The organism is Roseobacter sp. FCG-D35, assembly GCF_033436665.1.
Classification (GTDB): Bacteria; Pseudomonadota; Alphaproteobacteria; order Rhodobacterales; family Rhodobacteraceae; genus JAWQFO01.
Genome location: NZ_JAWQFO010000006.1, coordinates 225,106 through 281,734, shown reverse-complemented (window position 1 = coordinate 281,734; position 56,629 = coordinate 225,106). Strand labels below are relative to the sequence as shown.

General features: G+C 67.3%; 50 protein-coding genes (2 of these 50 running past the window's edge). 21 read left to right on the top strand and 29 right to left on the bottom strand.

Features of this window, described 5'->3' with window-relative positions; all coding sequences use genetic code 11:
* The 9 genes from bchY to dxs all read left to right on the top strand — a co-directional run.
* A protein-coding gene (gene bchY / locus R5H30_RS15595) for a chlorophyllide a reductase subunit Y (protein WP_318329434.1) crosses the window boundary here: on the top strand, window positions 1–1,165 show its 3' portion. It extends 404 nt beyond the left edge of the window; only the last 1,165 of its 1,569 coding nucleotides appear in the window; the start codon falls outside the window, past its left edge; its stop codon occupies window positions 1,163–1,165.
* Window positions 1,165–2,637: a chlorophyllide a reductase subunit Z gene (gene bchZ / locus R5H30_RS15590; protein ID WP_318329433.1), complete on the top strand. Its 1,473-nt coding sequence runs from the start codon at window positions 1,165–1,167 to the stop codon at window positions 2,635–2,637. The genes bchY and bchZ overlap by 1 nt, the downstream gene beginning before the upstream one ends.
* Window positions 2,638–2,642: 5 nt before the next feature.
* On the top strand, window positions 2,643–2,867 hold the full coding sequence (pufQ, locus tag R5H30_RS15585) for a cytochrome PufQ (RefSeq protein ID WP_318329432.1): 225 nt from the start codon (window positions 2,643–2,645) through the stop codon (window positions 2,865–2,867).
* Window positions 2,868–2,997: 130 nt separating this feature from the next.
* Window positions 2,998–3,147, top strand: a complete 150-nt coding sequence (pufB, locus tag R5H30_RS15580; protein WP_318329431.1) for a light-harvesting antenna LH1, beta subunit — start codon at window positions 2,998–3,000, stop codon at window positions 3,145–3,147.
* Window positions 3,148–3,161: 14 nt separating this feature from the next.
* On the top strand, window positions 3,162–3,326 hold the full coding sequence (gene pufA, locus R5H30_RS15575) for a light-harvesting antenna LH1, alpha subunit (protein WP_318329430.1): 165 nt from the start codon (window positions 3,162–3,164) through the stop codon (window positions 3,324–3,326).
* A 111-nt stretch (window positions 3,327–3,437) separates the two neighbouring features.
* Window positions 3,438–4,277, top strand: coding sequence for a photosynthetic reaction center subunit L (gene pufL, locus R5H30_RS15570; protein ID WP_318329429.1), 840 nt, complete (start codon window positions 3,438–3,440; stop codon window positions 4,275–4,277).
* 2 nt (window positions 4,278–4,279) lie between these two features.
* Window positions 4,280–5,266 carry a photosynthetic reaction center subunit M gene (gene pufM / locus R5H30_RS15565; RefSeq protein WP_318329428.1) on the top strand — a complete coding sequence of 329 codons (987 nt, stop codon included), beginning with the start codon at window positions 4,280–4,282 and terminating at the stop codon, window positions 5,264–5,266.
* A 3-nt stretch (window positions 5,267–5,269) separates the two neighbouring features.
* Window positions 5,270–6,388 carry a photosynthetic reaction center cytochrome PufC gene (gene pufC / locus R5H30_RS15560; RefSeq protein WP_318329427.1) on the top strand — a complete coding sequence of 373 codons (1,119 nt, stop codon included), beginning with the start codon at window positions 5,270–5,272 and terminating at the stop codon, window positions 6,386–6,388.
* A gap of 111 nt (window positions 6,389–6,499) precedes the next feature.
* Complete coding sequence (gene dxs / locus R5H30_RS15555; RefSeq protein ID WP_318329426.1) at window positions 6,500–8,428, top strand: 1-deoxy-D-xylulose-5-phosphate synthase; 1,929 nt, start codon at window positions 6,500–6,502, stop codon at window positions 8,426–8,428.
* 55 nt (window positions 8,429–8,483) lie between these two features.
* On the opposite strand, the gene R5H30_RS15550 is transcribed toward dxs, so the two are convergent.
* From R5H30_RS15550 to bchF, 15 genes are read right to left on the bottom strand one after another with little or no spacing between them, the layout of a single operon-like run.
* Window positions 8,484–8,909 (bottom strand): c-type cytochrome, encoded by a 426-nt coding sequence (locus R5H30_RS15550; protein ID WP_318329425.1) that lies wholly within the window; start codon window positions 8,907–8,909, stop codon window positions 8,484–8,486.
* A gap of 59 nt (window positions 8,910–8,968) precedes the next feature.
* The gene (gene hemA / locus R5H30_RS15545) at window positions 8,969–10,183 is read right to left on the bottom strand and encodes a 5-aminolevulinate synthase (RefSeq protein WP_318329424.1); all 1,215 of its coding nucleotides are present in this window, start codon (window positions 10,181–10,183) and stop codon (window positions 8,969–8,971) included.
* Window positions 10,173–10,985, bottom strand: coding sequence for a putative photosynthetic complex assembly protein PuhE (puhE, locus tag R5H30_RS15540; protein ID WP_318329423.1), 813 nt, complete (start codon window positions 10,983–10,985; stop codon window positions 10,173–10,175). Before puhE ends, hemA begins: the two co-directional genes overlap by 11 nt.
* Window positions 10,985–12,109, bottom strand: a complete 1,125-nt coding sequence (gene acsF / locus R5H30_RS15535; RefSeq protein WP_318329422.1) for a magnesium-protoporphyrin IX monomethyl ester (oxidative) cyclase — start codon at window positions 12,107–12,109, stop codon at window positions 10,985–10,987. Before acsF ends, puhE begins: the two co-directional genes overlap by 1 nt.
* Window positions 12,106–12,402: an O2-dependent cyclase accessory protein gene (locus R5H30_RS15530; RefSeq protein WP_318329421.1), complete on the bottom strand. Its 297-nt coding sequence runs from the start codon at window positions 12,400–12,402 to the stop codon at window positions 12,106–12,108. Before R5H30_RS15530 ends, acsF begins: the two co-directional genes overlap by 4 nt.
* Before the next feature lie 13 nt (window positions 12,403–12,415).
* Window positions 12,416–12,880 carry a photosynthetic complex assembly protein PuhC gene (gene puhC / locus R5H30_RS15525; RefSeq protein WP_318329420.1) on the bottom strand — a complete coding sequence of 155 codons (465 nt, stop codon included), beginning with the start codon at window positions 12,878–12,880 and terminating at the stop codon, window positions 12,416–12,418.
* Window positions 12,881–12,890: 10 nt separating this feature from the next.
* Window positions 12,891–13,523, bottom strand: coding sequence for a photosynthetic complex putative assembly protein PuhB (gene puhB / locus R5H30_RS15520; protein ID WP_318329419.1), 633 nt, complete (start codon window positions 13,521–13,523; stop codon window positions 12,891–12,893).
* An 11-nt stretch (window positions 13,524–13,534) separates the two neighbouring features.
* A complete protein-coding gene (gene puhA, locus R5H30_RS15515; protein WP_318329418.1) occupies window positions 13,535–14,308 on the bottom strand; it encodes a photosynthetic reaction center subunit H in 774 nt (257 codons plus the stop codon).
* Between the two features lie 24 nt (window positions 14,309–14,332).
* The gene (locus R5H30_RS15510; protein ID WP_318329417.1) at window positions 14,333–15,769 is read right to left on the bottom strand and encodes a PucC family protein; all 1,437 of its coding nucleotides are present in this window, start codon (window positions 15,767–15,769) and stop codon (window positions 14,333–14,335) included.
* Window positions 15,766–16,437 (bottom strand): magnesium protoporphyrin IX methyltransferase, encoded by a 672-nt coding sequence (gene bchM / locus R5H30_RS15505; protein ID WP_318329416.1) that lies wholly within the window; start codon window positions 16,435–16,437, stop codon window positions 15,766–15,768. The genes R5H30_RS15510 and bchM overlap by 4 nt, the downstream gene beginning before the upstream one ends.
* Window positions 16,437–17,333 (bottom strand): ferredoxin:protochlorophyllide reductase (ATP-dependent) iron-sulfur ATP-binding protein, encoded by an 897-nt coding sequence (bchL, locus tag R5H30_RS15500; RefSeq protein WP_318329415.1) that lies wholly within the window; start codon window positions 17,331–17,333, stop codon window positions 16,437–16,439. Before bchL ends, bchM begins: the two co-directional genes overlap by 1 nt.
* 28 nt (window positions 17,334–17,361) lie before the next feature.
* Entirely contained in the window at window positions 17,362–20,934 is a 3,573-nt protein-coding gene (locus R5H30_RS15495) for a magnesium chelatase subunit H (RefSeq protein WP_318329414.1), read from the bottom strand.
* On the bottom strand, window positions 20,924–22,447 hold the full coding sequence (gene bchB, locus R5H30_RS15490) for a ferredoxin:protochlorophyllide reductase (ATP-dependent) subunit B (RefSeq protein WP_318329413.1): 1,524 nt from the start codon (window positions 22,445–22,447) through the stop codon (window positions 20,924–20,926). The genes R5H30_RS15495 and bchB overlap by 11 nt, the downstream gene beginning before the upstream one ends.
* Window positions 22,444–23,730, bottom strand: coding sequence for a ferredoxin:protochlorophyllide reductase (ATP-dependent) subunit N (locus R5H30_RS15485; RefSeq protein ID WP_318329412.1), 1,287 nt, complete (start codon window positions 23,728–23,730; stop codon window positions 22,444–22,446). Before R5H30_RS15485 ends, bchB begins: the two co-directional genes overlap by 4 nt.
* Window positions 23,727–24,215, bottom strand: coding sequence for a 2-vinyl bacteriochlorophyllide hydratase (gene bchF, locus R5H30_RS15480; protein WP_318329411.1), 489 nt, complete (start codon window positions 24,213–24,215; stop codon window positions 23,727–23,729). The genes R5H30_RS15485 and bchF overlap by 4 nt, the downstream gene beginning before the upstream one ends.
* A 334-nt stretch (window positions 24,216–24,549) precedes the next feature.
* Here bchF and R5H30_RS15475 point away from each other — a divergent pair, with 334 nt between their 5' ends.
* From R5H30_RS15475 to R5H30_RS15455, 5 genes are all read left to right on the top strand, one after another.
* Window positions 24,550–25,353, top strand: coding sequence for a hypothetical protein (locus R5H30_RS15475; RefSeq protein ID WP_318329410.1), 804 nt, complete (start codon window positions 24,550–24,552; stop codon window positions 25,351–25,353).
* Window positions 25,354–25,425: 72 nt separating this feature from the next.
* Window positions 25,426–26,811: a transcriptional regulator PpsR gene (ppsR, locus tag R5H30_RS15470; protein ID WP_318329458.1), complete on the top strand. Its 1,386-nt coding sequence runs from the start codon at window positions 25,426–25,428 to the stop codon at window positions 26,809–26,811.
* A gap of 68 nt (window positions 26,812–26,879) precedes the next feature.
* Entirely contained in the window at window positions 26,880–27,791 is a 912-nt protein-coding gene (chlG, locus tag R5H30_RS15465; RefSeq protein ID WP_318329409.1) for a chlorophyll synthase ChlG, read from the top strand.
* Window positions 27,788–29,083 (top strand): BCD family MFS transporter, encoded by a 1,296-nt coding sequence (locus R5H30_RS15460; protein ID WP_318329408.1) that lies wholly within the window; start codon window positions 27,788–27,790, stop codon window positions 29,081–29,083. Before chlG ends, R5H30_RS15460 begins: the two co-directional genes overlap by 4 nt.
* A 2-nt stretch (window positions 29,084–29,085) precedes the next feature.
* Window positions 29,086–30,264, top strand: coding sequence for a geranylgeranyl diphosphate reductase (locus R5H30_RS15455; RefSeq protein WP_318329407.1), 1,179 nt, complete (start codon window positions 29,086–29,088; stop codon window positions 30,262–30,264).
* Between the two features lie 58 nt (window positions 30,265–30,322).
* Here R5H30_RS15455 and R5H30_RS15450 read toward each other — a convergent pair whose 3' ends face one another.
* On the bottom strand, window positions 30,323–30,958 hold the full coding sequence (locus tag R5H30_RS15450; RefSeq protein WP_318329405.1) for a GNAT family N-acetyltransferase: 636 nt from the start codon (window positions 30,956–30,958) through the stop codon (window positions 30,323–30,325).
* Window positions 30,959–31,202: 244 nt separating this feature from the next.
* Here R5H30_RS15450 and R5H30_RS15445 point away from each other — a divergent pair, with 244 nt between their 5' ends.
* Together R5H30_RS15445 and R5H30_RS15440 are read left to right on the top strand one after the other, a co-directional pair.
* Window positions 31,203–32,042, top strand: coding sequence for a DUF6635 family protein (locus tag R5H30_RS15445; RefSeq protein WP_318329403.1), 840 nt, complete (start codon window positions 31,203–31,205; stop codon window positions 32,040–32,042).
* Window positions 32,043–32,096: 54 nt separating this feature from the next.
* A complete protein-coding gene (locus R5H30_RS15440; RefSeq protein ID WP_318329402.1) occupies window positions 32,097–32,414 on the top strand; it encodes a hypothetical protein in 318 nt (105 codons plus the stop codon).
* Window positions 32,415–32,450: 36 nt separating this feature from the next.
* Here the strand turns inward: R5H30_RS15440 and R5H30_RS15435 are convergent, their stop codons facing one another.
* The 6 genes from R5H30_RS15435 to R5H30_RS15410 all read right to left on the bottom strand — a co-directional run bounded on the left by R5H30_RS15435 (window position 32,451) and on the right by R5H30_RS15410 (window position 40,161).
* The gene (locus R5H30_RS15435) at window positions 32,451–33,485 is read right to left on the bottom strand and encodes a TRAP transporter substrate-binding protein (protein WP_318329401.1); all 1,035 of its coding nucleotides are present in this window, start codon (window positions 33,483–33,485) and stop codon (window positions 32,451–32,453) included.
* A 28-nt stretch (window positions 33,486–33,513) separates the two neighbouring features.
* Window positions 33,514–34,821, bottom strand: a complete 1,308-nt coding sequence (locus tag R5H30_RS15430) for a TRAP transporter large permease (protein ID WP_318329399.1) — start codon at window positions 34,819–34,821, stop codon at window positions 33,514–33,516.
* A complete protein-coding gene (locus R5H30_RS15425; RefSeq protein WP_318329398.1) occupies window positions 34,818–35,393 on the bottom strand; it encodes a TRAP transporter small permease subunit in 576 nt (191 codons plus the stop codon). Before R5H30_RS15425 ends, R5H30_RS15430 begins: the two co-directional genes overlap by 4 nt.
* A 79-nt stretch (window positions 35,394–35,472) precedes the next feature.
* Entirely contained in the window at window positions 35,473–37,119 is a 1,647-nt protein-coding gene (locus R5H30_RS15420) for a hydantoinase B/oxoprolinase family protein (RefSeq protein WP_318329397.1), read from the bottom strand.
* Window positions 37,116–39,170, bottom strand: coding sequence for a hydantoinase/oxoprolinase family protein (locus R5H30_RS15415; protein WP_318329396.1), 2,055 nt, complete (start codon window positions 39,168–39,170; stop codon window positions 37,116–37,118). Before R5H30_RS15415 ends, R5H30_RS15420 begins: the two co-directional genes overlap by 4 nt.
* 55 nt (window positions 39,171–39,225) lie before the next feature.
* A complete protein-coding gene (locus R5H30_RS15410; RefSeq protein ID WP_318329395.1) occupies window positions 39,226–40,161 on the bottom strand; it encodes a LysR family transcriptional regulator in 936 nt (311 codons plus the stop codon).
* A 169-nt stretch (window positions 40,162–40,330) separates the two neighbouring features.
* Here R5H30_RS15410 and R5H30_RS15405 point away from each other — a divergent pair, with 169 nt between their 5' ends.
* Window positions 40,331–41,725 (top strand): amidase family protein, encoded by a 1,395-nt coding sequence (locus R5H30_RS15405; RefSeq protein ID WP_318329394.1) that lies wholly within the window; start codon window positions 40,331–40,333, stop codon window positions 41,723–41,725.
* Window positions 41,726–41,741: 16 nt separating this feature from the next.
* Here R5H30_RS15405 and R5H30_RS15400 read toward each other — a convergent pair whose 3' ends face one another.
* From R5H30_RS15400 to R5H30_RS15375, 6 genes are all read right to left on the bottom strand, one after another.
* A complete protein-coding gene (locus R5H30_RS15400; protein ID WP_318329393.1) occupies window positions 41,742–43,994 on the bottom strand; it encodes a molybdopterin-dependent oxidoreductase in 2,253 nt (750 codons plus the stop codon).
* A gap of 33 nt (window positions 43,995–44,027) precedes the next feature.
* Window positions 44,028–45,461, bottom strand: coding sequence for an amidase (locus tag R5H30_RS15395; RefSeq protein WP_318329392.1), 1,434 nt, complete (start codon window positions 45,459–45,461; stop codon window positions 44,028–44,030).
* Entirely contained in the window at window positions 45,458–47,098 is a 1,641-nt protein-coding gene (locus R5H30_RS15390; protein WP_318329391.1) for an ABC transporter ATP-binding protein, read from the bottom strand. Before R5H30_RS15390 ends, R5H30_RS15395 begins: the two co-directional genes overlap by 4 nt.
* Window positions 47,095–47,925, bottom strand: coding sequence for an ABC transporter permease (locus R5H30_RS15385; protein WP_318329390.1), 831 nt, complete (start codon window positions 47,923–47,925; stop codon window positions 47,095–47,097). The genes R5H30_RS15390 and R5H30_RS15385 overlap by 4 nt, the downstream gene beginning before the upstream one ends.
* Window positions 47,926–47,929: 4 nt before the next feature.
* Window positions 47,930–48,916 (bottom strand): ABC transporter permease, encoded by a 987-nt coding sequence (locus R5H30_RS15380; RefSeq protein ID WP_318329389.1) that lies wholly within the window; start codon window positions 48,914–48,916, stop codon window positions 47,930–47,932.
* A gap of 92 nt (window positions 48,917–49,008) precedes the next feature.
* Window positions 49,009–50,604: an ABC transporter substrate-binding protein gene (locus R5H30_RS15375; RefSeq protein WP_318329388.1), complete on the bottom strand. Its 1,596-nt coding sequence runs from the start codon at window positions 50,602–50,604 to the stop codon at window positions 49,009–49,011.
* Between the two features lie 289 nt (window positions 50,605–50,893).
* On the opposite strand from R5H30_RS15375, the gene cuyA reads away from it, so the two are divergent.
* The 4 genes from cuyA (at window position 50,894) to R5H30_RS15355 (ending at window position 55,922) form a co-directional block, all read left to right on the top strand.
* On the top strand, window positions 50,894–51,886 hold the full coding sequence (gene cuyA, locus R5H30_RS15370) for a D-cysteate sulfo-lyase (protein ID WP_318329387.1): 993 nt from the start codon (window positions 50,894–50,896) through the stop codon (window positions 51,884–51,886).
* A 166-nt stretch (window positions 51,887–52,052) separates the two neighbouring features.
* Window positions 52,053–53,669 carry an ABC transporter substrate-binding protein gene (locus R5H30_RS15365; RefSeq protein WP_318329386.1) on the top strand — a complete coding sequence of 539 codons (1,617 nt, stop codon included), beginning with the start codon at window positions 52,053–52,055 and terminating at the stop codon, window positions 53,667–53,669.
* Between the two features lie 70 nt (window positions 53,670–53,739).
* On the top strand, window positions 53,740–54,912 hold the full coding sequence (locus tag R5H30_RS15360; RefSeq protein ID WP_318329385.1) for a mandelate racemase/muconate lactonizing enzyme family protein: 1,173 nt from the start codon (window positions 53,740–53,742) through the stop codon (window positions 54,910–54,912).
* A gap of 11 nt (window positions 54,913–54,923) precedes the next feature.
* Entirely contained in the window at window positions 54,924–55,922 is a 999-nt protein-coding gene (locus R5H30_RS15355) for an Ldh family oxidoreductase (RefSeq protein ID WP_318329384.1), read from the top strand.
* Here the strand turns inward: R5H30_RS15355 and R5H30_RS15350 are convergent, their stop codons facing one another.
* Window positions 55,923–56,629 carry the 3' portion of an aldose 1-epimerase gene (locus R5H30_RS15350; protein WP_318329383.1) on the bottom strand. 160 nt of this gene lie beyond the right edge of the window, so the window shows 707 of its 867 coding nt (coding positions 161–867); its start codon lies beyond the right edge, outside the window; its stop codon occupies window positions 55,923–55,925.

Below are 56,629 nucleotides of genomic sequence, written 5' to 3'. Positions count from 1 at the left end.
CATCCGAGAGGCGGTCCACGAGTTGACCGATCCGGACCGCTTCGACGCCGTGGTCGTCACCAACCTTTGCGTGCCGACCGCCAGCGGCGTGCCTCTGCGGCTTTTGCCGGACGAAATCAACGGTGTGCGCATCGTCGGCATCGACGTGCCGGGCTTTGGTATCCCGACCCATGCCGAGGCCAAGGACGTGCTGGCCGGCGCGATGTTGAACTATGCCCGGCGCGAGGCCGAGGCGGGTCCGGTCGCACGGCCCGAGGCGGGCACATCGGACCGCCCGACCATCGCGCTTCTGGGCGAAATGTTCCCCGCCGATCCCCTGGTGATCGGACAACTGGTGGATGGGCTGGGACTGGCTGCTGGACCGGTCGTCCCTTGCCGCGAGTGGCGCGAGCTTTACGCCGCGCTCGACTGCGGGGCGGTGGCCGCCATCCACCCCTTCTACACCTCCGCGATCCGCGAGTTCGAGGCCGCGGGCCGCACGGTCGTGGGCAGCGCCCCCGTCGGGCATGACGGGACGGCCAACTGGCTTGCCGAGATCGGCGCGGCCTTCGACGTTTCCGCCGAGCGGGTTGCGCAGGCGCAGAACGCGATTCTGCCGGCGATCAAGGGCGCGCTTTCAGGGGCGCCGGTCAAGGGCCGGATCACGCTCAGCGGCTACGAGGGCAGCGAGTTGCATGTCGCGCGCCTGCTGATCGAAAGCGGGGCAGAGGTGCCTTATGTCGGCACCGCCTGCCCGAAAACGCCCTGGTCGGAATGGGACGCGGACTGGCTGCGGTCCCGCGGGGCAGTCGTGAAGTTCCGTGCGTCGCTCGAAGACGATTGTGCGGCGATGGAAGGAATGGAACCCGACCTCGCCATCGGCACGACCCCGGTCGTGCAAAAGGCCAAGGAGCTGGGTATCCCGGCGCTTTATTTCACCAACCTGATCTCGGCCCGTCCGCTGATGGGCCCCGCCGGGGCGGGCAGCCTCGCGCAGGTGGTCAATGCCGCGATCGCCAACCGCGGGCGTATGGACCGGATGCGCGACTTTTTCGAAAGCGTCGGCGCCGACGACACCGCCGGTATCTGGGAAGGCGCGCCGAACCTGCGGCCCGAGTTCCGGGCGACGAACCTCAAGAAGCTCGAAAAGCAGCGCCGCGCCGCGCGCGCGCAGGAGATGATCTGATGCTGATCCAGGATCATGACCGGGCCGGCGGCTACTGGGGGGCGGTCTATGCCTTCTGTGCCGTCAAGGGCCTGCAGGTCGTGATCGACGGGCCGGTGGGCTGCGAGAACCTGCCGGTGACCAGCGTGCTGCACTACACCGACGGGCTGCCGCCGCACGAACTGCCGATCGTCGTGACGGGTCTCGGCGAAGAGGAGCTGGGCCGCGACGGCACCGAAGGCGCGATGAAGCGCGCCTGGGGCACGCTCGACCCGGCGCTGCCCGCCGTGGTCGTGACCGGATCGATCGCCGAGATGATCGGCGGCGGGGTGACCCCGCAAGGTACTTCGATCCAGCGTTTTCTGCCGCGCACCATCGATGAGGACCAGTGGGAAGCCGCCGACCGGGCGATGACCTGGATCTTCACCGAGTTCGGCATGACCAAGGGCCGGATGCCGAAGGAGAAGGCGCGGCCCGAAGGTGCGAAACCGCGCGTGAACATCCTCGGGCCGATGTACGGCACGTTCAACATGCCCTCCGACCTGCACGAGATCCGGCGGCTAATCGAAGGCATCGGGGCCGAGGTCAACATGGTCATGCCGCTGGGCGCCCATCTGGCCGAGATGCGCGACCTCGTGAACGCCGACGTCAACGTCTGCCTCTACCGCGAATTCGGGCGCGGCCTCGCCGAGGTTCTGGGCAAGCCCTATCTTCAGGCGCCCGTGGGCATCGACTCGACCACGCTGTTCCTGCGCAAGCTGGGCGAATTGCTGGGTCTCGACCCGGAGCCTTTCATCGAGCGCGAGAAGCATTCCACGATCAAGCCGGTCTGGGATCTGTGGCGCAGCGTGACGCAGGATTTCTTCGCCACGGCGAGCTTCGGGATCGTGGCGAACGAGACCTACGCGCGGGGCATCCGCAAGTTCCTCGAGGACGACCTCGGCCTGCCCTGCGCCTTCGCGGTGGCCCGCACCGCCGGCAAGAAGACCAACAACGTCGAGGTGCAGGCGCTGATCGCGCGCGAGCGCCCGCTGATCCTGCTGGGGTCGGTGAACGAGAAGATGTACCTCGCCGAGCTCAAGTCGGGGCATGGGCCTATGCCCGCGTTCATCCCCGCGAGCTTCCCCGGCGCCGCGATCCGGCGCGCCACGGGAACGCCGATGATGGGCTATGCCGGCGCGACCTACCTTTTGCAGGAGGTGTGCAACGGGCTGTTCGACGCGCTGTTCCACATCCTGCCGCTCGGCGCCGAGATGGATGCCGCGGCAGCGAGCCCGACGCCGCTGCGCCGCGACTTTCCCTGGGATGCCGACGCGCAGCGCGAACTCGACCGCATCGTCGAAACCCATCCCGTACTGACCCGTATTTCCGCCGCCAAGTCGCTGCGGGACGCCGCCGAGGAAGCCGCCCTGAGAAACGGCTCGGAGCGCGTGGTCCTGGAAACCGTTCTGGCCCTGTCGTCCGGCGGGCCTCAAGTCGAAAAGGAGGACTGACCGACATGTCCGACGCCACACTGAACGCACCCGCCCGGCGCAGTCCGGGCCGACGGCGCACCGCGGAATTCCATCTCTACTTCCTTCTGATCTTCGTGCTGGCGCTGCCCTTCGCGACGATCAGCTGGGCACGACACGTGATCCGCCGCCGAAGCCTGAACCTGCACGGGCCGCTGGCCCGCGCCTGGTCCGAGGCGGACCGGATCACGCCACTGATTTTCTCGGCCTGAGCCCTTGGGTTCGGATCGAGACACCGGCTGCCCGCCCGCAAGGGCGGACAGATGCCTGAGGGACCATGAAGGCCCAAGGGACCCGGCCGCGGGGTACGCGGCGTCAGCATAACCTTCCGGAGGAAAGTTCATGGCTGATAAAACCGACCTGTCTTTCACAGGTCTTACCGACGAGCAGGCCCAGGAACTGCACTCGGTCTACATGAGCGGCCTTTGGCTGTTCGTGTTGATCGCGGTGGTCGCGCATCTTGCGACCTACATCTGGGCTCCTTGGTTCTGAGGGGGTGATCGCAAATGTCTAAGTTCTACAAGATCTGGCTCATTTTCGATCCGCGCCGCGTCTTCGTTGCGCAAGGCGTCTTCCTTTTTCTCCTCGCCGTCATGATCCACCTGGTGGTTCTTTCGAACGGCGTGAACTGGTTCGAGAACGCAGCCGCGTCTCGGGCCGCCGTGGAGTAAGATCGGAACCTTCGTCCCTGTCGCGGGCGGTTCCGGCCGCCCGCGACGACCAGACACAAAAGACGGGCCGGATCGTGATCGGAACCGGCCGCCAATTCGCGGAGACGGCACATGGCGTTGCTCAGTTTTGAACGAAAATACCGGGTCCGGGGCGGGACGCTCATCGGCGGCGACCTTTTCGATTTCTGGGTCGGGCCCTTCTACGTCGGCTTTTTCGGCGTCACGACACTCTTCTTCTCGGTGCTGGGCACGATCCTGATCCTCTGGGGTGCGGCGCATCAGGGCACCTGGAATCCCTGGCTCATCAACATCGCGCCGCCCGACCTTTCCTACGGGCTCGGGGCCGCGCCGCTCATGGAGGGCGGGCTCTGGCAGATCATCACCTTCTGCGCGACCGGCGCCTTCATCAGCTGGGCCCTGCGCGAGGTCGAGATCTGCCGCAAGCTCGGCATCGGCTACCACGTACCCTTCGCCTTCGCCTTCGCGATCCTCGCCTATGTCACCCTCGTCATCTTCCGTCCGCTGCTGATGGGTGCCTGGGGTCACGGGTTTCCCTATGGCATCTTCAGCCACCTCGACTGGGTGTCGAACACCGGCTACGCCTACCTGCATTTCCATTACAACCCCGCGCACATGCTGGCCGTGAGCCTCTTTTTCGCCACCTGCTTCGCGCTGGCGCTGCACGGCGGGCTGATCCTGAGCGCGGCCAACCCCGAAAAGGGCGAGGAGATGAAGACGCCCGATCACGAGGACACGTTCTTCCGTGATTTCATCGGCTATTCGATCGGCACGCTCGGCATTCACCGGCTTGGCTTCCTGCTGGCGATCAACGCCGTCTTCTTCTCGGCGGTCTGCATCATCATCAGCGGCCCGGTCTGGACCAAGGGCTGGCCCGAATGGTGGAACTGGTGGCTCGAACTGCCGTTCTGGCCGTCGCAGGGAGGACTCTGACCATGCCCGAGTACCAGAACATCTTTACCCAGGTTCAGGTCGAGGGGCCGCCCGAATGGGGGCTCGACAACGAGAACAACCTCTCGGCCGAGCGCATGATCAAACCCTTCTTCAGCCGCCTGGTCGGCTGGGTGGGCAACGCGCAGATCGGGCCGATCTACCTTGGCTGGACGGGGATGGTGAGCGTCGCCACCTTCATCCTCTGCCTCAACATCATCGGCTTCAACATGCTCGCGCAGGTCAACTGGTCGATCCCGGAGTTCCTGCGCCAGGGCTTCTGGCTGGCGCTTGAGCCGCCGAGCCCGGAATACGGGCTGAAGATCCCGCCGCTTCAGGATGGGGGCTGGTACATCATCGCCTCCTTCTTCCTGCTGGTCAGCGTCTGCTCTTGGTGGCTCAGGACGTACCTGCTTGCCGAGCAGCACAAGATGGGCAAGCACGTCGCCTGGGCCTTCGCCAGCGCGATCTGGCTGTTCCTCGTGCTCGGGCTCTTCCGGCCGATCCTGATGGGCTCCTGGAGCGAGGCGGTGCCCTACGGCATCTTCCCGCACCTCGACTGGACGACCGCCTTCTCGATCCGCTACGGCAACCTCTATTACAACCCGTTCCACTGCCTCTCGATCGTCTTCCTTTATGGTTCGGTCCTGCTGTTCGCGATGCACGGGGCCACGATCCTCGCCGTCACGCGCTACGGCGGCGACCGCGAACTCGAGCAGATCGTCGACCGTGGGACGGCGGCGGAACGCGCCGCGCTGTTCTGGCGCTGGACGATGGGCTTCAACGCCACGATGGAGGGCATTCACCGCTGGGCGTGGTGGTTCGCGGTGCTGACGCCGATCACCGGCGGGATCGGCATCCTGCTGACCGGCACGGTGGTCGACAACTGGTTTATCTGGGCGCAGGAGCACCATTTTGCGCCGATGTACGATGGCTCCTACGGCTACGACGGCTACGGCTCGTACGAAGCCTTCACCGGACAGGAGGGCTGACCGATGCTTCCCAACTGGTTCAACAAGTGGCACAGGGAGAACCCGACCGACATCGAGCGCCCGGCGATCATCTTCGGCACCGTCGGTGTTGCGGTGATCGCGGTGACGGCCATCGTCGTGCTCGGCTGGCCGACCGAAAGCCGGAGCCTGCAGACCGGGCCGCGCGGCACCGGCATGTCCGTCACCAAGTTCGAGGCCGTGGCGATCGCGCCCGATCGGGACATCGCGGAGTTGATCGACGACGAACCCTTCATCCCCGAGGGCGACGAGGAGCTCGCCGGTGACATCTACGAGAACGTGCAGGTGCTCGGCGATCTGACGGACGACAACTTCAACCGCCTGATGGCCGCGATCACCCGATGGGTTTCGCCGGAGGAAGGCTGCGCCTACTGCCACGGCGACGGCGGGCTGGAAACCTACGGCGAGGACAACCTCTATACCAAGGTCGTCTCGCGCCGGATGATCCAGATGACCCAGAACATCAACGAGAACTGGGACGGGCACGTCAATGCCAACAAGACGGTGGGGGTGACCTGCTTTACCTGCCACCGCGGCCAGAACGTGCCCAGCGACGTGTGGTTCAAGGTCACGCCGGTTTCCAAGGCGACCGAGGGCTGGGCATCCGTGCAGAACCGGGTGACCTCGCTGAGTTCCTACACCTCGCTACCCTCGGACGCGCTCGAGGCCTACCTGCTCGACAGCCAGTCGATCAAGGTCCACGACCTCGAATCGCGCGTCGCTGGAACGCCGGGCGACGAGGACTTCCCGACCTGGCAGCACGCGGAACGCACGTTTTCGTTGATGAATTACATCTCGAATTCGCTCGGGGTGAACTGCGTCTTCTGTCACAATTCACGCGCCTTCTACGACGGGTCCGAAGTGACGCCGCAATGGGGCACCGAGATGCTTGGCATCAGCATGGTGCAAGAGCTCAACAACGAGTACGTCGTGCCGCTGACCGAACTTCTGCCGGAAGAACGGCTGGGTCCGGTGCATGCCGATGCGCCCAAGGTTGCCTGCCGGACCTGCCACAAGGGCTACCAGCAGCCGTTGCAGGGCAGGAACGTGCTCGACAACTGGCCGGAACTCGCCACCAGCGGGTCGCCGGACTACGGAAACTGACGACGGCGGCGGCGCGGGTTTGATCCGCGCCGCGCCCCTCGCATGGCGCCTCGCGCGCCGATCCGCACCGATTGACGCGCCAGACGCCTCGCCACCGGGAAGGATGGACCGATGCAACAAGCCAGACCAGCGACACCCCTGCTCGACAAGATCGCCGGACCCGCCGATCTCAGGGCGATGAGCGACGCCGAGCTTGCGCGGCTTTCGGACGAACTGCGCGCCGAGGTGATCTCGGCGGTGTCCGAGACCGGCGGGCATCTCGGCTCGGGCCTTGGCGTCGTCGAGCTGTCGGTGGCGATCCACGCGGTCTTCAACACGCCCACCGACAAGCTGATCTGGGATGTGGGCCACCAGTGCTACCCGCACAAGATCCTCACCGGGCGCCGCGACCGCATCCGCACGCTGCGCCAGAAGGACGGGTTGAGCGGGTTCACCAAGCGCGCCGAGTCATCTTATGACCCCTTCGGGGCGGCGCACAGCTCGACCTCGATCAGCGCGGCCTTGGGTTTCACCGTCGGCCGCGACATGGGCCGGCCGACGGGCGATGCCATCGCCGTCATCGGCGACGGTGCGATCAGTGCCGGCATGGCCTACGAGGCCCTGAACAACGCAGGCTCCGAGGGCCGGCGGCTTTTCGTCATCCTCAATGACAACGAGATGAGCATCGCGCCGCCCGTCGGGGCGATGTCGCATTACCTCAGCCGCCTCAGCGCCGAGGAGCCGTTCGCCAGCATGCGCGCGCTCGCCGGCGGGCTGGAGGCGGCGATGCCACGCCCGATGCGCGACGGCGCGCGGCGCGCGCGACAGCTGGTGACCGGGATTGCCGGGTCCGGCACCTTCTTCGAGGAACTGGGTTTCGACTACATCGGTCCCATCGACGGGCATGACATGCGCCAGCTGCTGCCGGTGCTGCGGGCGGCCCGGACCCGGGCGACGCGCCCAGTGCTGATCCATTGCTGCACGGTCAAGGGCAAGGGCTATGCGCCGGCCGAAACCAGCGCCGACAAGTATCACGGCGTCGGCAAGTTCGATGTCGCCACCGGGTCGCAGGCGAAGAAATCGGGCGCCGCTCCGAGTTACACCAGCGTCTTCGGGCAGACCCTCACCGAGGCGGCGGCGCGCGACCCCGAGATCGTCGCGATCACGGCGGCAATGCCCTCGGGCACCGGCGTGAACCTGATGGCCAAACGCTTTCCGGCGCGGGTTTTCGACGTCGGCATCGCCGAGCAGCACGCGGTGACCTTCGCTGCCGGGATGGCGGCAAGCGGGCTCAAGCCCTTCTGCGCGATCTACTCGACTTTCCTGCAACGCGGGTTCGACCAGGTGGTGCATGACGTGGCCCTGCAGGGTCTGCCGGTGCGCTTCGCCATCGACCGAGCGGGGCTTGTCGGGGCCGACGGCGCGACCCATGCCGGTGCCTTCGACATCAACTACCTCTCGGCCCTGCCCGGGTTCACGGTCATGGCCGCAGCCGACGAGGCCGAGCTTCAGCGCATGGTGGTGACTGCTGCCGCCCACGATGACGGGCCGATCGCCTTCCGTTACCCGCGCGGAGCGGGTGAGGGTGTGGCGCTTTCGGACATGCTCGAGGTGCTCGAAATCGGGCGCGGGCGCGTGTTGCAGGAGGGCGAGGACCTCGCGATCCTGTCCTTCGGCGCGCATCTCGGGGTGTGCCGCGCGGCCATTGCCGAGCTGGAAGCCGAAGGTGTGACGGTGACATTGGCCGATGCGCGTTTTGCCAAGCCACTCGACAGCGACCTCGTGATGCGCCTCGCGCGCAGGCACCGCGCACTGATCACCGTCGAGCAGGGCGCGGAAGGCGGCTTCGGCTCTGCCGTGATGCACCTGCTTGCCCGCGAAGGGATGTTCGACAGTGGTCTCGCGATCCGCAACCTGTGCCTGCCGGACCGCTTCATCGACCAGGCAAGCCCGGACGAGATGTACGCGGATGCGGGCATGACCGCGCGCGATCTCATGGCGTTGGCGCGCGAGTCGCTTGGGCACCAGAGCAACGTCGTGCCCCTCAAAGCGGCAACCTGAGCGACAGAAAAGCCGCGCCGCAATCACGCGGCGCGGTTCTTCGGGTCTTAAAGGGTCAGCTTCCGCTTTCCGGACCGACCGAGGCCAGATAGGCCCAGATATTCGCGGCCTGTTCTTCCTTGCGCAGCTTGTAGGTCATCTTGCCGCGTCCCGAGCTTTCGCCGGTGTATTCCCGCAGGAAGGCGGTCGGATCCTGGGTGTAGGCCGTGAAGCTTTCCTCGTCCCAGACGAGTCCGTTTTCGCCCGCGGCCAGCATCAGGTCGGAATAGGCGAAGTCCTCGGACCCCGCTGCACGACCGATGACACCGTAGAGATTGGGGCCGACTTTGCCGCCCTTGGCGATGACCTCGTCCGGCGATTCGATCATGTGGCAGGCGGCGCATTGACGAAAGTCCTTCTCGCCCGCCTCCGCGTCGCCTTGTGCATGTGCCGGAACGGCCAGTGCGACAAGCGCAATCGCCGACAGTAACCTTGGTCCCATGTTTACCTCCTGTTCAACATTCGGACTTGCGCGGAAAGATGGTGCAAACCCTGCGCCGATCAAGCGACGGCATGTGAAAGCGCGCATTGCTTCCAAAGTACGGTCAGCGCCGAGACGAGATGATCGATGTCCGCGTCGCTGTGCAGCGGGCCCGGGGTGAAGCGCAGCCGCTCGGTTCCTTTCGGAACCGTGGGATAGTTGATCGGCTGCACGTAGATCCCGTAGTCGCGCATCAGGATGTCCGAAAGCATCCGGCATTTGACCGGGTCCTTGATCATCACCGGAACGATATGGCTTGGATTGTCGAGATGCGGGATGCCCTGCCGGTCGAGCAGCGCGCGCAGGCGCGCAACCTGCCGGCGCTGGCGCTGGCGTTCGACGTCGGATTCCTTGAGGTGTTCGATCGCCGTCCGGGCGCCCTCGGCGATCGCAGGCGGCAGGGCGGTGGTGAAGATGAAGCCGCTCGCGAAAGAGCGGATGAAGTCGCAAAGCGCCGTCGACCCGGAAATGTAGCCGCCGAGACAGCCGTAGGCCTTGCCCAGCGTGCCCTCGATCAGGGTGATCCGGTCCGCGAGGCCTTCGCGTTCGCTGATGCCGCCGCCGCGCGGCCCGTAAAGGCCCACCGCATGCACCTCGTCGAGATAGGTCATGGCGCCGTGCTTTTCGGCGACCTCGACGATCTCGGCCATCGGGCAGATGTCGCCATCCATCGAGTAGACGGATTCAAAGGCGACGATCTTGGCGGCATTGGCCGGCATCTCGGCAAGCTTGCGGTCGAGATCCTCGGGGTCGTTGTGCTTCCAGATCACCTTGCGCGCCTTCGAGTGGCGGATGCCCTCGATCATGCTGGCGTGGTTGAAGGCGTCCGACAGGATCACCGCGTCCGGCAGGCGGCTGCCCAGCGTCGAGAGGGCCGCCCAGTTCGACATGTAGCCGGAGTTGAACAGCAGCGCCGCTTCCTTGCCGTGCAGATCGGCGAGTTCGGCTTCGAGCCGGACATGGTGGACGTTGGTGCCCGAGATGTTGCGCGTACCGCCCGCACCGGTGCCGCAACTGTCGATGGTGTCTTTCATCGCAGCGCAGACCTTGGGGTGTTGCCCCATCCCGAGGTAGTCGTTCGAGCACCAGACCGTGACCTCGTCCGGCGTGTCGTCGCCGTGGCTTCTGGCCTTGGGAAAGGCACCGCGTTTTCGTTCCAGTTCCGCGAACACGCGGTAGTTGCCGTCGGATCTCAGCGCCCCGAGCTGCTTTGCGAAAAGTGTATCAAAGTCCATGAGATCCCTCCGGTCTTGTCAGTTTGATGTCCGGTTTCGGCGCAGGCAGCATCCAGCGCCAGAGTTTCGCGTCGGGCACCGGCAGGACCATCAGCCAGTGTTCGAGAAGAGCCAGCGCGCTGATCGCGGCAAGCAGCGAAAAGCCGATCGCGGCGCCCGGTGTCGGTGCGGCGTAGAGCCGTTCCAGCCAGCAGGCGACGGCAAAGGTGAGCAGCGTGACCGAGACGGGGAAGACCCAGTTCAGCCGCGCGATGCGGAAGTGGCTGGCAAGGTGGTTCAGGGCGCGGGGCAGGAATTCCACGTTGATGCGCGGCACGCCGAAATAGAGGTTCAGCTTGGCCGAGAGCCGGGCGGCATAGAGCACCGTGAAGGTCCACAGACCGACGGTGTTGAGCGCGTCGTGGCCAAAGAGCCACATCGCCGCGAGCACGCCGACCAGCAGCATCTCGTGATAGGCGATCGTGCCCCAGGCGCGGATGAAACGTTCCCATTCCGGTGCCTGCGGCGGGCAGGTGTTGAGATTCGGGCCGGTCACCGCGCCGGTCAGGAAGGCAAGCTCGATCCAGCCCCAGATGGCGAGCGCCGAAAAGAAGGCGCCGTAGGCCGCCGGAACGCTGCCCGACCAGAGAGTTGCCATGTAGCCCCAGATCCCCAGCGCCAGCAGCGGCAGGCATGCGAGCGTGCAGACCATGCGCGCCCGCGCGCCGCCACGTTCGGCCAGGCGCACCACCATCAGGATCGCCCCGGTGGAGAACCACCAGGTGAAAAGCGCGAGAAGCGCCGCGATCCAGGGTGCGGACATCAATAGGCCGGCTCCATCCGGGTTTCCGCCGGTACGTCATGACGGTTGGCGGGGATCAGGAACAGCCCGGCAAAGGCGCTCGCCGCACGCGCCTGGGCCGACATGCGCCGCAGGAAAGCGCCGACGCCGGTCTGCCGGCGTGCCTGGTCGAGATCGGCATTGGCCTTCTGCAGGCGCTTCAGGCCGCGTTCCCAGCGCGGGCTCTCGATGTCGAGCGTGATCGGGAAGACCTGCTTGCTGATCTCGGATGTCTTGGTGAATACCTCGTGGCCGTACCAGTCCGGATCGACGCCGAGCGCCTTGTGGAAGGCCGGGCGCTGGTGGTCGCGCACATGCATCGTGGCGTAGACCGCCGTCAGGAAGAACTTGATCCAGAGCACGTTGACGCCCCGTGTCAGCTTCGGGTCGGTCTTCATCAGCAGCGCGAAGGCCTCGCCGTGGCGGAACTCGTCGTTGCACCATTCCTGGAACCACTTGAAGATCGGGTGGAAGCGATGCTCGGGGTGCGCCTCGAGGTGCCGGAAGATCGTGATGTAGCGCGCGTAGCCGATCTTTTCGCTGAGATAGGTGGCGTAGTAGATGAACTTGGGCCGGAAGTAGGTGTACTTCTTCTTCTGCGTCAGAAAGCCGAGGTTCACCGCGACGTTCGCTTCGCGCAGGGCGTCGTTGATGAAGCCCGCGTGCCGCGCCTCGTCGCGCGCCATGAGCTGGAAGAGCTGGGTGATGTCCTTGTTGGCCCCGCGCCGCTTCATCTCCTTGTAGAGCACGCAGCCCGAGAACTCGGCCGTGCAGGAGGAAATCAGGAAGTCGATCAGCTCCTTGCGCAGCGTCGGGTCCATGCCGTCCCAGTCGACGTGATCCCAGTCCTCGTTCTTCTTGAAATGCCCGCGGTTCGGGTCGCTTTCCATCTCGTCGATCAGCGCGTCCCAGTCGGCGCGCACCGGCGTCACGTCGATGGCGTCGAGCTCGTCGAAATCCGTCGTGTAGAAGCGCGGGGTCAGCAGGGTGTTCTGCATCGCGACGTCGGTGGCGAACCGGGAATCGAGCTTCGCCTGGGCTTCCTGGATCGCGAGCCCTTCTTCGACGGTAGTCGCGTCGGCGGTATGCTTGATCTGCATGTTCATAGCGTCACCTCTTCGGAAAACGAGAATTCGCACAGTTCCATGACCTCGAAATCGCCGGTCCAGCGCGTCCAGAGCCGTTCGAGTGCCGAGGCGCGGATGATCGTCGCCTCGCGGCTCTCGCGGACGATCTCGCCGAAGGGCGCCATGATCTCGGGGCCATGCACCTTGACCTCGTCGCCCGGGTAGACGGTGGTCCCGTTGTCGAAGCGCACGTGCGCGTGCAGGCTTTCGAAGCGGTGGCTGATCTCCACCGTGCAGGGCGCGTGTTCGATGTCCTTGGTCAGCAGGCCCATGTCCGGTCTCCTCTCACTGTGCCAGCAGCCTGGCGAAAGCCCTGGCGTTGTCCTCGCCGAACCCCATCAGGTCGGCGCTCCACCCCGTCGCGGGGTCCTTGATCGAAATGCGCCCGCTTTCGTGCTGGCGCAGGGTCACCGGCCCCTCTGCCGGGACGCGATGCTTTGTGCGTTCGCGCTGGATCACGCGCGACACGCCGGCGATGAACCCGCCGGCTTCGGGCGACAGTTCTGCGATCACCGTGCCATCCGGGCTTTGCACCGTCGCGGCCCCGGAAAGGTCGCCGCCGAGCAGCACGCTGCGTTCCGACACGATGTCCCCGGTCGGCGCGAGCGCCGAGACCGGCTGCCCGGTCAGGCGCGCGATCGTCACGAGGGCGAGCACGCAGAAGACCAGCGCCATGACGGCCCGCGTCATCGCGCGCGGAATGAGTTCGGCGTCGCGGGGGCGGGGGGCGGCGTGGATGCTGTCGGTCATCGGGGTCTCCCTATTCCGCCGCGACCTGGGCGGGGTAGGCGGTGCGGGTCACGGTCGGCATGTCGACGCGGGTCCGGGCGGCCTCGGCCAGCAGGTCGGCCACGTGCTGCGCGTCGGGAATGCAGCGCAGCGCCGGCTGGGTGCGGCGCAGAACGAACGGCCGGACATGCGGCCAGCAGACGAGATAGGACAGCCGCGTCTTGCCCAGCAGGTCGAGCGCCACGGTCCCGCTGCCGTTGCCGCGCAGTTTCAGATCGGCCGAGCGGATCTGGGTGAAGGGCAGGTTGAGTGTCACCGTCAGCGCGGCCCCGATGCGCATCGCGACGCGCCGGTTGGTGATCGTGTAGACGGTGGCGCGGGCCTGCACGTAACCCACGATCATCAGCAGTCCGCAGACGGCGGCCCCGAGGATCGCGAAGGGAAAGGCAGCGGCGAAGGCAATGTCGAGCGGTGCCTGGTCGATCATCGTGACGAAGCGCCACAGCCCGAGGGCCAGGAAGTAACCCGCCACCCAGGTCAGGTTCAGCGCCTCGCGGGTCAGCATGAACCAGTCCGGGCGGCCCTGCCACAGGATGCGCTCGCCCTCGGGCGGGCGCTCGGGCAGGCCGTTCACGGGTTCGACTGCGAAATCGTCGTGGCTCATGCTTTCCTCCCTTAGCCGAGCTGCGGTTCCAGCCGTGCCTCGCTGGCATAAAGCGTGCCGCCGCCGTAGTAGCCGCAGATCCGGTCCTCCTCGCGGAGGGTCACCTGGCGCGGCGAGGCGTTCGTGGGCACGCCGGCGAAGTGTTTGCCGAAGATCGAGCGCACGACGACGCGGTCGGACTTGATCTTGGCCATCGTCAGCGGCACCAGCCGTTTGCCGTCGCCCCACTCGGCGTCGAGCGCGATCTCGAGGTAGCGCACCAGCTGTTCGGGCTCGTCGAGCCACATGTCGCTGATGGTGCCGACGACCTCGCCGTCACCGGCCTGAACCGGCAACCCGCGCGGGTCGCGGCCCGTCGCCACTTGGAAGCCTTCGAGCGCGGCCATCGGGACGATCTTGGGATGCCCCTTGCCGTCGAGTTCCGGCAGGTCGCGGCGCGGCGCCCAGGAGGCCGGCCCGACCCCGTCGACCATCGGATCGCCCGTGGGGACGAAGGGGAACCCGTTGCCGGCGGCCGTCTTGGCCAGCGCCAGATCGGTGCGGTCGGGGTTCTGTCCGGACGGAACGGTCACCGTTCCGCGCCCGTGCGGAAGGGTGAAGGTCTTGTCGTCCGGCACCGGGAAAAGGCCCTGGTTGCTGGCGACGGCGCCGTCGTCATCCTCCATCGGGTAGCCTTCGCGCATGTTCTCGCGCTGGATGTAGAAGATCAGCAGGGCGAAGAAGACGACGAAGAGCCATAGCGATATGCTCGCCAGGTCGAGGTTGCCGAAAATGGGTTCTACCATGGGTCTGCCCTTTCGATGCGGTGGTCAGGTCGGAAAGTCGGCAAGGCCGAGACGGGCCTGACCGGAAGTGACGGGGGGTGGTGCTGCGCTGCGCACCAGTGGACCGAGGACGGCGAGCGTCAGGAACAGCAGGCCGATCTCGAGGTGATAGACGAAGGAGTATCCGGTGCTCGGCGTATCGAGCGCGCTGCCCCAGGCGCCGCTGGCGGCGATGGCGTTCACGCCGTCGCGCAGCGCGCCGCCGAGGGCGATGGAAAGCCCCGCCGCCGTCGCCTGCGCCGCGCCCCAGGCGCCGAGTGCGAGACCGTGCCCGGCGGCCCCGCGGGCGGGAAGCGACATGGCGACCGAGAGGGTGGACACGGCGAAAAGTCCGCTGCCGAAGCCGATCAGCCCGGCACCAGCGAAAAAGGCCGCAGTCGATGCGAGCGGTGCGGCGAAGATGACGAGCGAGAAAGCGATGACCCCGGCGAGAAGCCCGCTGGCCGCGAGCCGCAGCGGGTTGCGCCCGCGCAAGAGCAGGCCGCCGGCCAGCACGAAGCCGGCCAGAGCGCCCGTCGCCCAGACAGCGGTCAGAAGCGTGGTCGCGGCGACGCTGAGGCCGAGGATCTCGCCGCCGTAGGGCTCCAGCAGCACGTCCTGCATGTTGAAGGCCATCGTGCCGAGGAAGGCGACCGCCAGCAGGCGCGTCACCTGGCTGCCCGCCGTCATGTCTGTCCATGCGTGGAAAAACTTCGGGCGTGGCGCGGCGCGTTCCGCGGCGCTCATCGGGCGGACCTTTTCCTGCTTCCAGAGAGCGACGAGGTTGAGCACGATGCCGACGACGGCGGCGCCCTGCACGACCCGTACCAGCCGCAGGTTCGAGAAATCCGTGAGCAGCCAGCCGATGATGACGGACGAGACCCCCATGCCGAGCAGGAACATCACGTAAAGCAGCGCCACGACGCGCGGGCGCGTCGCCTCGTCCGCGCGGTCTGTGGCCAGCGCCAGCCCGGCCGTCTGGGTCATGTGCAGGCCAAGGCCGGTCATCAGGAAGGCCAGGGCCGCCAGCACCTCTCCGGCCCAGCCCGGGCCGATGGCCTGTTGCCCGGAGAGCACGATCAGCGCGAAAGGCATGATCGCCAGCCCGCCCATCTGCCAAAGCGAGCCGAACCAGAGATAGGGAATGCGTTTCCAGCCGATGGCGCTGCGGTGGGTGTCCGAGCGGTACCCGAGCAGCGCCCGGAACGGGGCCACGAGCACCGGCAGGGCGATCATCGTGGCGACGATCATTGCCGGCACGGAAAGCTCGACGATCATCACCCGGTTCAGCGTACCCAGCAGCATGACCGTGGCCATGCCGACAGAGACCTGGAACAGCGACAGGCGCAGCAATTGCCCCGCCGGCAGACCTTCGCTCGCCGCGTCCGAGAACGGCAGGTAGCGCACCGACAGGCGGGCGACGGTCTGGCGCGTGACGATCATCCCGACATCTCCAGCGCCTGTGAGATGTAGAACCCGACATGGGTGCGCCCGAGGTCGCGCAGCCGGCCAATCCCGGCGAGTTGCTCGGCAAGGCGCTCGGGCGCATGTGGCACCATGACCGGCGAGCGGTCCGAACGCGGGAAGAGCTTGCCGGCGTACCACATCGCCATCAGGACCGGAGTGCGCGGCGCGACCGTGAAGACGATCTTGCCCCGGGCGCGCTTCGTCAGACCGGTCAGCGCCGCGCCGATATCGGTGGCGTCGTAGTAGATCAGGCTGTCCATCGCCACGACATGATCGAAGGAACCGAGATCGGGGTCGAGCATGTCGCCCGCGACGAATTGCACGCGGGCGCGATGGTCCTCCGGCAGCCGGCGGCGCGCGATGCCGATCAGGGCGGGCGAGATGTCGACGGCGGCCACGTCCGCGCCACGCGCGGCAAGCGCCGCGGTCATCTGTCCCGCGCCGCAGCCGGCATCCAGCACCCGGGCGCCGCGCAGGTCCTGCGGCAAACGCGACAGGATGCGGGCGCGCATTTCGTCCCGCCCGCGCCGCACCGTTTCGCGGATGCGCGAAACGGGCGCGTCACTGGTCAGCCGCTCCCATGTCCGGGTCGCGGTGCGGTCGAAGTAGGTCTCGACCCGGGCGCGTGTGGCCTCGTAGGTCATCAGTCGAATCCCAGCAGTTCGAAGATGTCGCGGTCTTCCATCGGAGCCGGGGCCGTGCCCTCAGTGCCGTTCCAGAGCGTCTCGGCCAGCCGCACGTACTCGGCCCGGCAGCGCACGATGTCCTCCTCGTCGTCCATCTCGAAGAGCGTCTTCTTCTTGAGGCGCGAGCGGCGGATGGCATCGACGTCGGGCATGTGGGCGATGCGGCGGAAACCGACCTTCTCGCAGTAACGGTCGACCTCGTCGGTGTCGCGCGACCGGTTGGCCACGCAACCCGCCAGCCGGACCTTGTAATTGGCCGACTTGGCCTGCACCGCGGCGATGATCCGGTTCATCGCGTAGATCGAATCGAAGTCGTTGGCGGTCACGATCAGCGCCCGGTCGGCATGCTGGAGCGGAGCCGCGAAGCCGCCGCAGACCACGTCGCCCAGCACGTCAAAGATCACCACGTCGGTGTTTTCCAGCATGTGATGCTGTTTCAGCAGCTTCACGGTCTGCCCGACCACGTAGCCGCCACAGCCGGTGCCGGCCGGCGGCCCGCCGGCTTCGACGCATTTCACGCCGCCCCAGCCTTCGCTGACGAAATCCTCGGGGCGCAGCTCTTCGGGGTGGAAGTCGACCTCCTTGAGGATGTCGATGACCGTCGGCTGCAAGCGCCCCGTCAACGTGAAGGTGCTGTCGTGCTTGGGATCGCAGCCAATCTGCAGGACACGCCGCCCCAGCTTTGAAAAGGCCGCCGAGAGGTTGGAACTGGTCGTGGACTTGCCGATCCCGCCCTTGCCGTAGACCGAGAACACCTTGGCCCCCTCGATCTTCATCGCCGGGTCCTGGTGTACCTGGACGGACCCTTCTCCGTCGCGGCCTCTCAGGGCGGGAACTTCGTCGCGCGGGCTCATGCTCTACCTGTCCTTCCGTCAATCGGTTTCATTCCGCCGCAATCCCTTCCAGCCGGTCCTCGAGCGCGTCGGCGGCATTGCGCAGCGCGTCGAGCGTCTCGGCATCGGGTTGCCAGTAGGCGCGTTCGTGGGCTTCGATCAGCCGGTTCGCCATGCGCGAGGACGCGACCGGGTTCAGCGCGGAAAGCCGCGCGCGCATCTCGGCGTCCAGCACGAAGGTTTCCGACAAGCGCTGGTAGACCCAGGGTTCGACCTGCCCGGTCGTGGCCGACCAGCCCAGCGTGTTGGTGACATGGCTTTCGATCTGCCGGACCCCTTCGGCGCCGTGTCGCAGCAGCGCCTCGTGAAACTTCGGGTTGAGTGAGCGCGACCGGGTCTCCAGCGCCACCTGGTCTGACAACGTGCGCACCTTTCCCGCCCCGCGCGTCGTGTCCGAGATGTAGACGGCGGCGTCCTTGCCGCCGCGCGCGCGCTTCACGGCCCGGGCGATGCCGCCGAGCGTATCGAAGTAGTGATCGACCGTGGTGACGCCCAGCTCCACGGATTCAAGGTTCTGGTAGGCGAGGTCCACCGTCGCCAGCGCCTCCTGCAGCAGGGCGGCGTTCTGCGCGGGCTTGCCGTTCACGCCGTAGGCAAAGCTCTTGCGCGCCTGGTAGACGTCAGCAAGCTCATCCTCGTCGCCGAAGGCCGAGCCATCGACTAGGTGATTGACGTTCGAGCCGTAGGTGCCTTCGGCGTTCGAGAAAACGCGCAGCGCCGCGACATCGAGCGCGCAACCGGTTTTCTCGGCATACGCCAGCGCATGGGCGCGGACGAAGTTCATCTCGACCGGTTCGTCGGCTTCGGCGGCCCTCAGCGCGGCCTCGGCCAGCAGGCGCGTCTGCAGCGGCAGCAGGTCACGGAAGATGCCCGAAAGCGTCATCACGACGTCGACGCGGGGGCGGCCCAGCTCTTCCAGCGGCACGAGATCCGCGCCGCAGAGCCGTCCGAAACTGTCGAAACGCGGGCGCGCGCCGATCAGGGCAAGCGCCTGCGCGATGGCGCAACCATCCGATTTGATGTTGTCCGAACCCCAGAGCACCAGCGCCACGCTGCGCGGCAGGCTGTCATGCGTGGCCAGAAGCAGTTCGGCCTGTTTCGCGCCTTCGCGGCAGGCATAGGCGGTGGGCATCCGGAACGGGTCGAAGGCGTGGATGTTCCGCCCCGTCGGCAGGATGTCCGGCGAGCGGATCAGGTCGCCGCCCGCCACCGGGGGCGTGAACCGTCCGTCCAGGGCCCGCAGCAGGGCCGGGATCTCGTTGTCCTCGCGCAGCAGGGCGTCGACCGTCGCGCGGGTCTCGTTGTCGGCATCCGCGATCAGCGTGATGTATTCCGCCCGCGCTGCATCCGACATCGCGCGGCCCAGGACGTGCAGACCGTCGGGGATCAGCGCGTCTTCGGTCTCGAGCAGCTTGAGCCAGAGTCTTTGCGGATCGCTGCCGTCCATGTCGACGGCACCGGCCTGCTCGGCGATGAGGGTTTCGAGGTCCTCGGCGCCGGCATCGCCGGGCGTGCGTTCGCGCCAGCGCGTCAGGCTGTCCTTCAGCTCCTGCAGACCACGATACAGCCCGGACGCGGCGAGGGGCGGGGTCAGGTGAGACACCGTCACCGCGCCCGAGCGGCGCTTGGCCAGCGTCGCCTCGGAGGGGTTGTTGGACGCGTAGAGGTAGACGTTCGGCATGTCGCCGATCAGCCGGTCGGGCCAGTCCTTCGCTCCGAGCCCCGCCTGCTTGCCCGGCATGAATTCGAGCGCCCCGTGCATGCCGAAATGCAGCAGGACGTCGGCCCGGAACGTGCCCTTGAGCCAGAGGTAAAACTGTGCGAAGGCATGGGTCGGGGAAAAGCCGCGCTCGAACAGCAGGCGCATCGGGTCGCCTTCGTAGCCGAAGGCCGGTTGCAGCCCGACGAAGACCTTGCCGAACTGCGCGCCCAGAACGAACACGCCGCGCCCGTCGCTTTGTACCTTGCCGGGGGCGGGGCCCCATTGCGCCTCGATCTCGTCGAGCCAGGGCGTGCCGGTCACGATGTCGTCGGCCTCGACCCGCGCCGCGACGTTGGCCTCTTGCCCGTAGCGCGCGGCGCTGCCTTCCAGCACGGCGGCGCGCAACGCCTCGACCGTTTCCGGCGGCTCGACGTCATAGCCTCGGTCGGCCATCGCCCAAAGCGTGTTGTGCAGCGACTGGAAGACGTCGAGATAGGCCGCCGTTCCGGCCGCACCGGCGTTGGGCGGGAAGCCGAAGAGCACGATGCCGACGCGCCGCTGCGCGACCTCGGAGCGCCGCAGCGCGACAAGCCGGTCGACGCGGGCCACGAGTTTCTCGATGCGCTCGTGGCAGGGGGCCATGGCCTTGGCGCCCGGGCCGGCCATGCAGCGCCGTGCGCAGCCCTCGCAGGTGTCCTCGCCGTGGCGTCCGGCGAAGACCGTCGGATTGGTGGCCCCGTCGAGTTCCGGCAGCGCGATCAGCATGGTGGTTTCGATCGGGCCGAGCCCCTGGGCAGAGGCTGCCCATTGCGCAAGTGTCTGGAATTCCAGCGGGTTCGCCGCCACGTAAGGAACGTCGAGTCCTTCGAGGACTGCGATGGCGGCGGCGTTGTCGTTGTAGGCGGGGCCGCCGACCAGCGAAAAACCGGTGAGCGAGAGCAGCGCGTCGATCTTCACGCCCGCCTCGTCGCGGAAGAAACTGTCGATCGCCGGACGCGCGTCGAGCCCGCCCGCGAAGGCGGGCAGGACCCGAAGCCCGCGCGCCTGCAGGCTGCGGATCACCTCGTCGTAATGCGCCGTGTCCGAGGACAGCACGTAGCTGCGCATCATCACCAGCCCGACGGTTCCGGTGGCATTGGCAGGCTGCGGCAGCCGCGCAGGATCCGTCGTGATCCGCCCCGGCAGGTCGGGATGGTAGAGGCCGGTCTCGGGGTATTCGAGCGGTGCCGCGGCCGCTGTCCCGCGCCAGGCCTCGTGGCGGCAATAGCGCGAGATCAGAAAGCGCACCATCGCTTCGATGTTGTCGTCCGACGCGCCGAGCCAGTACTGCATGGTCAGGAACCATGCCCGCAGGTCCTGCGCCTTGCCCGGGATCAGCTTGAGGATCTGCGGCAGCCGGCGCAGCATCCGCATCTTCTTCGCGCCGCTCTCGGTCGACGGCTTGGACGAGCCGCGCAGCTTCTTGAGCAGCTTCATCGCCCCGCTTTCCGGCGACCTCATGTCGAGCGACCCCATCCGCGTCAGCCGCACGATCTGGGCGTCGCAGATGATCCCGGCCAGTGCGTCGCAGTCGTCGCGCCGCGCCTCGAGGTCGGGAAGGATGGCCTTGATATGCTCTTCGAGGAACAGAAGGCTCGCGATGACGATGTCGCCGTTGGCGATGGCCCGCTTTGCCTCGGCCAGCGCCTCGGGGCATTCGCCCCATTCCGCCGCCGCGAGTACCTGAAGTTCCAGGCCCGGGAAATCTGCGGAAAGCTTTTCGGCCACGCGGGCGCAGGGGCCGGCGGCATGGCTGTCGAGCGTCAGGATGACGATCCTGTAGGCGGGCGCGGACGCCGTGATGTGGACCTCATCGCGCATAGTGGGCCTTGGCGTCGTAGAGTGTTTCGATTCCGATCTCGCGCAGCCCGTTTTCGGCGGCGAAGACCTCGGTGTTGCGGCGCGCCTTCCCGCGCACGAAGAACGGTACCTTGCGCAGTTCCTTTTCCGCGGCTGGCAGCCAGATGACCTCGGCCGAGGTTGCGGGCACCGGGTCCGCCGCGGCGACCGGTTCGGGAAGAGCCGCGCCGTGTCCATGATGGCTCGACCCGGCGGCATCGTTGAACTCGAAATCCTCCCGGAACATGTGCAGAAGGTGCTCTTCAAGACCCATCACCAGCGGATGCACCCAGGTGTCAAAGATCACGTTGGCGCCCTCGATCCCCATCTGGGGCGAGTAGCGGGCGGGGAAGTCCTGGACATGGACCGGGGCCGATATGACGGCGCAGCCGATGCCGAGACGCTTGCCGATGTGGCGTTCCATCTGCGTGCCGAGGATCAGTTCCGGGGCAAGCTCGACGATCCGCGCCTCGACTTCGAGGTAATCGTCGGTGATCAGCGCCTCGATCCCGAAGTCGCGCGCGAGCGCGCGGATCGGGCGGGCCATCTCGCGGTTAAAGCAGCCGAGGCCCGCGACCTCGAACCCCATCTCGTCGCGTGCGATGCGGGCCGCTGCCGCGACATGTGTGCCGTCACCGAAGATGAAGACGCGCTTGCCGGTCAGGTATGTGCTGTCAACGCTGGCCGAATACCACGGCAGCCGCAGGCGGCTTTCGTCGAGCACGCAGGGCCGACCGGAAAGTGCGGCCACCTCCGCGGCGAAATCGCGGGTCGCGCCGACGCCGATGGGCACCGTGCGCGTATAGGGCAGGTCGAGTTCGCGCTCCATCCAGCGACAGGCGCTCTCGCCGGTTTCGGGGTACATCAGCACGTTGAAATGCGCGGCCCCGAGCCGCTCGATATCCGCCACCGCGGCGCCGAAGGGGGCGGTCACGTTGACGGCGATTCCCATGTCCTCGAGCAGTCCGGTGATCTCGGTGATGTCGTCGCGATGCCGGAATCCCAGCGCCGTCGGGCCGATCAGGTTGCAGCTGACCCGGTCCGCTTTCGTTGTCGGTTTCGCGAGCCTGCGGACGATCTGATAGAAGGTTTCGTCAGCGCCGAAGTTCTCCTTGCGCTGGTAGCTCGGCAGGTCGAGCGGGATCACCGGCACCGGCAGGCCCATGGTCTCGGCCATGCCGCCGGGGTCGTCCTGGATCAGTTCCGCCGTGCAGGAGGCGCCGACGATCAGGGCAGCCGGCTGAAACCTGTCATAGGCCGCCTGGCAGGCGGTCGAGAAGAGGTTCGCGGTGTCGCTGCCGAGGTCACGCGCCTGGAAGGTCGTGTAGGTGACTGGCGGGCGATGATCGCGCCGTTCGATCATGGTGAAGAGCAGGTCGGCATAGGTGTCGCCCTGCGGCGCGTGCAGCACGTAATGCAGGTCGGTCATCGCGGTCGCGACGCGCATGGCACCGACATGCGGCGGGCCTTCGTATGTCCAGATGCTCAGCTTCATTCCGCGGCCTCAGGGCGCAGAATGGCCTTGCGGCGGAGCGGGCGGGAGAAGAGCCCGGCAAGGTCGCCGGCCTGCTCGTAGAAATGCACCGGCGTGAAGACAAGCTCGATCGACCACTTGGTCGCCAGGCCCTCGGCCTCCAGCGGGTTGGCGAGGCCGAGGCCACAGACGGTCAGGTCGGGCCGCGCCGCGCGGCAGCGGTCGAGTTGCCGCTCGACGTCCTGGCCCTCGGCGAGGGCGGTACCGGCGGCTAGCAGGTCGAGGTCGGGCCCGACGACATGGCGGTGGATGTAGGGCGCGCCGACTTCGACGGCCGTCATGCCGCATTCGCGGGTCAGAAAGCGCGCAAGAGGGATCTCGAGCTGGCTGTCAGGGAAGAAAAAGATCGATTTGCCGGCCAGCGCCTCTGCCGTCCGGGCCACGGCCCGGCGCGCACGTTCGCGCGGGGCGCGGGTGACGGTCTCGAACCGTTTCTGATCGACGTCGAACTCCTGCGCAACCGCTTCGAGCCAGAACGTCGTGCCTTCCTCGCCCAGCGGGAAAGGCGCCGGGATGTGCCGTGCGCCGCGTCGTTCGAGTGCGGCGTGCGTGGCGCCGAGGAAAGGCTGGGTCAGCGCAAAGACGGTGTTGGGACCAACGGCGAGATCGTCGGTGCTGCGCGACGGCGGCAACACGCGCACGGTTTCGATCCCCAAGCCTTCCAGCAACGCGCGCGCCTGGTCCTCGACGACATCGGGCAGAGCGCCCACGACGATCAGCTGGCGCCGTTCGGTCTCGGGCAGGCCCGGGACCATCGACGCGAGGCAGGCGTCCTCGCCTTCGGTGAACGTCGTTTCGATGCCCGAGCCGGAATAGTTGAGCACCCGCACGCGCGGCGCGTGCTTGGCCGTCAGCCGCTCGGCGGCGCGGGCGAGATCGAGCTTGATGACCTCGGACGGGCAGCTTCCGACAAGAAAGAGTTGACGGATGTCGCCGCGCCGCGCCAGCAGCCGGTCGACCTCGCGTTCCAGCTCCTCCTGCGCGTCTGCCAGTCCGGCAAGATCGCTCTCTTCGAGGATCGCGGTGCCGAATCGCGGTTCGGCGAAGATCATCACGCCGGCTGCACTTTGCAGAAGATGCGCGCAGGTACGGCTGCCGACGACCAGAAAGAAGGCATCCTGCATCTTCCGGTGCAGCCAGATGATCCCGGTGAGGCCGCAGAAGACCTCGTGCTGTCCGCGCTCGCGCAGAGCGGGCGTGTCCCGGCAACCGGCGGATGGGGATGCGACGCCTGGCGCGGTCATGTTTGGCCCATGCCGTCGCGCCGGGCGAGGCGCAGCTTGCGCAGGAATTGCCCGGCGTTGATCACGTAGGCCGCGTAGGCGGCCAGGGCGAGGAACATGAGCGACTCGGGCCCCAGCGCATCGCGGAACAGCGCCCAGACATAGGCGGTGTGCAGCGCGATGACGGCGAAGCTGACGACGTCCTCCCAGAAGAAGGCCGGTGCGAAGAGGTACTGACCGAACACCGTATTTTCCCAGACCGCACCGGTGATCATGATTAGGTAGAGGAAGGCGGTCTTCAGAAGGATCGAATAGGTCGCCACCTCGTAGCCGTCGCCGGTGGCGAGAAAGCGCAGGACCAGTGCGAGCGACACGAGGAAGACGGCAAACTGTGCAGGGGCAAGAACGCCCTGCACGAGCGTCCAGACCGTCGTGTCCCTGCGCCGGCGCTCGTCGGCCGTGTAGAGTGCGATACGTTCGGAATTGCGAGGCGTGGATGCCGTCATGATCCCCCTCCCAGGTCACCGAATGCTACGGCTGCCCGCCGCGAAGTGTCAACTATGATTTACACATACGGGCGCCGCTGCTGTCCAGTGATGTTGGCATCTTTTTCTGCCGTGGATGATCCGAATCGCATGCAAACAAGGCCGAAAACGCAGCGATATCACCTCGAGTGATCCAAAATAATCGAACCTGCGTAATTGCTTGATGCTGCCATTCGGGTGCGAATGTCAGCGCAAATTGACATTTGAGCGGACCGCGCGCACACTCGGGCGATCCGATGGACTCAACTACCTGTTGAGGTTTTGCGGTGTCCAATGGTGTCCGGGGAGGGGGCTGATGGAGATAAGCAAGAAGGCAGGACGTGCTGGCTTGCCGGTCGGACAAAAACCCGCCATCCGATTTCTGGTCGAGTCCGCACTGAAAAGTGTGGCGAACGGAAAGGCGGGCTCTGAGCCGCGCAGCCGGGACGAGTGGGTCACGCATCTGGGCGAGTCGTTGATGTCCGAGTCCGAATCCGCGCACAAGGCGACCTTGGCATCGCTCATGGCGACCGGGGTCAGCAGCGAAGAGGTGCTTCACAGCTTCGTGCCGGAAGTGTCGCGCTACCTCGGTGAATTGTGGGTCAGCGACAAGGCAAGTTTCGTCGATGTCACGGTGGGCGCTGGCCGTTTGCAAAAGCTTTACCGGTCCTATGGCGCCGATCCGGCCGCCGCGTGGCTGGACCGGATGATCCCACTGGGGCAATCGGTCATGATGGTGATCCCGAAGTTCGAAAACCATTCGCTGGGCGGATTCGTGGCGGCAGACAGCCTGCGCCGGCACGGTCTGTGGGTTCACATGGCCATCGCCCTCGAACGGGAAGAATTGCGCGAAAGTCTCGCGCGGAAGCGGTTCTCGATGGTCGGGATCACGCTGGCGACGCAGAATTCCGTCGAACATGCAACGGAGCTTGTGGACTTTCTGCGCGCATCAATGGACTATGTGCCGCCGATCGTTATCGGCGGACGTGCCTGTGAAGAAGTCTCGGAAGTCGAAAGACGGACCGGCGCAGATTTTTCGGCGAAGTCTGCGCGCGAGGCGATCGAAAAATGCGGCTTGTCGACAGTCGCTGCTTCACAGGGCTTTACGGAAGTCTGTTAGGGGAGTGGACGGCGAAATGGAGTGGTGAATTTGACCCGGCAAGGTAACAACATCGGATGGCTGCAATCGGGTGTGTTGCCTGATCCAGTTGGCATACCTGGTCTGATCGAAAAAGCTTCCGACATCGCGATCCACATCGACGCCGCCGGCACCATCGAGGGAATTTCCGTCAATCCAGAATGCCCGTCGCTGGGCTGTCTCGACCATTGGGTCGGGCGCGACATCGACAAGTTCCTGACCGTCGAAAGTCGCGAGAAACTCGCGCGTCGCCTGGACGACATGCGCAATTCCGCGGATGGCACGGTTCCTGCGGTCGAGATCAACCATGTGGACAATGCCACGTGGGAGTTCCCGATCCGGTATTCGCTGCACAGCGTCAAAGGCGATTCGGTTCTGATGATCGGACGGGACATGGGGCCGATCGCCGAGGTCCAGCAGCGGCTTGTGAGCGAGCAGCTTGCACGCGAGCGCGATCTCAAGAAGCTGCGTGGCGAAGAGACGTTCTATCGCCTCGTGCTGGAAGCCGCCGAAACCCCGATCGTGATCGTCGAACCCGAACAGGGCGTCATCCGGGATCTGAACGGGCCGGCGGCATCGCTGTTCGGCACGAAAGCGGAAACGCTGAGCGGCAGCATGTTCGCGCAGGTCTTCGAGGGCCGACGGCGTGGCGAGCTTGTCGAGGCGCTGAAGGCGGCCGCATCGGCAAGCGAAGTCAGGAGTGTCGAGGTGTCGGCGCGGCGCAACGGTCGCGCGCTTCATCTGACACCGGAATTCTTCCGAGCGGCGGGTGATCTCTATCTGCTGTGCCGCGTGAAGGCGGTGGACGAGGATGCCGAGGACTCGGTGCAATCCGCGCATTCGCTTGCGGCGCTGTTCACCGCGACGACGGACGCGATCGTCCTGACCGATGCCAAGGGCGTCATCCGCGATGCCAACGAGGCGTTTCTGGTTATGGCGGACGCACCGCAGCTGCGCGACATCCGGGACCGGTCATTGGCCGAGTTTCTCGTCCGCGGCAGCGTCGATCTCAAACTCATCCTCGAGTCGGCGGCCAAGCCGGACCGTCTGCGCAGCTACGCGACCCAGCTCAAGAGCGTCTTCGGGACGCGTGCGAATGTCGAGCTGTCTGCGGCGCGCCTGCACCAGCGCGGCGGGGATCTCGGGTTCGGGATCGTCGTGCGCGACGTGACGCCCTCGGAACGGATCGAAGCGCAGGCCAACGGCGCGGCGGTCAGCGAGGAGGCCATGCGCAACGTCATGGACCTTGTCGGGACCGCATCGCTAAAGGAGCTGGTTTCGGCCACGTCCGACGTGGTCGAGAAGATGTGCATCGAAACAGCCGTTCAACTGACCGGGAACAACCGGGTGGCCGCGGCAGAGATGCTGGGCCTGTCGCGCCAAAGCCTCTACGTCAAGCTGCGCAAGCACGGCCTGCTTGCCAGCAACGCCGAAGAATAGCGTCGGCCCTTCGCCTCACTCAAAGAAAACGCTTCCGAGAATCCCGATTGTAAGTTTAGATTGACACTATGGGTGTCTCAATCGGATTACAGTCTGCCCGGCGCATCCCGTCTCCTGCGGCGATGCTCGAGCTTTTGAAGCCGATCACATGGTTTCCGCCGATCTGGGCGTTTCTTTGCGGGGCGGTCGCGTCGGGCGTGCCGCTGACATCGTCGCTGGGTCTGGTCGCCGCAGGTATGCTTCTTTCGGGACCGGTGGTCTGCGGCATGAGCCAGGCGGCCAACGACTGGTGCGACCGGCACGTGGATGCGATCAACCAGCCCGACCGTCCGATCCCGTCCGGTCGGGTGCCGGGTCAGTGGGGGCTCTGGATCGCCCTGGCGATGACCGCAGTCTCGCTCGGGCTCGGGGCGATGCTTGGTCCCTGGGCGCTGGCCGCGACGGTCTTTGGCGTGCTTGCGGCCTGGGCCTATTCGGCAGAACCGATACGGTTGAAGAAATCCGGTCTCTGGGGTCCGGGGCTGGTCGGGCTGTGTTACGAAGGCCTTCCGTGGTTCACCGGGGCGGCCGTGTTGGCCAACGGGTTGCCTTCATCGCAGGTGATCCTTGTCGGACTGCTGTACGCGGTCGGGGCGCACGGGATCATGACGCTCAACGATTTCAAGGCACTGGAGGGCGATCGGCAGACGGGTGTGGCCTCTCTCCCGGTGGTTCTGGGCGAAAGGCGCGCGGCGCGCGTTGCCTGCTGGACGATGGCCCTGCCGCAGGTGGTCGTGGTGGCCTTCCTTGTGGGCCTCGACCGTCCCATCCATGCGCTGGCCATCGCCGCGCTGCTGGGTGCGCAGGGGCTGGCGATGCGCGTCCTGCTCTCCGATCCTGAGGCCCGCGCCCCTTGGTACAACGCCACCGGCGTGTCGCTCTACGTCTCCGGCATGATGGTCGCCGCCTTCGCGCTGCGCGGACTTGAGGTGATGCCATGACCCTCGGCTGGCTTGCGATCGTCCGGCTCGGCCTCGTGCAGATGGCGCTTGGTGCAGTTGTGGTGCTGACGACGTCGACCCTGAACCGGCTGATGGTCGTCGAATACGCGCTTCCCGCTGTCATTCCGGGGCTTCTGGTGGCCCTGCACTACGGCATCCAGATCACCCGACCGAACTGGGGTTTTCTTTCCGACACCGGCGGAAGGCGCAGCTTCTGGATCGTCGTCGGCATGGCCGCGCTGGCGCTTGGAGCGCTCGGTGCGACAGTGGGGGTCATCCTCGTCGAGCAGAGCTTTGCCGTCGCGATGACGCTTTCGGCTCTCGCCTACGCGCTGATCGGTGTCGGCGTCGGGGCGTCGGGTACCTCGCTGCTGGCGCTGCTGGCGACTGCGACGGCCCCGGAGCGGCGGGCGGCCGCCGCCACGATCACCTGGCTCATGATGATCGCGGGGATCGCGCTGACAGCGGCCACGGCCGGCGCCTTTCTCGACCCCTACAGCCCGGCGCGCCTTCTGCAGATCGTCGGGATCGTCTGCGTCGGTGCCGTGGCCCTGACCGTCCTCGCAATTTGGGGCATCGAACGGCGCACGGGGCCTGAACCCGTGCCGACACCGGACCGCCGACAGCCCTTCATCGAGGGGCTTTCGGAAATCTGGGCCGAGGCGCCAGCGCGCAATTTCACGATCTTCGTCTTCCTGTCGATGACCGCCTACTTCATGCAGGAGCTGATCCTGGAACCCTATGCCGGGCTGGTCTTCGGTTTCACGCCAGGCCAGTCGACGATGCTGAGTGGCGCCCAAAACGGCGGCGTTTTCCTGGGCATGCTGACGGTGGGCATCGCCGCAAGCGGCTTTCGTCTTGGAAGCCTGCGGACATGGGTTGCGGCGGGCTGCCTCGGGTCGTCGGCATCCCTGGTCGCTATCGCGCTTGCCGGGCGCTTCGGCGCTGCGGATGCGTTGCTGCCCGCCACTGTGGCGCTGGGAGTCTTCAACGGGATGTTCGCCGTGGCGGCGATCGGGTCGATGATGGCGCTGGCCGGCACCGGGCGCAGGGCGCGCGAGGGCACCCGCATGGGTCTCTGGGGTGCCGCGCAGGCGGTCGCCGCAGGGTTCGGCGGGCTGGTCGGGGCCGCGTCGGTCGATGTCGTGCGCCTTGTCTCGCCAAGCGACGCCAGCGCCTTCGGCAGCGTCTTTCTGGCCGAGGCGCTGCTCTTTGCGTCGGCGGCAGTTCTGGCGCTGCGGGTGATCGCGCCCGGACGCGCCGGCGCATCTGCCATGATACCGGGAGAATAGCCATGTTCGACGTGATCGTGATCGGCGGCGGACCCTCCGGCGCAACCGCGGCGGAAGACCTCGCACGCTCGGGGCACAAGGTGGCCCTTGTCGACCGGGCCGGGCGGATCAAGCCGTGCGGCGGGGCGATCCCGCCCCGGCTGATCGCGGATTTCCACGTGCCGGACGATCTGCTGGTGGCCAAGGTGACCACGGCGCGGATGATCTCGCCCACCGGGCGCAAGGTCGACATCCCGATCGAGAATGGTTTCGTCGGCATGGTCGACCGCGAGCATTTCGACGAGTTCCTGCGGGTGCGCGCGTCTCAGGCCGGGGCCGTACGTATCACCGGAACCTATCTTGGCCTCGAAAGGGATCCGGACGGCCTGACCGTTTCGGTGCGCGACAAGGCCACAGGCGAGACCCGGCACCTGAGGTCACGCCTTGTCATCGGGGCCGACGGGGCGCGCTCGGCGGTGGCCCGCACCGAGATTCCCGGCGCGGACAAGACGCCCTACGTCATCGCCTACCATGAGATCATCGCGGCGCCCGAGACTGCCGGCCCTTACGATCCGGGTCGCTGCGACGTGGTCTATGACGGGCGCATTTCGCCGGATTTCTACGGCTGGGTCTTCCCGCACGGGTCTTCGGCCAGTGTCGGCATGGGATCGATGGTCAAGGGCGTGGACCTCAAGCAGGCCACCGCGGACCTGCGCCGGCGCAGCGGTCTCGACGGCTGCCGGACGCTGCGGCGGGAAGGCGCGCCGATCCCGCTGAAACCGCTCGATCGCTGGGACAACGGCCGCGACGTCGTGCTCGCCGGCGATGCTGCCGGGGTCGTCGCCCCATCTTCCGGCGAGGGCATTTACTACGCCATGGTCGGCGGTCGCGTCGCGGCGACGGCGGCCGCGGCATGCCTCGCCACTGGCAAGGCGCGACAGCTCCGGCTCGCCCGCCAGCTCTTCATGCGCGACAACAAGACCGTGTTCCGCATCCTCGGCTCCATGCAGAACGCCTATTACCGTTCGGACGACCGGCGCGAACGCTTCGTGTCGCTGTGCCATGACGTCGACGTGCAGCGCCTGACCTTCGAAAGCTACATGCACAAGAAGATCGTCTGGGCCGGGCTGACGTCGCACATGCGGATCGGGCTGAAGAACCTCGCGCACCTGTCCGGGCTGGTGCGCCCCGAGCATGTCTGAGGCGAGTGCCGCCTTGACCGGCTGAAACGGCCGTGCGGTCGGGTGACGGACGAGAGGCTCACGCGAGGGGCTTGCCGAGGATCACCGCACCGGGACGCGCGGCGATGCGGCGGTAGCCGAGCCCGGCATAGAACCCTTGCGCCCGCGTATTCGCGTCCGCGACCTCGAGCCACAGGCCGGGCACGCCCGCCGCCCGCAAATGCGTCTCGAGGTGACCCATCGCCCGGGTGCCCGCGCCCTGTCCGCGCGCGCGGGGCAGAAGATCGATGTGACCATGTGCGGGAAACGCGGCGATGTCTGGGATGTCGGGCAAATGGAAACGCCAGTCGGCGTGGATCTCCGCACGGATCCAGTCGCTCCCGCGCCACGCGGCGCGGTCCGAGGGCGGAAGCGGTGTCCGGGCGCGCAGGTGCGGCAGCCATTCGTCTTCCATGAACCGCGCAAATCGCGCGGTGTCGGGCGCGCCGAGCACGTAGCCGCAGACGCCCGCCGCATCCTCGAGCACGAAGGCGAAATCGGGCGCGCCGACCTGGTAGGGGATCGCGTAGTAGAGGCCCAGCAGATCAGTTGCGTCCTCGCGCGGCGTGGCGTCCTGCCCGGCATCGCCGGTGCGCAGGCAGACTTCGGCCAGAGCCGCGTGATCCTCTGCCCGCGCAAGGCGCATAACGGGTTGGCCGGGAGAGGTTTCAGCCATGCGCCGAGCGGCCTTGCGATGGCCATATGGGAGAGGCGAGTGTTTGCATCGTCCCGATCATCTTCGGGACGCCAGCATGGGGCAAGACCGGCCAAGGTTCTCTGGTCGGTATCCCGTGAACGGACGGCCGCCGTCTGGAGCGTTCCGGGACAATCGTCCGTGGCGTCAGCCGGTGCTGCGACCGGAGGCGAATCCGATCAGTTGATTTGTCGGCGCTGGTCGGGCCGGGGTAGGATTGCGCGCGATGACCGATCCCCGAATCCACCTCGACCCGGATACCTCGACGTCCCGCGATGCCGCGATCCGCGACTTCGTGCGCGAGACCTTCGGGCTGCGCGGGACGCTGCGGCTCCACCGGGCCGCTTTCGGGGGCGACCTGCTGCGCGCGCCGGTGAACGTGCTTCTGGCGCCGATCTTCGTGCTGGTGCGGCTCGCGGCGCTGATTGCGGGGCTCGTCGGGCTGCACGGGGCCCGGCGCTGGCTATTGGACCGCCGGATCCTTCTGGTGACGCAGGTGGCGCGGGCGGTCGAGGCGCGGGTGCTGGAATTCCTGTCCCGTCTCAACGTGCAGGGGATTGGGGTCGCGGCGCCGCAGGACGCGGTTCGGCGCGCCGTGGCCGACTACGTCGGGGTGCGCAGCGCGGTGTCGGAGATGACGACGGCGCTGATCGTTCTGGTCTCGGGCGTCGCGCTGTTCCATGCGGCGACGCCGGGTGTCCTGTCGCTGACCGGGCCGCTGGCGCAGATGCGCGCCGAGGCCGCGGCGATCCGGGACTTCCCGCTGGGCAGCGGGCTGGGACGGGCCTATTACGCGATGTTTCCCGTCGAGATCCCGCTGGCGCAGGTGCTTTTGACCGGGGTGGTTCTGGCGATGCTGGCGTCGGTGATCACGACTTTCGCCGGCGTCCTCGCCGATCCGCTGCAGGTTTCGACCGGCACCCATCGCCGCCGCATCGCGCGGTTGCTGGCCCGGCTGGACGCGGTTGCCGATCGGGGCCAAGGGCTGGCGCGCGAGCATCTCGCGGCGCGGCTCGGGGATGCGTCGGATGTCGCGATGAGCCTCTGGCGTTTCCTGCGCGGGTAGGGCAGGGAACGGTGATCCGGTCCCGCCTGACCGGACCCGGAAGGGAGAACCGCGATGACACCGGATGAGGTCAGGACCTTCATCGAAGGGCACACGCTCGATGCGCTCGACCCTGAGACCGGCGCGGTCGTGGCCAGCGTCCACTATGGGCGGGACGGACGCTGCCGGCTCGAATTCGCCGACGGCCGGTGCGAGGCGGGGCTTTACGGGTTCGAGGGCGACACCTACTGGACGCGCTACGAGACGTTCCGGAACGGCGCGCACCATGCCTTCCGGCTCGAGGCGCTGGCTCCGGGCGTGGCGCAGGCGCATTTCAGCGACGGGCGCCGGGCCTTCCTGCAGGTGCGGCGCGACATCTCCGGGCAGTCGTGAAGGCGGAGGCGGCGGATGATCCGCCGCCCCGGTGGATCATTCGATGGTGATGCCCAGCGTTTCGCCGATGCTGGCGTTCCAGTCGGACACGCAGTCCTCGCCGCAGCGGTCGGCGAATTCGGGCAGGATCGCGACCTTGACGGCCTCGTCGCGCAGGGCTTCGTCGGCTTCGGACATTGGCACCAGCGTCATCCCGGCGGGATCACCGTGCGGGCAGGGCCCGGAGGTATTGCAGGCCAGCCCGGTCTCGGTCTCGGTGGCGGCCAGTTCGAAGATCGAATCCTCGAGCCCGCGCAGCGAGGTGGTCAGGTAGTCCTGCACCGCCGGATCGAGACCGTTCCACCAGTCAAGATTGGCAAGCTGTGCGGCCAGGCCGAAGTTGACCGGCATCGGAGAGATGAAGCGCGCGGACTCGTGCCACTTGGCCTTGTAGCCCGACAGCGCGCCGGTTATCGCGCAATCGACCACGCCGCTGGCGAGCGCGGGCTGCACCTCGGCGAAGGCGATCGAGAGCGGCGAGCCACCGAGATGGCTGACGAAGGCCTGCTGGGACGCGCCCGAGGCGCGCACCTTGCGGCCTTCAAGATCGGCGAGCGAAGTGAACGCGTCGCGGCAGTAGATCACCTGCGCCTGGTAGGTGCCGAAGCCCAGCAGCTTGATGTTGTGTTCCTGCTCGAGGAACGCGGCGTAGCTGTCGCGCCAGCTTTCGACGACCTGCGCCAGCACTTCCACATCGTCGATCAGGCCGACGATGTCGGTGGATTCGTTGCGCGGCACCTCGCCGGAGTTATAGGCCAGCACCGTGGTCGCCATCTGCAGCGTGCCGTTGCTGACCAGCCGGAAGATCTCGCCGCCCTTGAAGCCCAGCTCGGTGAACGGCTTGACGCTGGCCTTGATCTTGCCGCCGGTTTCGGCAGGAACCTGTTCGGTCCAGAACGGCAGTTCCTTGTCGGTGTACATCGACAGCACGCCGATCGAGCCGACGACGTTGAATTCGGTCTCGGGCATGTCCTGTGCCGCGACCGGTAGCGCCAGCAGCCCGGCAAGCGCGGTTGAAATGAGGTACTTCATCGTTCGTCTCCCTTGTTGTGCGCCGGCATCAGCCGCCGGCTTTCGGATTGAGGATCGTCGGCAGCCAGAGCGCCAGCGACGGAAAGGCGATCAGCAGGGCGATCATCGCCAGCATCGCGAACAGGAACGGGGCGGCCCCCTTGAAGAGATCGCTGAAGGCGCCGCCGCCGCGCCGCACCGCCTGCACCACGTAGAGGTTCATGCCGACTGGCGGGGTGATCAGCGCGGCCTCGATCAGGATGACGAAGACGACGCCCCACCAAACCGGCGAGTAGCCCATTCCGACCACCACCGGGACCACGATCGGGGTGGTGGCGATCATCATCGACAGGGTTTCCATAAAACAGCCGAGCAACAGGTAGAAGCAGATGATGGCGACGAGCATTCCCAGCGGCGGCCAGCCGAGCTGCAGCACGGCGTCGGTGATCGCCTGCACGAGGCCAATGCTGACCATGACGAAGTTGAGAAAGAAAGCGGCGATCACGATCAGCATGATCATGCAGGTGGTCCGCACGGTGCCTTCGAAGGCCGCAAGCAGGACATGCAGGCTCAGCTTGCCGTTGAGCGCGACCAGCCCGACCGTCGCGACGAGGCCGAGGGCGGCGGCCTCGGTCGGGGTGGCGATGCCGGCGTAGATGCTGCCGACGACGATGGCGAAGAGCCCGAGCGGCGGCAAAAGGTGGGGCAGGCCGCGCAGGCGGGCCGGCCAGAGCGACCGGGCGGGCATGGTGGCGCCGCCCCAGCGCGGGCGCCACAGCACCAGCACCAGAAGGATGCCGGAAAACAGGCTTGCCAGCAGGAAGCCGGGGAGGAAACCGGCGGCATAGAGATCGGCGACCGAAGTGTCGGTGAGCACGGCGTAGATGATCATGTTGATCGACGGCGGGATCAGGATGCCGAGCGTTCCCCCGGCGGCGATCGAGCCGAGGAACAGCGGCCGGTTATAGCCGCCGGCGTCCATGTTGGGGATGGCGACGGTGCCGATGGTCGCCGCCGTCGCAATCGACGATCCGGACGTCGCCGCGAAGACCGCGCTTGAGGCGATGTTGGTGTGCATCAGCCGTCCCGGCAGGCGGGCGAACCACGGGGTCAGGGCGTCGAAGAGCCGGCCGGACACGCCAGAGCGGTGCATGAGTTCGCCCATCATGATGAACATCGGCGCCGCGATCAGGATGAAATCCTCGGACGAGTTCCACGCCAGTTCGCCCGCCGCGCCGGTCATCGGGAAGAAGGCGTAGCTTTCCGACAGGATATAGCCGGTCAGGGCCAGCACCGCGGCCACCGGCAGCGACAGCACCAGCATGACGATGAGCAGCGTGAAGGCGGTGGCGATCATGGCCGGCTTTCCGCCGCCGACACCGCCTCGTCGATCTCGGCGTTCAGGTCTGCCGAGCCCACGGCGGCCTCGAACCCGGCCCGGTCGCCGCGCATCAGCCGGATCACGGCCTGCACCGGGGCGAGAACGGCGACGCAGGCGAACCACAGCAGCCCGAGCCACCACAGGCCCTGCGGGATGTAGAGCGGGATGCGCAGGCGCGACATCGATCGTGCGTCCATCGACCAGGATTGCTGGAGCGTTCCCCAGGTGAACCAGGCAAGGGCTGCGGCAACGAGGGCAAGGGCCGAGGCCGCCAGCAGGTCGCAGGCGGCGCGGATCGGGAAGGGAAACCGCGCGGCGATGAAATCCACGCGGATTTGGGCCTTGGTCGTGACGGTGTGCGCCATGCCCAGCCCGATGCAGACGGCAAGGCCGTAGCCGGAGATCTCGAAGCTCTCGACCGCGCTGCGACCGACAAAATAGCGCATCGCCACGTCGATGGTGATGGGCACCGCGCAGCCGAACAGGATGACCGCGCCGGCCAGCCAGGCCAGCCAGCGCGAAACCCGGTCCGGCAGCGGTGTGGTCATCGCACGATCCCCCCGCCGGCAAGATGGCCACAAGGGTCGTGGCGAGTCCAGCAAGGCCGGACTGCGCGCGGGGGGCGGATCATCCCTTCGGCCATTCGGTGATGTACCCGTCGGCATAATCCTCGGCCAGCGCCTCGGAATCGCGCATCGCGGGATCGCCGTGCCCGCCGCCGCCGGGGGTTTCCATCTCGACGACATCGCCTGCTTTCAGGACGTGGCCGATGGTCTTCGCGGCAAGCTCTGTGGTGACTCCGTCGCGCGTGACGCGCAGCGCGCCGCCGCGGCCCGGTGCGCCGCCTTCGAGCCCATAGGGCCGCGAGGCAAACGCGTCGAAGGAAGTGTTCAGAAGCCCGTGCGCGGCCAGAAATTCCCAGGAGCGGACTAGGCCGAGCCCGCCGCGCCTCCGGCCCGCGCCGCCGGAATCGGGCACAAGCCCATAGCGCTGGAAGCGCAGCGGAAAGAGCGCCTCGATCATCTCCACGGGCGTGTTCTGACCATTGTGGAAACCCGCGGCCAATGCGTTCGGTCCGTCGCGGTCGGGATGCGCGCCCCAGCCGCCAAGTTCGGCGTCGAAATAGACCTGCCGGCGACCGTCGGCGTGACGGATGTTGACGGCATGGTTGAAGGTCGTGCCGTAGTAGGAGGCCGGGATCCGCTCGGGGATCGCCTGGGCGAAGGCGCGCAGGACGGCGGTGGCGATCCTGTGCCCGGGCAGCATCCGCATCGAGACCGGCGCGGGAAAGGCGGCATTGACCAGGCAGCCTTCGGGGGCGCGGACGGTGATCGGGCGGTAGCAGCCGGCGTTGACGGTGCCGGTGACGCCACAGGCTGCGATGACGGCGTAGTAGACGGCCGACGTGGTCGTCGCCATCGTCGCGTTGATCGGACCACGGGCCTGCGGATCGGTGCCGTCGAAGTCCAGCGCGATGCGGTCGCCTTCGATGGTCAGACGCACGGCGATGCGTTTCTGCCGGTCGTCAAGCCCGTCGCCGTCGACAAAATCCTCGGCGGCATAGCTGCCATCGGGAAGGGCTGTCAGTGCCGCGCGCATCTCGTGTTCGGCGTGGTCGAGAAGTGCCGCGCCGATGTCGGTCAGCGTCCTGGTACCGTAGCGGTCGGCGAGGCGCAGCATCGCCCGCGCGCCGACATCGAGCGCGGCGATCTGGCTCAGGAAATCGCCGCGGAAGGTCTCGGGCTCGCGCACGTTCTGCAGGATGGTGTCGAAGAGGTCCTGCTGCATCTCGCCGGCGCGGACGATGCGCACCGGCGGCACGCGCAGACCCTCCTGGAAGACTTCGACCGCGTGGGCGTTGTAGCCGCCGGCCGCCCCGCCGCCGACATCCACGTGATGGATCAGAACACAGGTGATCGCGATGCGCGCGCCATCCTTGAAGACCGGCTTGAAGGCGATGAAATCCGGCAGGTGCTGGCCGCCGCAATAGGGATCGTTGGTCACGATCACGTCGCCCTCGCGCCACTCGTCGAGCGGGATGTGATGCCTGGCGATATGGTGCAGGCAAAGCTCCATCGAGTTGAGGTGGACCGGCATGCGCGCGGCCTGCGCGACGTTGTGGCCCTGCCCGTCGAAAACGGCGGTGGAGTAATCCAGCAGTTCGCGGACCGTGGTCGAGCGCGAGGTGCGCCAGACCGTGACCGACATCTCCTCGGCCGCCGATACCAGCGCGGCTGAGACGATTTCGAGCAGCACGGGATCGGGATGGATCATGGGATCTTCCTCGCGGTCATGTCTCCGCTCTCCGCCATGTGCAGCGTCCAGCCTGCCGGGATCAGCAGGGTGGTGTACTCCTGCTCGACGATCGCCGGGCCATCCACCTTCTCGTTGGGATCGAGCGCCAATTGCCGATGCACCGGAATCTCGGCCCAGCCTCCGTTGACGTGAACGTTGCGCCGTGTCGGAGTGGCGCTTTCTTCGGCCGCGTAGGCCGGCGGCGTCTGGTCGCCAGGGTCGAGCCTTCCGATTGCGGTGAGGCGCAGCGTCACCAGTTCCACGATCTCTTTCGGGTCGTCGAAGGAAAAGCGTTGGCGATGCTGCTCTTCGAACCTGACGCGCAGCACGTCCAGCGTATCCCTGTCGATTGGCCCGTTGGGCAGATCGGTGACAAGCTCGAACGCCTGCCCGCGATAGCGCAGGTCCGCGGTCAGCTTGAGAACGCGGCGCGCCTCGGGAATGCCATCGCCGTCGAGAAGCGCCGACCCCTCCGCCAGAAGCGTCTCTGCCATTGCGCCGAGCGCCGGCAGGGCGTCGGGTTCGAGGCCGAGGATCTCGGTGCGCGACAGGTCGTGCCGGATGTCGGAATGCAAAATGCCGTGCGCCGAGAAGGTCGAAGGGTCGCGCGGAAAGATCACGCGGCGCATGCCAAGCTCTTCGGCCACCTCGATCGCATGCAGCCCGCCCGCCCCGCCGAAGCTCATCAGCGTGAAGTCGCGCGGGTCGAGCCCCTTGACGAAAAGCGAGAACTTGATCGAGGCGGCGAGCTTGGCGTTCACCACCGCCAGCACGCCCGCGGCCGCGCGGTCGTGGTCGAGGCCGAGCGGCTCTTCGATCCGGGCCGCAAGCGCGGCGCGGGCGCCGTCGAGATCGAGCGCGAAACGCCCGCCGAGAAAGGTCGCCGGATCGAGCCGCCCGAGGATCAGGTTCACGTCGGTCACGGTCGGTTCTTTCCCGCCGCGGCCATAGCAGACCGGGCCGGGTACGGCCCCGGCGCTGCGCGGGCCGACCTGGAGCCGCCCGGAGGCGTCGACAAAGGCGATGGAGCCGCCGCCGGCGCCGATGGTGTGCATCTCGACCATCGGCACCCGCACCGGCAGGCCGTCGATCTCGCCTTGCGTGACAATACTGCGCTGACCGTCCGCGATCACCGCGACATCATAGCTGGTGCCGCCCATGTCGACGCCGACGACATTCGGTGCGCCAAGCGACGCTGCCAGCTTCTGGGCCGCAAGCACGCCGCCCGAGGGTCCCGACAACAGCAGCCGGACCGGCGTGCGCACCGCGGCGTCGAGCGCGATGGCGCCGCCGTTGGACTGGATCAGGTAGACCGGGGCGGAGATGCCGGCCCCGGCGAGGCGCGCGCGCAGGGCGTCGACGTAGCTGCCGATCACCGGGCGCAGCAGCGCGTTCAGGACCGTCGTCGCGCTGCGCTCGAATTCCCGGATCTCGGGCGAAACCTCGTGGCTGCAGGACACTGCCATGCCGGGGCAGCGATCCAGCAACGCCGCGCGCACCGCGCGTTCCTGATCGGGATTGGCGAAGGCGTTGAGCAGGCAGATCGCCACCGCCGTCACCTCCGCGGCCACAACCCGGTCGAGCATGGAGTCGAGGGTCGCCGCGTCGATCTCGCGTACCACCTCGCCGCGTGCGCCGATGCGCCCCGGTGCGCCGAAGCGCCGCCGCCGCGGGATCAGCAGGCTGCGGTCCGGGCCGCGCAGCGCGTAGATGTCGCGCCGGGCATGGCGGCCGATTTCGAGCACGTCCTCGAACCCTTGGGTGGTGATCAGCGCACCGCGCGGCAGGTCGCGGGTAAGCACGGCGTTGGTGGCGATCGTGGTGCCGTGTAGGATCAGTGCGATATCGTCGGCGCCGAAGCCGAAGCGCTCGCCGGCCTGCGTAATCGCCTCGATCAGGCCCCGAGCCGGGTCGTCGGGTGTCGTCGGGGACTTCAGGCTGTGGATCGCGCCGCTGGCACCGTCGCGGAACTCGAGGTCCGTGAAGGTGCCGCCGATGTCCACGGCGAGGGTGATGCGGGGTCGTGACATGAAACGGGCGGCTTCCGGATGATCTGTTCCGTGGAAGCGTCGCAGCCGCAGGTTATCAGATCAAATCGAAATTTTTTGGCCCTGGTGATAAATCCTGCTGATCGGCGTGGTCCCTCGCGGTCTCGAAGGCCAGCCGTGCCGCGGTTTCGACGACGTGGCTTTTCGGGTCGCCGAGATACGAGGCGGTGAAGCCCAGCGGTGCCGGCAGCCAGCCGGGGTCGAAGCGGCGCAGGCTGCCGCGCGCCTCGTACGTGTGGCCGAGGACGCGGGGCAAAGCGGCCACGCCAAGCCCGGCTTCGACCAGCCGGAAACAGGCCGACAGCGATGAGGAGGAGAACATCTGCGCATCGGTGCCGACCCGGTCATTGAGCGCGTCGCGCATCTCTCGGTTCGGCCGGGTTCCACGCGCGTAGGTGATGACCGGACAGGAGCCAACCAGAGCGGAGTCTTCGCCCATTGGCGCGGCCTCGCCGCACGCGACGTACCAGGCCAGCTCGAAGCCGGGCAGCGCGACGTTGGCCACGCTGGCCTCGGACACCGGGCCCATCAGGATCGCAAGATCGATCTGCCGGTCCAGCAGGCGGTCGCGCAGGTTGACCGACACTTCGACGTCGATCTCGATCTCGACCCGGGCAAAGCGGCGGTGCAGGGCGCCGACGAAATCGGGCAGCCAGGATTGCGCGACGGTCTCGGCCACGCCGAGACGCAGCTGACGCTCGATGGCGTCGGGCGTCATCAGGTCGGCGGCGACACGCTCGGAGAGGTGCTCGAACTCTTCGGCGTAGCGCAGCAGCAGGTGACCGGAGCGGGTCAGCGCCATGCCGCCGGCCTCGCGGTCGAAGAGCGCCACGCGCAGCGTATCCTCGAGGGCCTTGATACGGGCGCTGACGGCGGGTTGGGTGAGGTTGAGCCCCAGCGCCGCGCGGCGCACGCCGCCAAGCCGCACCACTTCGAGGAAGGTGCGCAACTGTTCGAGGTTGAGACGCGTCATGGCGTCACCGTAGCCACGGCGCCGGGCGCTGAAAAGCCGCGCGGTATGACTGTCGGCCGTGCCGTACGGATGGACGGCGAAGCGATCCGGAAGCCTGGGCCGAAAACAAGTTGCGCCCGCAATGCGAGTGTCCGTAACTGGGCGCGAAGTTTTCAGAAGGGGCGTGCGCGTGACGGAACTTTTCCGGCTTTCGGCGGTGGAAATCGCGGCGGGCATCCGCGCGCGGGCGTTTTCGGCAGTAGAGGTCACCGAGGCGCACCTGGCCCGGCTTGAAGCGGTCAATCCCGCGATCAACGCGGTTGTTCAGGACGGCTCTACCGAGGCGCTCGAGACCGCGCGCCGCATCGACGAAGCGTTGGCCCGGGGCGAAGAGCCGGGGCTGATGGCCGGGGTGCCAGCCGCGATCAAGGTCAACGTCGACCAGGCGGGGTTCGCGACGACAAACGGGTTGCGGCTGCTGCGCGACAACGTCGCCCGGACTGACGCGCCTTTCGTGGCACAGATGCGCGCGGCGGGGGCGGTCTTTGTCGGGCGGACGAACACGCCGGCCTTTTCGCTGCGCTGGTTCACCGACAACGGGTTGAATGGCCAGACGCTCAACCCGCGCAACGCTGCGCTGACGCCCGGCGGCTCGTCGGGCGGGGCCGCCGCCGCGGTCGCGGCAGGCATCTGCCCGGTGGCACACGGCACCGACATCGCCGGATCAGTTCGTTACCCGGCCTATGCCTGCGGTGTTCACGGGCTGCGGCCCAGCTTCGGGCGGGTCGCGACGTTGAACGAAACCTCGGGCGACCGTTTCATCGGGGCGCAACTGATGGCTGTCTCAGGTCCGATCGCCCGGCGCATCGCGGACCTCGAGCTGGCGCACCGGGTCATGTCGGCCCCGGACCGACGCGATCCCTGGCAGGTCCCGGCCCCGCACGAAGGTCCGGCCTATGCCAGGCGCGCGGCGCTCTGCCTTGCGCCGGACGGCATGCCGGTGGCGCCGGAGGTGCGCGCCGCGCTCGTGGCGGCGGCGCGTGTGCTCGAGCAGGCGGGCTGGACGGTCGAAGAGGTGGATTGCCCGCCGATGCGGCCCGCGGCACAGATCAACGCGGTCCTCTGGATGGCGGAGACCGAGCTGGCCGTGGCCGGGATGATGGACCGCGAAGGCGATGGCGCCGCGCTGTTCGTCTATCGCATGATGTGCGCTGAGACCGGGCCGGCCGACCTCGGCCGGGTGATGACAGCGCTCAAAGACCGCGCCGGGCTGGTGCGCGCCTGGGAGCTGTTTCTTGACCGCTACCCGTTGCTGATCTGTCCGGTGTCGGGCGAGCTGCCCTTCGCGCAGCAGAGCGACGTGCGATCGGAGGCAAATTTCCGGCGGATCTATGAAGCGCAGCTGACCCAGCGCGCGCTGCCGGCGCTAGGGATGCCGGCGCTGAGCGTGGCGACCGGATTTGCCGGCGAGGCGCCGCTTGGCGTCCAGCTGGTGGCGGGCCGGTTCCGCGAGGACATCCTGTTCGCGGCCGGCGGCGTTCTGGAAGCCGCCGGGCCCGCCCCGGAGGTCGCCGACCCGGCCTGACCGGCGAGGTGGGCCGTCAGGTCTCGAGCCTTGCGACGTCGACCAGTGCGGTATGCGCGCTGCATCCCTGGCCCAGCCGAGAGGTGCCGATGTCGCGGGTCAGTACGTTGGGATTGCCGTCGGTGTCGATGTTGGTGCCGGGATCGCCGTACCAGGCGCCGGTCGGCAGCGCCACGACGCCGCGGAGAATCCCCTCGGACAGGCTGGCGCGCGCCCGGCAGGCGCCGCGGGCGTTGAACACCCGCACGAGGTCGCCATCGTCGATCCCGCGCGCCCCGGCGTCCCCGGGGTGGATCAGCAGCGTCACCGGACGGTGGCCCGGAACGTCGGCAAGCGCGCTCTCGAGCTGGCTGTGCAGCTTGTCGCCGGGTTGCGGCGAGACGAGGTGCAGCGGGGCCGATGCATCCGCGGTGCCGAGCCATTCCGTCGGCGGCAGCCAGATCGGGTGGCCAGGGCAGTCGTTGTAGCCGAAGCCGTCGATGGCCTGCGAGAAGATCTCGATCCGCCCGGACGGGGTGGCCAGCGGCGCGGCCTGCGGATCGACCCGGAACCGCGCGAGGAAGCTCTCGGGCGATTTTCTGGTGGCGATCGGCAGGCGCACCCAGTTACGTGCGCGCAGCGTGTCGAGGTCGGGCACGTCGATACCCCGCTCGGCGGCGCCGGCGCGATAGTCGGCATAAAGCCGCACGATCCACTCCTCGGCGCTGCGGCCTTCGGTGTAGGTGTCGGCGATGCCCAGACGGTCGGCCAGCCCGGCGAAGATCGCGTAGTCGTCGCGCGCTTCGCCGACCGGCGGGATGAGCTGCGGCATGTGGAACAGGTAGTCGTCGAGGTTCGAGCGCCCGATGTCCTCGCGCTCGAAAGACGAAGTGGCCGGAAAGACGATGTCGGCGCGTTTCGCCGTCGCCGTCCACCAGATCTCGTTGACGATGACGGTTTCGGGGCGTTGCCACGCGTCGTGCAGGGCGTTGAGATCCTGGTGGTGGTGATAGGGGTTGCCGCCGGCCCAGTAGACCAGGCGGATATCAGGATAGCGGCGGCGCTGGCCGTTGAAGTCGTAGGGTTGTCCGGGATTGCGCAGCATGTCGGCGACGCGGGCCACCGGGATGACGTCGTCGACCGGGTTGCTCTTCTGGTCGAAGGTCATGCCGCGCAGACCGATCAGCGCCTTGCCGACGCCGCCGATGGCGCCGTAGCCGTAGCCGACGCCGCCGCCGGGCAGGCCGATCTGTCCCAGCATCGCCGCCAGCACCGCGGCCATCCAGTAGGGCTGTTCGCCATGTTCGGCGCGTTGCAGCGACCAGGCCACCGTGATCAGCGTGCGGGTCGCGGCCATGCGGCGGGCCAGAGCCTCGATGTCCTCGGCCGCGATCCCGCAGATGTCCGCGGCCCAGCGGGGCGATTTCGCAATGCCGTCGCTCTCGCCCAGAAGGTAGGGGCGGAAGCGCTCGAAGCCGCTCGTGCAGCGGTCGAGGAAATCGTGGTCCGACAGCCCCTCGGTCTCGAGCACATGCGCGAGCGCGAGCATGAGCGCGGTGTCCGAGCCGGGGCGCAGCGGCACCCAGTCGGCCCAGTCCGGCGCGTCGCTGCGCTGCGGGCCGATGTTGAGGCAGGCGGTCCCGCGTGCGTGGCAGCGGTCGAGCCAGCTGCGGGTGTCATGCTCGGTGATGCCGCCCATGCTGACCTGGGCGTTCTTGCCGTTGATGCCGCCGAACATCACCAGGGTCTCGGTGTTGTCGTGGATCGTCTGCCAGCCGTCCTGTTCCTCATAGAGCATGGTAAGGAACTCGCGCCCGAACACATGCGGCATGATCGCCTGAGCGCAGCCGGTCGAGTAGCTGCCGAAGGAGGCGACGTAGCCTCCGGCGCAGTTGAGGAAGCGGTGGACCTGGCTTTGCGCGTGATGGAAGCGGCCCGCCGAAGCCCAGCCGTAGGAGCCGCCGTAGATCGCCCGGTTGCCGTGGGTCTTGCGGATGCGGTCAATCTCGTCGGCGGCGATGTCGAGCGCTTCGTCCCACGAAACGGCGACGAAGTCGTCGCTGCCGCGCCCGGCGCGGTCGCGGCGGTCGAGCCAGCCGCGCCGGATCGCGGGGCGGGCGACGCGGCTGCGGTGATGGATGGCGCGCGGCACGATCTCCGGGATCGCCGAAGGGTCCGGGTCGGCTGCGAAGGGACGGGTGGCCAGCAGCCGGTCGCCGTCGGTTTCGACCTCGAAGGCGCCCCAGTGGCTGGTGGTCACCTTGCGCCGTGGGTCCGTGCCGTCCGCCATCGCTTTCCTTTCGACTGTGCCATCCGCGCGCCGTCAGCCGGGCGGCGGGGCGGGGAACGGCCCGTGCGCCCGTTCGAAGCTGGCCCCGATGCGCAGGGCCATGCCTTCGTCATCCGGTCGTGCCACGATTTGCAGGCCGGTGGGAAGCCCCTGCGTGAGGCCCGAGGGCACGGTCAGTGCGCAAAGACCCAGCCAGTTGACGAAGCGCGCGAAGTGACCGGGCGGTTCGTCCTGGTCCACGCTGGCAAGCGGCGGCGCGACATCGCGCACCGTCGGCGTCAGCAGGGCGTCGAGGCCACGCGTCGCCTCGAGGTAGGCGGCGCGGTCGGTGTGCCTGTCGACACGCATCTGCTGATAGTCCGCGGCGCTGATGTCGCGGCCCTGGAGCATCCGCGTCCGCAAGTCGGGGTCGAGGGGCAGGGCCGGGTCGCCAAAAAGCGCGCGGTGGTTGAACCAGGCCTCGGCGGCGATCAGCCGGCCGCAGTCGCCGGTCAGGTCGGCCAGCGACCGGCCAAGTGCCACCGGGCGCAACTCCGCACCGAGACCTGCGAGATCTTCGAGCGCCGCGTCGTAGCAGGCCAGCACACCAGGGGCGCAATGCGTGCGCTCCTCCTCGTCGAGCACGCCGAGTCGCAGCCCCCGCACGCCTTGGTCCAGCGCGGCGAAGGCCCCCGTCCGATTGGCGAGATCCCGCGCAATGGCATGTCCCGGCTGTCCGTCCATGACGAGGAACATCGTCAGCGCATCGATTACCGAGCGAGCCAGCGGGCCAGGCGTGTCGAGCGTGGCCGCGAGCGGCAGGATGCCGTCCGTGGGCAGGCGCCCTTCGGTCAGCTTCAGCCCGACGATGCCGCAGAAGGCTGCCGGCAGGCGGACGGAACCCCCGGTATCGGTGCCGACGCCGCAGACGGCGAGGTCCGCGGCCACCGCGACGCCGGTGCCCGAGGACGATCCGCCGGGCACGCGATGCGTTTCGCGGTCCCAGGGGTTGCGCGGGGTACCCATGTGCCGGTTGGTGCCCCAGCCGCCGAAGGCGCATTCGACGGTCTTGGTCTTGCCGAGCATGATCCCCCCGGCGGTGAAAAGCCGCGTCGCCAGCGTGCCGGTGGCAGGTGAAATCCGTGTCTCCATCGCCTTCGAGCCGCCGGTGGTGATGCGACCGGCAACGTCGCAGATGTCCTTGAGCGCGAAGGGAATGCCCTGGAACGGCCCGAGGTCGGTCCCGGCGGCAAAAAGCGCGTCGGCCGCCTCGGCCAGCCGCATCGCATCCTCAGCATAGACCGCCTGGAAGGCGCCAAGCATCGGATCGCGCGCGGCGATCCGGTCGAGGTGCGCGCGCACGACGGCCGTGGGACGAAGGTCGCCGCTTCGGTAGGCGTCGGCGAGACCGACAAGCGACAGGTAGGGACCGTCCGTATCAGGGATCAGCGCGATGGCTTCGGAGGCGGGGTGCGTCAGGCCGGTCACGTCGCCATTGCCTTGCGCGGGGCGGCATTCTTGACGAACCAGTCCTTGCCGGGCACCGCGTCGAGCAATTCGCGCGTGTAGGCCTCGCGCGGGGCGGCGAAAAGCTCGGCCGTGGGGCCGACCTCGACAACCGCGCCGCGCTGCATAACGGCGATGCGGTCGCAGACCTGTGCCGCGACCCGAAGATCGTGGGTGATGAAGATCATCGACAGGTGCATCCGGTCGCGGATCTCGTCGAGAAGCTGCAGTATCTGGGCCTGGATCGAGACGTCGAGGGCCGACACCGGCTCGTCCGCCACGAGAATCTCGGGGTCAAGCGCCAGGGCGCGGGCGATCCCGATGCGCTGGCGCTGGCCACCGGAAAATTCATGCGGAAAGCGGTCGAAGGCCCCGGCATCGAGCCCGACGATCTCGAGCAGTTCCATCGTCCGCGCCCGGGCCTCGGCGGGGCTGGCGCCGTGCATCTCGGGGCCTTGCGCGATGATCTTGCCGACCCGCGTGCGCGGGTTGAGCGAGGCGAAGGGATCCTGGAACACCATCTGGATCTTCGACCGGAAAGGTCGCATTGCCGCGCGGCCCAGGGGCCGCAGGTCGGTGCCGCCCAGCAGGATCTCGCCCGCCTCGGCGTCGTTCAGCCGCACGATGCAGCGCGCCACGGTCGACTTGCCCGAGCCGCTTTCGCCGACGATGCCCAGCGTCTCGCCGCGCGCCAGATCGAAGGTCACGTCGCGCGCGGCATGCACGGTGCGGGCCTTGCCCCCGAAAAGCCCGCCGCCGCTGCTGTAGGTCTTTTCGAGGTTGCGCACCTGCAGAACCGTCTGGTCCGAGCGCGAACGCGCGGGACGTGGCACGAGGTCGGGAACCGCGTCGATCAGCGCCCGCGTGTAGGGGTGGGACGGGCGGCGCAGCACCTGCTCGGTCGCGCCGGTCTCGACGACGCGCCCGTTCTGCATCACCATCACCCGGTCGGCGATGTCCGCGACGACGCCAAAATCGTGCGTGATGAACAGCACGCCGGTGCCGTGGCTGTCCTGCAGGCGCTTGATGAGCCGCAGCACCTGCGCCTGCGTGGTCACATCGAGCGCCGTAGTCGGTTCGTCCGCGATCAGGATCTTCGGGTCCAGCGCCAGGGCCATCGCGATCATCGCGCGCTGGCGCTGGCCGCCGGAAAGTTCGTGCGGATAGGCCCTGAGACACTCTTCGGGGTCGGGAAGCTGCACGTCGTCGAGCAGTTGCAGCGCGCGCTCGCGGCGTTCGCGCGCCGGCATCTTCTGGTGAAAGCGGAACACCTCGTCGACTTGGGTTCCGATCGTCATCACCGGGTTGAGCGCGGTCATCGGCTCCTGGAAGATCATCGAGATCTCCGAGCCGCGGATCGCGCGCAGGCGTTCGTCGCTGGCGGCGGCGAGATCCTCGCCTTGGAACAGGACGGACCCCCGGCTGATCCGCACCCGAGGCCGCGGCAGCAGCCCCATGACGGCGCGGGCGGTCAGCGATTTGCCTGAGCCGCTTTCGCCGACGACGCAGAGGATCTCGTTGGGTTCCAGATGCAGGTCCATGGCCTCGACGGCAAAGGGCCGCTGGCTTTCCGGGGGCAGCGCCACGTGCAGATCGGAGATGTCGAGAAGCCGGGTCATGTCCGCTCTCTCAGGCGCGGGTTCAGCGCGTCGTTGATGCCTTCGCCGACAAGGTTGATCGCAAGCACCGTCAGCAGGATCGCGATGCCGGGGAAGGTGCAGACCCACCAGGCCGAGCGCAGCAGCGTGCGCCCGGCGCCGATCTGGAAACCCCAGCTCATGATGTTCGGATCGCCGAGGCCGAGGAAGGCGAGGCCGCTTTCGATCAGGATCGCCGTGGCCACCATCAGCGAGCCGATGACGATGATCGGCGACAGGCAGTTGGGCAGGATCTCGCCCAGCATGATGCGGACGTCGGACATGCCGAGCGTGTGGCAGGCCTGCACGAATTCGCGGTTGCGCAGGCTCAGGAACTCGCCGCGCACGAGGCGCGCGACGGCGGGCCACGAGACCACGGCGATGGCGATGACGATGCTTTCGATCGAGGGCTTCATGATCGCCACCAGCAGAATCGCGAAGATGAACGAGGGGATGGTCTGGAACATCTCGGTGAGGCGCATCAGCAGGTTGTCGATGACGCCGCCGTAATACCCGGCAAGCGCGCCCATCACGACGCCGACAAAGACCGCGACCAGCGTCGCCATCAGCCCTATCAGCAGCGAGGTCTTGGCGCCGTGCGCGATACCCGCGGCGACGTCCCGCCCGAGGCTGTCCGAGCCCAGAAGGTAGCCGTTCTCGCCCGGCGGCGACATCGGCTGTCCGGCGAGGCTGAAGGGATCGCCGGGAAAGAACAGCCCGGCGGTCGCGGCCATAAGGGCGATAAGCACGAGGATCGCAAGGCCGATGACGGCGCCACGGTTGCGGATGAAGAGTTTCCAGAAGGCCATCGCGTCAGCCCACTTCGATGCGCGGATCGAGCGTCGAGTAGACCAGGTCGACGACGAGGTTGACCGCAACCACCAGCAGCGCAGACAGCAGGAAGATGCCGAGCAGCAGGTTGAGATCACGCGCGAACAGTGCCTCGAAGGCGAGCATGCCGAGCCCCGGCCAGGCGAAGACGGATTCGACGATCACCGATCCGCCGATCAGCGCGCCCACCTGCACGCCAGCCATGGTGACCACCGGCAAGAGCGCGTTGCGCAACACGTGCACGAACATGATCCGATTCTCGGTCACGCCCTTGGCGCGCGCAGTCGTGACGTAATCCTGCCCGGCCTGTTCGAGCATCGATGCGCGCATCAGTCGGGTGTAGAGCGCGAGGTAGAACAGCGACAGCGTGATCGTCGGTAGCACCAGGTGGTGGGCGATGTCCTTCACCCGGTCCCAGCCTTCATAGAACATCGCGATGTTCTCCATCCCCGAGGTCGGGAACCAGCCGAGGTTGAGCGAGAAGACCACGATCAGCATGAGCCCGACCCAGAAGAGCGGCGTGGCGTAGGTGATCAGAGCGAAGATCGAGATCGCGGTATCGCGCCAGGTGTTCAACCCGATCGCTGCGATCAGGCCGAGAACGACGCCGAAGCCGACGGCGAGCAGGATCGTCGAGACCATCAGCAGCAGCGTGGCGAGCATGCGGTCGACGATCAGTTCGCTGACCGGCATCTCGTGGCGGAACGAATAGCCCAGGTCGAACGTCGCGACGTTCTTGAGATAGACCGCGAGTTGCACCGGCAGCGGCTGGTCGAGACCGAACTTGGCGCGCAGCTCGGCCATGTACTCGGGCGTGGCCGACCCGGCCTCGCCGGCCAGAACGTCGACCGCATCGCCTTCGGCTAGCTGCAGCAGGCAGAAGTTCAGCACGATGATCGCCAGCACGATCGGGACGGCCTGGACCAGCCGCTTGACGACATAGCGCAGACGCCGGGCGAAATGGGACACGTGTCGCTCTCCTGCTTTCGGACCGCGGCGTGGTGGGGCCCCGGCGGCTGGGCCGGGGCCCCGGTGGGCTCAGGTCGATGGACCGGGCCAGATCACTCGTCGATCCAGGCTTGGTCGAACGAGCCATAGGCGCCAAGCGCCGAGGTCGCGTGGTCCTTCAGCTTGTCGTTGTAGACCGTCAGGAACTCCATCTCGAAGAGGTTGTTGACCGGCATGTCCTCGGCCAGGATCTTCTGCACCTCGGCATAGATTTCGGACCGCTTGCCGGCATCTGCCTCCTGCGCGCCTGCGGCGAGCAGCTCGTCGAGCGCGGGGTTCGAGTAGCGCGACGAGTTGACGAAATGCGTGCCCTGGCGGATCTGGTCGGTGCCGTAGTGGCGGTGCACGCCGAGCACCGGGTCGGGCAACTGGTAGAAGTAGTTCACGTTGATCTCGAAGTCGTAATCCGCGTAGATCCGCTTGAGCCAGGTCGGCACGTCCTCGTAGCGCAGTTCCAGCGCGATCCCGATCTCGGCCAGCGCCTGTTTCATGTACTCGCCCGCGCGGCGCCAGTCCTCGCCGTAGGGGATCAGGTCGAGCGTGGCGCTGGCGCGCACGCCGTCACCATTCGGGGTGATCCCGGCCTCATCGAGCAACGCAATGGCGGCCTCGGGGTCGGCGTTGGCGGGGTAGTTCGGCATCCCTTCGGCATAAAGACCGGTGGCGCCGAAGTTGCTCGACAGGGCCGACGTCGCAGGCTGGCCGTAGCCGAACCAGATATTCTCGATCAGGAACTGCCGGTCGAGCGCCAGCGACACCGCCTTGCGGATCGCCGGGTTGTCGAACGGCGGCTTCGTGGTGTTGAACTCGATCAGCGCCATCGGGTTGATCATCGCGTAGCCGTCGGTTGTGACCGAGAACCCGTCGGTGTCGCGCAGGCGCACGGCGTCGATGTTGGGGATCGCGCCATAGGCGCCGTACATCACCTCTTCGTTCTCCATCGCCGCGGTGCGCGTCGAGGCGTCGGGGATGAAGCGGCCGACGATGCGGTCGAGATAAGGCAGGCCCTCCTTCCAGTAGGCCTCGTTCTTGTCGAGGCGGATGTACTGGCCCTTCTTCCATTCGGTGAACTTGAACGGGCCGGTGCCGACCGGGCTGGTCGCGAGGTCCGAATTGCGCGGATCGGTGCCTTCGAGCAGGTGTTTGGGCACCATCGGGCTTTCGTAGGCCGACAACGCGCGCAGCATGTAGGGCGCGGGATTGGCGAGGTTGAAGACCGCGGTGTGCTCGTCGGGCGTGTCGATCGAGGTCACCTCGCGGAACGAGTTCGGGCCGCGCGGATGGACCTTGGCGAGGATCTCCATGACCGAAAAGGCGACATCGGCGGAGGTGAAGGGTTCGCCATCGTGCCAGGTCACGCCCTGGCGCAGGTTGAAGGTCACGGTCTTGCCGTCCTCGCTGACCTCGTGGCTTTCGGCCAGCGCAGGCAGGATCTCGAGGTCGGGGCCGTAGTCGAGCAGCCCGTCGTAGATCTTGGGCGCGACCAGACCGATGGGTCCCGAGGTCGACAGGAAAGAGGCCAGCGACGGCGGTTCGGGTTGCACGATGTAGACCAGGGTGCCGCCGGCTTTCTGCGCCAGTGCCGCGGTTCCGCCAAGCGCAAGCGCCAGGCTGCAGAGGGCCACGCCGGCCCAAGTCCTGAATTTCATTGCATAACCTCCGTGTCTGGATGCGTGTGCGTCCCGGGTTTCCGGCCGTACACTTATGACGAGACTTTCTGATCGGGGCGGCCGAAACAAGGATAAACCTTCCGCAAGGTCAGGCGCGACCCCGGCCGCCTGCCCAAATCTTGGCCGGATGCCTGAAAATTCGGCATCGTTTCCAAGGCGTTGCGGACCCGGGTGCCCCGGTCCGTCAGGGGCCATTACAACTTTGGTTTGGTATCGGCGGCCGCTGCGGCATAGTCGACAACAGAGTCTGCCGACTGGAGGACCCGACATGCATCTCGCCCGCTTCCCCCGCCTCTTCGTCGCGCATCTGCCGACGCCCCTGGAACGTCTTGACCGTCTGAGCGATGCCCTCGGCGGGCCGGAGATCTGGATCAAGCGCGACGATTGCACGGGTCTGTCGACCGGCGGCAACAAGACCCGCAAGCTGGAATTCCTGATGGCCGAGGCCGTGGGTGCGGGTGCGGAAACGGTGATCACCCAGGGCGCCACCCAGTCCAACCATGCCCGGCAGACGGCGGCCTTCGCCGCCCGGCTGGGGCTGCGCTGCCATATCGTGCTGGAAGATCGCACCGGGTCGACCGACCGCAACTACACCACCAACGGCAACGTTCTACTCGACCACCTTCACGGCGCGACCACCGAAACTCGCCCCGGCGGCGGTGACTTCAACGCGCTGATCGAGGAAATCGCCGAGGCACGGCGGGCCGACGGTGAAAAGGTCTACGTCATCCCCGGTGGCGGATCGAACGCCACCGGTGCGCTGGGATACGTGAATTGCGCTATCGAGATGCTGGGCCAGTTCAACGACCGCGGTCTGCAGGTCGACCGTCTCGTTACCGCGACAGGTAGCGCGGGAACCCAGGCCGGTCTGGTCACCGGCCTGAAGGGCACGAACGCGCAGATCCCGTTGCTGGGGATCGGGGTGCGCGCGCCGCGCGAGAAACAGGAAGCGAACGTCTTTGCACTGGCGCAGAAGACGGCGGAAAAGCTTGGCTGCCCCGGCATCGTCGCGCGCGGCGACGTGGTGGCGAACTGCGAATACGTCGGTGAGGGATACGGCATCCCGACGGCGGACGGGATCGCCGCTATCCGGATGTTCGCCGAACTCGAGGGCATCCTGCTCGATCCGGTCTACTCTGCCAAGGCTGCGGCAGGGCTGATCGACCTCGTGCGCAAGGGCCGATTCGGCCGCGATGAACGCATCGTGTTCCTGCACACCGGCGGCGCGGCGGCGCTGTTCGGCTATGACGCCGCTTTCTGATGACGCGGTGTGCTCGAAGGTCGGGCGTGACGGAGGAATTGGCGCCTGAAACGCATTTTTTGCGTTCGGAATTGGGCGGCGGGCCGTTGGCGTACTATCCTTCTACTCAAGGTTTCGCAGACGCGCGTGGCCCGAAGGGTCACGGCATTTCAAGGGGAGACGAGACATGACCAACAGGGAAAGACAGATCGCCAAAATGGCCCGCGACGTCAACGCAGGCCGACTCGACCGGCGCGAGTTCATGGCGCTGGCCAGCATCCTCGGCGTTGCCGCACCGGTGGCAGGCGGGATGATCGGGGCGCTGACCCCGGGGGCCGCCGCCGCGCAAGAGCCGCAGACGGGCGGTGTGCTGCGCATCGGCCAGCAGATCCTCGACATCAACGATCCGCGCACCTACGACTGGCCGCAGAAGTCCAACGTGGCACGGCAGTTCTGCGAACCGTTGGTGCGCTGGGAGCCCGACGGCTCGTTCAGCCCGTCGCTGCTGGAAAGCTGGGAGGTCAGCGACGACGCCAAGACCTACACCCTGAACGTACGGCGCGACGCAGTCTGGAATAACGGCGATTCCTTCACGGCCGACGATGTGGTTTTCAACATCCGCCGGATGGCCGACAGCACCGTCGAGGGCAACTCGATGGCCGCACGGCTTGTGGCGCTGCGCGAAGGCGACGCCGCCGAGGCTGCCGAGGGTGCGGTCGAGAAGATCGACGACTTTACCGTGCAGCTTAACCTCTTCACCCCCGATATCTCGCTGATCCCGTCTTTCGGTGATTATCCGGCGCTCTGCGTCCACCAGACCTTCGGCGGACAGTTGCAGGACGCGCCGATCGGGACCGGCGGGTTCGAACTGGTGTCCTTCGCCGTCGGCGACAAGGCGGTCCTGAAGCGCCGCGAGGACGGCAAGTGGTGGGGCGGCGAGGTCTATCTCGACGGAATCGAGTTCATAGACCTCGGCAACGACGACACCGCCTTTGCCGCGTCCTTCGATGCCGAAGAGATCGACATGAACGACGAAACCCAGAGCAACTCGGAAGAGCTGTTCAACTCGATGGGTCTCGAGCGCGCCGTGGCCCTGACCGCGACGACGGCGGTGGCGCGGATGAACGTCAACGCGCCGCCCTTCGACAACAAGGACCTGCGCAACGCGGTGCAGCTGGCCGTCGACAATGCGGTCTGCCTCGAACTGGCGATCGCGGGGCTGGGGACCACGGCGGACAACCACCACGTCGCTCCGGTGCATCCCGAGTATGCCGAAGTGCCGCGCCCGCCGCACGATCCCGAGAAGGCCAGTGAATTGCGCGAAGCCTCCGGCGTCTCGGGCGAGATCGAGCTGATTTCGATCGACGACGGCGAGCTGCGCGACTTCGCCGACACCGTCGCGGCACAGCTACGCGACGCCGGCTTCGAGATCACGCGCCAGACGCTGCCGGGCGCCACGTTCTGGAACGACTGGACCAAGTATCCATTCTCGACCACATCCTGGGGCGGACGGCCCCTGGGCGTGCAGGTCTATGCCGTGGCCTACAAGTCCGGCGAGGCCTGGAACGAGACCGGCTACAGCAATCCCGACTTCGACGCCAAGCTCTCGGAGGCGTTGGGGATCTTTGACCCCGACCAGCGCCGGCCGCTGATGGAGGAGCTCGAAAAGATGCTGCAGGACAGCGGCGTGATCGTGCAGGCCTATTGGCGCGAGCTTGCCATGCACCACACGGCGCGGGTGAAGAACTACAACCGTCACCCGCTGCGCGAGATGCACCTGGAGAAGGTCTGGCTGGAAGGCTGACCCGACACCGCACCGTCCCGGCGCCGTTTCGCGCCGGGGCGGTTACCTCGCCCCGAACGACCGCCATGCGATGAAGATACGCGACATCCGGGCGCTGCCCGTCAACATCCCGTTCCGCGCGCCCTATCGTTTCAGCTACGGCTCGATCGCCTCGCTGACCAAAACCGTCGTGATCCTGACCACCGAGGATGGCGTCGAGGGTCTGGGCGAATGCGCCGACGGGGACCGCGCGGCCGACGTCGCGGCGATGGGTGCGGCGCTGGTGGGTCACGACGTGCGCGACATCAACGCCGCGCGCGCCCGGCTGGTGCCGGCGATGGCCTACACGCCCTGGGGCGACGTGACGGCGGCAAAACGGGTCTTCGGCGGCATCGAAATGGCGATGTGGGACGCGCGCGGCAAGACCGAAGGCCGCAGTCTCAGCGCGCTGCTGGGCGGCGCCCTGCGCAGCGAGATCCCTCAGACGGAGTATTTCAGCTACCGTCTCGCCGGACCGGACGAGCCGGGCGAAGCGAGCCCGTCGGACGTGGCGCGCTATTGCGAGCAGATGTTGGCGGACCACGGCGCGCAGGTCTTCGAGGGCAAGGTCGGCACTGTGTCTCTGGCCGAGGAGATCGAGATGGTGCGGGCCGTGCGCGATGCCATCGGTGACCGCGAGCTGCGGCTCGACGCCAACGGAACCTGGAGCCTGCCGACCGCGCGCCGGGCGCTGGCAAAACTCGCCGCGTTCGACATCGCCTGGTTCGAGGAGCCCTGCGAAAGCTACGAGGAGATGGCGGCGCTGCGTGCGCATGTCCCGATGTCCTTCTCGAGCCACCGCATCGACCTGCCGAAGGCCGTGGCACTGGGGGCGCCGGACGCGATCGTGACGAATGTCAACGAGCATGGCGGTATTGCAGGAACGGTGGCCTTCATCGCCGCCTGCGCCGAGATGGGGGTGGGGTTCCGGTTTCATTCCGGCGAGACCGGCATCGCCTCGGCGGCCTACCTGCACCTGACGGCGGCGCTTGGTCACGTCCACGGTATCAGCCAGACCCTGCTGCGCTGGTATGCAGACGACGTGATCGAAGGCGGGCCGCATGCGCTGAAGAACGGCGTGACACCGCTGCCGGACGGGCCCGGGCTTGGCGTGGTGCTCGACCCGAAGGCGCTGGTGCGGTGTCACCGGCGCTTTCTCGACGAAGGGGCTTTTCCCTCGGGCGGGAAGGCCGCGGGCTACGGCACGGATTTCCGCAAGTCGTGAAGGAGCGGGAGATGCGATTGACACTGGATCAGGTGGAGGGTGCAAGCCACGCGGCGCTGACGTCCTGCGGTGCAAGCGATGATCAGGCGGTGAGCGTGGCGGCGTCGATCCGCGACGCCGAGGCCGAGGGTACGCGCGGTATCGGGCTGGGCTACCTGCCGTACTACTGCGGGCACCTGAAGGTCGGGAAGATTGTCGGCGACGCGCTGCCGGTGCTGTCGACGCCGATGCCCGGGCTGGTCGGCGTGGATGCTGCCGGCGGCTTTGCTCATGCGGCCTATGACGCGGGCGAGAAAGTGCTGATCGAAGCCGCTCGCCGCCAGGGTATCGCGCTGATGGGGATCGAGAACGCTTATGCCTGCGGCGTGCTGGGCTACTTCACCGGGCGTCTGGCGCAGCATGGCCTGATCGGGCTGATGACGGCCAACGCCTCGTCGACGATGGCGCCCTGGGGCGGCCGAGAGCCGTTCTTCGGCACCAACCCGTGGTCCTTCGCGGCCCCGCGCGCGGGCGCGCCGCTGATCATCGACAGCTCGTCCTCGGCCACCGCCTTCGTGAACATCGCCAATGCCGCGGCCGCGGGCGAACAGATCCCCGACACCTGGGCGCTCGACCCGGAGGGCCGCCCGACGACGGACCCAACCGAGGGCATGGCGGGGTCAATCGCGCCGGCGGGCGGGCACAAGGGCGCGGCGCTTGCGCTGATGGTCGAGGTGCTGAGCGCGGGGCTGACGCGGTCTAACTGGTCGCACGAGGCCTCGTCATTGGGTGACGACGCCGGCGGGCCGCCGCGGTTGGGCCAGACCCTGATCGCGATCCGACCCGACGGGCTGGGGCGGCCGGATTTCGCGGAACGGCTCGACGGGATGCTGGCCGAGATGACGCGCGAGGCGGGAACCCGCGTGCCGGGCGACCGACGGCACGACAACCGCGCAGCGGCAGAGCGCGACGGGGTGACGGTCGATGCGGCTCTGATCGAGACGTTGAACGGTTTCGGGGCCGGTCTCTGATCAGCGCCAGCCGATCGACATGGAAAGCACCAGCGACTGCCCGGTTTCGAGCGGGATCAGCCCCGGCTGGCCGGGCTGGTTCGCGGCGTCCACCGCGTGGCTGACCGGCTCGAAGCAGAAGAACGCAGCCTCGGGCGACGGCGCGTAGACGATCGCCGTGTCGAGCCCATCGGTGACAATCTCGACGGCAAGCCCGAGGTCGGGCTGGTCGATCCGCGCCGTGCCGGACCAGCCGGTGAAGGCGTTGTTGATCCAGGTGTCGGGCAGGGGTTGCGGATCGGAGAAATTCCACTGCGGCAGCTCTGCGAGGCTGCGGTGCGCGGTCGGCAGGTGGCGGTCGTCCTCGAGCCAAGCCCCCTCGGCCGCAAAGCAGAGCCTGGTGCTGGCGCGACGCGGAAACCAGGGGTGAAAGCCACCGCCGAAAGGCAGGCGCGGCCCGCTGTTGGTGATCGTGAGGGTTGTCCCCAAAGATCCGGCATCGAGGCGATAGTCGAGCCGTGCGTCATAGCGGAACGGGCCGATCCCCGCGCTCGTCAGGGTCAGGACGGCGTGGGTGGGCGCCTCCTGCTCGACCGCCCATACGCGCTGAAAGGCATCGCCGTGGATCGGAAAGCCCTCTCCGTCGAGGTTGCAGGGCAGGGGGTGGAACACGCCCTCGAAGGTGAACCCGCCTCCGGAAACCCGGTTCGAGAACGGCGCCAGCACGT

Coding starts and splice junctions, on each gene's coding strand:
- R5H30_RS15385 (WP_318329390.1), bottom strand. CDS start 47,925: ATGGCCTTCTGGAAACTCTTCATCCGCAACCGTGGCGCCGTCATCGGC.
- pufB (WP_318329431.1), top strand. CDS start 2,998: ATGGCTGATAAAACCGACCTGTCTTTCACAGGTCTTACCGACGAGCAG.
- bchL (WP_318329415.1), bottom strand. CDS start 17,333: ATGAGCCCGCGCGACGAAGTTCCCGCCCTGAGAGGCCGCGACGGAGAA.
- R5H30_RS15435 (WP_318329401.1), bottom strand. CDS start 33,485: ATGAAGTACCTCATTTCAACCGCGCTTGCCGGGCTGCTGGCGCTACCG.
- pufQ (WP_318329432.1), top strand. CDS start 2,643: ATGTCCGACGCCACACTGAACGCACCCGCCCGGCGCAGTCCGGGCCGA.
- R5H30_RS15365 (WP_318329386.1), top strand. CDS start 52,053: ATGACCAACAGGGAAAGACAGATCGCCAAAATGGCCCGCGACGTCAAC.
- bchM (WP_318329416.1), bottom strand. CDS start 16,437: ATGACCTACGAGGCCACACGCGCCCGGGTCGAGACCTACTTCGACCGC.
- cuyA (WP_318329387.1), top strand. CDS start 50,894: ATGCATCTCGCCCGCTTCCCCCGCCTCTTCGTCGCGCATCTGCCGACG.
- pufL (WP_318329429.1), top strand. CDS start 3,438: ATGGCGTTGCTCAGTTTTGAACGAAAATACCGGGTCCGGGGCGGGACG.
- R5H30_RS15400 (WP_318329393.1), bottom strand. CDS start 43,994: ATGGCGGACGGCACGGACCCACGGCGCAAGGTGACCACCAGCCACTGG.
- pufC (WP_318329427.1), top strand. CDS start 5,270: ATGCTTCCCAACTGGTTCAACAAGTGGCACAGGGAGAACCCGACCGAC.
- R5H30_RS15450 (WP_318329405.1), bottom strand. CDS start 30,958: ATGGCTGAAACCTCTCCCGGCCAACCCGTTATGCGCCTTGCGCGGGCA.
- R5H30_RS15530 (WP_318329421.1), bottom strand. CDS start 12,402: ATGGGCCTGCTGACCAAGGACATCGAACACGCGCCCTGCACGGTGGAG.
- puhB (WP_318329419.1), bottom strand. CDS start 13,523: ATGAGCCACGACGATTTCGCAGTCGAACCCGTGAACGGCCTGCCCGAG.
- R5H30_RS15410 (WP_318329395.1), bottom strand. CDS start 40,161: ATGACGCGTCTCAACCTCGAACAGTTGCGCACCTTCCTCGAAGTGGTG.
- R5H30_RS15360 (WP_318329385.1), top strand. CDS start 53,740: ATGAAGATACGCGACATCCGGGCGCTGCCCGTCAACATCCCGTTCCGC.
- acsF (WP_318329422.1), bottom strand. CDS start 12,109: ATGAACATGCAGATCAAGCATACCGCCGACGCGACTACCGTCGAAGAA.
- R5H30_RS15440 (WP_318329402.1), top strand. CDS start 32,097: ATGACACCGGATGAGGTCAGGACCTTCATCGAAGGGCACACGCTCGAT.
- R5H30_RS15375 (WP_318329388.1), bottom strand. CDS start 50,604: ATGAAATTCAGGACTTGGGCCGGCGTGGCCCTCTGCAGCCTGGCGCTT.
- R5H30_RS15475 (WP_318329410.1), top strand. CDS start 24,550: ATGGAGATAAGCAAGAAGGCAGGACGTGCTGGCTTGCCGGTCGGACAA.
- dxs (WP_318329426.1), top strand. CDS start 6,500: ATGCAACAAGCCAGACCAGCGACACCCCTGCTCGACAAGATCGCCGGA.
- R5H30_RS15550 (WP_318329425.1), bottom strand. CDS start 8,909: ATGGGACCAAGGTTACTGTCGGCGATTGCGCTTGTCGCACTGGCCGTT.
- pufM (WP_318329428.1), top strand. CDS start 4,280: ATGCCCGAGTACCAGAACATCTTTACCCAGGTTCAGGTCGAGGGGCCG.
- bchB (WP_318329413.1), bottom strand. CDS start 22,447: ATGAAGCTGAGCATCTGGACATACGAAGGCCCGCCGCATGTCGGTGCC.
- R5H30_RS15510 (WP_318329417.1), bottom strand. CDS start 15,769: ATGATCGTCACGCGCCAGACCGTCGCCCGCCTGTCGGTGCGCTACCTG.
- R5H30_RS15460 (WP_318329408.1), top strand. CDS start 27,788: ATGACCCTCGGCTGGCTTGCGATCGTCCGGCTCGGCCTCGTGCAGATG.
- hemA (WP_318329424.1), bottom strand. CDS start 10,183: ATGGACTTTGATACACTTTTCGCAAAGCAGCTCGGGGCGCTGAGATCC.
- pufA (WP_318329430.1), top strand. CDS start 3,162: ATGTCTAAGTTCTACAAGATCTGGCTCATTTTCGATCCGCGCCGCGTC.
- chlG (WP_318329409.1), top strand. CDS start 26,880: ATGGGTGTCTCAATCGGATTACAGTCTGCCCGGCGCATCCCGTCTCCT.
- R5H30_RS15430 (WP_318329399.1), bottom strand. CDS start 34,821: ATGATCGCCACCGCCTTCACGCTGCTCATCGTCATGCTGGTGCTGTCG.
- R5H30_RS15355 (WP_318329384.1), top strand. CDS start 54,924: ATGCGATTGACACTGGATCAGGTGGAGGGTGCAAGCCACGCGGCGCTG.
- R5H30_RS15420 (WP_318329397.1), bottom strand. CDS start 37,119: ATGATCCATCCCGATCCCGTGCTGCTCGAAATCGTCTCAGCCGCGCTG.
- R5H30_RS15415 (WP_318329396.1), bottom strand. CDS start 39,170: ATGTCACGACCCCGCATCACCCTCGCCGTGGACATCGGCGGCACCTTC.
- bchZ (WP_318329433.1), top strand. CDS start 1,165: ATGCTGATCCAGGATCATGACCGGGCCGGCGGCTACTGGGGGGCGGTC.
- R5H30_RS15445 (WP_318329403.1), top strand. CDS start 31,203: ATGACCGATCCCCGAATCCACCTCGACCCGGATACCTCGACGTCCCGC.
- puhA (WP_318329418.1), bottom strand. CDS start 14,308: ATGGTAGAACCCATTTTCGGCAACCTCGACCTGGCGAGCATATCGCTA.
- R5H30_RS15495 (WP_318329414.1), bottom strand. CDS start 20,934: ATGCGCGATGAGGTCCACATCACGGCGTCCGCGCCCGCCTACAGGATC.
- bchF (WP_318329411.1), bottom strand. CDS start 24,215: ATGACGGCATCCACGCCTCGCAATTCCGAACGTATCGCACTCTACACG.
- R5H30_RS15455 (WP_318329407.1), top strand. CDS start 29,086: ATGTTCGACGTGATCGTGATCGGCGGCGGACCCTCCGGCGCAACCGCG.
- puhE (WP_318329423.1), bottom strand. CDS start 10,985: ATGTCCGCACCCTGGATCGCGGCGCTTCTCGCGCTTTTCACCTGGTGG.
- R5H30_RS15425 (WP_318329398.1), bottom strand. CDS start 35,393: ATGACCACACCGCTGCCGGACCGGGTTTCGCGCTGGCTGGCCTGGCTG.
- puhC (WP_318329420.1), bottom strand. CDS start 12,880: ATGACCGACAGCATCCACGCCGCCCCCCGCCCCCGCGACGCCGAACTC.
- R5H30_RS15485 (WP_318329412.1), bottom strand. CDS start 23,730: ATGACCGCGCCAGGCGTCGCATCCCCATCCGCCGGTTGCCGGGACACG.
- R5H30_RS15390 (WP_318329391.1), bottom strand. CDS start 47,098: ATGACCCGGCTTCTCGACATCTCCGATCTGCACGTGGCGCTGCCCCCG.